Source organism: Enterobacter sp. RIT637, assembly GCF_019718755.1.
GTDB lineage: Bacteria > Pseudomonadota > Gammaproteobacteria > Enterobacterales > Enterobacteriaceae > Enterobacter.
The window spans coordinates 720,561-767,221 of sequence record NZ_JAIHAZ010000001.1; the positions used below are offsets into that span (position 1 = coordinate 720,561).

Below are 46,661 nucleotides of genomic sequence, written 5' to 3' on the forward strand. Positions count from 1 at the left end.
ACACCGCGCTGCCGACCGTCACCATCAATACCGTGGCGGGCGATAACGTCATCAACGCGGCGGAAGTGGCCGCAGGCCAGACCATCAGCGGCAAAGTGGCGAACGCGGAAGCGGGCAATACCGTCACCGTCACCCTTGGCGGCAACAGCTACACCGCAACGGTGCAGAGCGATCTGACCTGGTCCGTGAACGTGCCGGGATCCGTCCTGACCGCGCTGGGCAACGGCGATTTGACCGTATCGGCGACCGTCACCAACGGTCACGGCAACACCGGCGCGGGCGAGCGCGAAATCGCTATCGACGCTAACCTGCCGGGTCTGCGCATTGATACCGTGGCGGGCGACGATGTGATTAACAGCATCGAGCATGGACAGAACCTGATTGTCACCGGATCCAGCGACGGGCTGGCGGCAGGCACCACGCTCACCGTGACCGTTAATGGCAAAACCTATGCGGCCTCCGTGCTGGCAGACGGCACCTGGAGCGCGGCGATCCCGGCGGCAGACGTCGGGGCCCTGGCTGCGGGTACGGTCACCGTGACCGTTGCAGGCCAGAGCGCGGCGGGCAACCCGGTGACCATCAGCCACGATGTCACCGTCGATCTGTCTGCCGTTGCCGTCAGCATCGATGCGATTGCCACCGACGACGTGATTAACGCGGCGGAGAAAGGGGCGGATCTGGTGCTGTCCGGCAGCACCTCGAACGTGGAGGAAGACCAGACCGTTACCATCACCTTCGGCGGCAAGACGTACACCGCGACGGTGGACGCTGACGGTAACTGGACGGCCACCGTGCCTTCCGCCGATCTCGCGGGCCTGAAGGACGGCGATGCCAGCGTGCAGGTGAGCGTCACCAACGCGCACGGTAACAGCGCCTCTGCGGGCCGTGAGTACAGCGTGGATGCGACCGCGCCAACCGTGAGCATTGATACCGTCGCTGGCGATAACGTGATTAACGGCAGCGAAGCGGCTGCGGGCGTGGCCATTTCCGGCACCACCACGGCGGAAGTCGGGCAGACGGTCACCGTGACGCTGGGCGGTAAGAGCTATACCGCGCAGGTGCAGCAGGGCGGCATCTGGAGCGTGAACGTGCCGGGCGCCGACCTGTCTGCGCTGGCGGATAACGGCTACACCGTGCAGGTGAGCGTGAGCGACGCCGCGGGTAACCCGGGCAGCGCGGGCAAAGCGATTACGCTTGATACCACGCCGCCGACCGTCAGCTTTAACGCCGTCGCGGGCGATAACATCATTAATAGCGTGGAGCACGGGCAGGCGCAGATTGTCAGCGGTACGGCAACCGGTGCGAGCGTCGGCGATAAGCTGGTCATCACCATCGGTTCGAACCAGTACACCACCACCGTTGACGCCAGCGGTAACTGGAGCGTAGGCGTTCCGGCCAGCGTGATTTCCGCGCTGAACGACGGCACCGTGACCCTCAGCGCGACGATTACCGACAGCGCGGGCAACAGCAGCACCCAGACCCACGATGTGGTGGTGAACACCGCCTCCGTGGCCCTGACGGTGAACACCGTTAGCGGTGACGACGTCATCAACGCGGCGGAAGCCGGTTCGTCCCTGGTGATTAACGGCTCCAGCGCCCAGTTCGCCAGCGGGACTCAGGTCACCGTGACGCTGAACGGCAAAACCTATACGGCCACCATCCAGAGCGACGGCAGCTGGACGACCACCGTTCCGGCCGCAGACGTGGGCGCCCTGGCCGATGGCGCGAGCTATCAGGTGTCCGTGTCGGCGCAGGACAGCGCGGGCAACAGCGCGTCGGCGACGCACGGCATCAGCGTGGATACCACCGCGCCGGTGGTGAGCATTGCAACGCTGTCGACTGACGACATGCTGAACGCGCTTGAAGCGCAGCAGCCGCTGACCGTGCACGGCTCTTCCAGCGCGGAGGCGGGTCAGACCGTCACCGTGACGCTGGGCGGCAAAACCTACACCGCCACCGTGGCAAACGACGGTACCTGGACGCTGGACGTTCCGGCTGCCGATCTGGCCGCGCTGAGCCAGGGCGCGCTGACGGTCACTGCCTCGGTCAACGACAAAGCGGGTAATAACGGCCAGACCACGCACACCTTAACGGTCGATACCGTCGCGCCAACCGTAACCATCAGCACCGTGGCCGATGACGATATCGTCAACAACGCGGAGCAGCTGGCGGGGCAGACCATCAGCGGCACCACTACGGCGGAACAGGGCCAGACGGTGACCGTCTCCTTCAACGGGCACAGCTATCAGGCGACCGTCGGGGCGGACGGATCCTGGTCGGTCTTCGTGCCGGGCCGTGATTTCCTCGGCCTGAGCGACGGGGATTACACCATCACCGCGTCGGTAAGCGACAGGGCGGGCAACCCGGGCAGCGCAACGCACGACGTGACGCTGAACGGCGATGTCCCAACCATCACCATCAACACCTTTGCGCAGGACGATATCGTCAACGCCGCCGAGCACGGCACGCCGCTGGTCGTCAGCGGCACCACCGACGCCCCGGCGGGCCAGACGGTGACCATTACGCTGAACGGTAAAACTTATACGGCGACCGTGCAGAATGACGGCACCTGGAGCTATACGGTCGGCAGCGCAGACGTGACCGCGCTGGCAGACGGCGGTTCGTACGTGATTAACGCGCAGGTCAGCAACACCATCGGCAACAGCGCCAGCGATAACCACAGCGTCACCGTGGATCTCACCGCGCCGTCGATGGGGATTAGCATTGATTCGCTGCAAAACGACACCGGCCTGAGCGCGACGGATTTCATCACCAACGACGCTCAGGTCGTGGTCAACGGCTCCCTGACCGCGCAGCTCGGCAATAACGAGAAGGCGCAGATCAGCCTCGACGGCGGCACCACCTGGAGTGACCTGACCGTGACCGGCACCATCTGGCGCTACACCGATGGCCGCACTCTGACGGACGGTTCGTATCAGTACCAGGTGCGCGTGATCGATAACGCGGGCAACGTGGGGGCCACGGACAGCCAGGACGTGGTGATTGATCTGACGAAGCCTGCGGCTACGACAATTACGGTCGATTCCATCACCCAGGATACCGGCCTGTCCGGCAGCGACTTTATCACCAGCGACAACCAGATCAGCCTGAAAGGGACGCTCGGCGCCGCGCTGGGCAGCGGCGACCACGCGCAGATCAGCCTCGACGGCGGCGTTACCTGGATCGACGTTAGCGTCAGCGGCCTGAGCTGGACGTACGTCGATGGCCGCACGCTGGCCGACGCGGATTACAACTACCAGCTGCGCGTGATTGACGACGCGGGCAATATCAGCGCCACCGCCAGCCAGGTGGTGACCATTGATACGGTTGCGCCGGACGCGAGCAAAACCATCGCCATTGACAGCATCAGCGACGATACCGGCCTGAGCAGCAGCGACTTTATCACCAACGATACGTCCCTGACGCTGCATGGCTCGCTCGGCGCGACGCTGGCCGACGGCGAGTATGCCCAGATCAGCATCGACGGCGGCGTCACCTGGCAGAACGTCATCGTCACCGGCAACAGCTGGTACTACGTCGATAGCCGCACGCTGGGTAACCAGACCTATGACTACTACGTTCGCGTGGTGGACGCGGCGGGCAACGTGGGGGCGAGCGCCCATCAGCAGGTGACCGTCGATACGGTCGCCCCGGATGCGGCGATTACGGTGACCGTGGATAACATCACCGTGGATACCGGCTTCGACAATAACGACTTCCTGACCAGTTCGACCTCGTACACGCTGCACGGAACGCTCGGCGCAGAACTCGGCGCGGGTGAATTCGTGCAGGTGAGCATGGACGGCGGCAGCACCTGGGTGTACGCCATCGTCAGCGGTACGCAGTGGAGCTACAGCGACACGCGTACCCTGACCGACGGCAGCCATAACTACCAGGTGCGGGTCGTTGACCAGGCGGGGAACGTTGGGGCAACAACCGCTCAGGCGGTGACGGTGGATACGCAGGCGCCGCAGTACGGCGTCACCATCGACAGCATCAGTGACGATACCGGCCAGTCCGGCAGTGATTTCATCACCATGGACACCACGTTGACGATCAACGGCTCGCTGGGCAGCGCGCTGGCAAGCGACGAGCGCGTACAGATAAGCCTGGACGGCGGAAATACCTGGCTCGATACCACGGTCACCAACCAGCGCTGGAGCTACACCGATACCCGCGATCTGCCTGACGGTGACTACACCTACCAGGTGCGGATTATCGACCAGGCGGGCAACGTCGGCTCCACCGCCTCTCAGGTGGTGACGGTGGACACCACGCCGCCAACCACGGTAGGCACGGTAGTGAGCTATACCGACGGCGAAGGCGAGCGTCAGGGCACCTTTGGCAGTGCGGTGGCAACGGACGATAACTCGCCACTGATCAACGGTACGCTTAACCGCGCCCCGGACGACGGTGAAATTGTGCAGCTCTATCGTGACGGGGTCCTGCTCGGCCAGGTGACCATGAACGGCAGCGCAAGCTGGTCCTTCCAGGACAACGGCCTGAGCGACGGCAACCACACCTACATTGTGCGCGTCACCGATAAGGCCGGTAACTACACGGAATCGGACGGCTTTGTGCTGAACGTGGATACCAGCATCCCGACCACCACGGCGGCGATTACCGCGCAGACCACGTCGGACACCACGCCGATCGTCAGCGGTACCGTCTCCGCTGACCTGGTGAACGGTGAATACCTGGTGGTAACGGTGAACGGAAAAACCTACACCTCCCAGACCGGCGGCGCGGTGGTGGTCGACCCGGATCACAACACCTGGTATCTGCAGATCCCGGACGGCGATGCGCTGAGCGTGTCGAGCTACAGCGTGACGGCGCAGGTGAAGAGCAGCGCGGGTAACGGTAATACCACCGGTACGGCGACCGGCAGCCTGGTGATTGATACCACCTCGGTGAATACCGACTGGGCAACCACGGCGGGGAACAGCAACAACTCAACCATGACCCTCGGCATGAACAGCAGCGGTCTGTGGAACATCATTGCTAACGGCCAGTCCTACTCCAGCAGCGATAGCTCGACCTATGCCGGAAATACGCTGACCAACACCCGCAGCTACTACATGGTGAGCCAGACCGCTGCCGACTTTGACCGTAACGGCACGCAGGATATCTTCGCGACGGAGACCACCTACTCGGGCTCTACGCAGGTGATGTGGACCTATGATGGCAGCACCTATAACGCCAGCCAGCTGGCGATGGGGACCACCATCTGGTACGGCGGCGTGATTGCGTACGATAAAACCGGCGATGGCTATCTGGATCTGGCGTACGGCGATGCTGGCATGGACTCACTGACCTACCTGGTGAACAACAACGGCGTTCTGTCGCCGGACGGCACCGGTGGCGAAGGCGGTTTCTACGGTCAGTTCGATTCCGGGCGCGAAATCTCCGGCGTTGACCTGAACAACGACGGTACGGTGGATATCGTTCAGCACACCAACCGCAGCGGCGCGTACTCGTTAACCGTGATCAACAACAACGGTAACGGCACGCTCTCTATCGGCCAAAACCTGACTAACGTGTTTGTGGCCAACGCCTCGAATACCACCACGGCGGCGTCCATGACGTGGGCAGACTTCAACGGTGATGGCTACATGGATCTGTACCTGGGCAGCAGCTACAACAACAACGGCGGGGTGATCTACTACAACGACGGTACCGGGACGCTTTCTGCCACCAAAAGCGCGGTGGAAGCCTCTAACGCCACGGCGGGCTATCTGTCAGTGGCGGTGGACTGGAACGGCGACGGGCAGATGGACATCATCAAGCTCAGCACCTACGGCGGCTCGCAAACGGCGACCCTGTTCACCAACAACGGTTACGGCTCTACCTGGACCTCAAGCCAGCTTGCGTCCGGTATTGCCTACGCGACCGGCGTGGCGGCGGTGGACTACAACTGGGACGGCGCGCAGGATCTGCTGGTGTCGCAGCAGAACGGCAAGGTGGTGCTGGTGCAGAACAGCAAAACCATTGCTGACGGCACCGCGATGCACCTGCACATTGTCGACAGCGAAGGCATCAACGCCTACTACGGCAACACGGTCAATCTGTACAACGCCGCGGGTGTACTGGTGGCGTCGCAGATCATCAACGCTCAGTCCGGTATCGGGTCGAACGATACCTCTGCGCTGGTGAGCTTCTACGGGCTGGATCCGAATGAAACCTATTCGGCCGAGATCCTGAAGATCACCAACGGCGTGTCGGATAACGTCACCTGGAGCGGTCTGGAGGCGGGCAACGGCAAAGAGGGGTACGTTCTGACGGCCGAAGCGGCCACCGGCGGCCACAGCGGGACCCTCACCGGGACCGGGTATAACGACACCTTTATCGCCGAGGATGGCACCTATACCTACAACGGCTCCGGCGGCTGGAATACCCATTCCGACTACGACACCTGGAGCAACACCGGCGGGATGGACGTGGTGGATTACCGCAATGCGACCTCCGGCGTAACCGTTGATTTGCGCCTCTCTACCGCGCAGGACACCGGGTTCGGTACGTCACGACTGCTCAACATTGAGGGGATCAACGGCTCGGACTTCGACGACGTCATTACCGGCAACAGCGGTGATAACCAGTTCGAAGGCCGCGGCGGGAACGACACCTTCAACATCGGCAGCGGCGGTCACGATACGTTGCTCTACAAGCTGATCAACGCCTCGGATGCAACGGGCGGTAACGGTCACGACGTGGTGAACGGCTTTACGGTCGGCACCTGGGAAGGGACCGCGGATACGGATCGTATTGACCTGCGCGATCTGCTCTCCGACAGCGGCTATACCGGCACCGGCTCGGCGAGCTACGTGAACGGCGTGGCTACGCTGGACAGCAGCGCGGGAAATATCAGCGATTACATCCGCGTGGTGCAGAACGGCAGCAATACCGAGATCCAGGTTGACCTGGACGGTACAGGCGGTCAGTTCTCGCCGACCACTCTGGTGACCCTGAACGGCGTGCAGACGGATCTGGCGACGCTGCTGGCGAACCATCAGCTGTTAATTGCGTAAACCAACGCCGCGGGGAGCGATCCCCGCGGCCTTTGGCGCTTCTTTTACACGAATTGCGTTAACCCGGAGATTATGAAGACACATCCACAGTACGAACCCTGGCTGCAGGGCATGCTTATCATCGCGAAACACTACCGGCTGGATTTCTCAGCGGAGCACGTTCGGGTCACGATTAACCATGAAAGCCAGTCTCCGCGCCAGCTGGTGCTGGAGGAGATGGCGCGCCAGCTTGGGCTGGGGATGCGTATGGTGGCGGCTGAAGCGATATCCCTCGATCCGTGGCGCCTGCCGCTGCTGGCGGAATTCACCGGCGGACAAATCGCGGTCATTAACCGCATGGACAGCGAAGGCAACGTCAGCCTGCAGTTCAGCGGCGACGCGGGGCTGGAGACGACGCTGACGCGTGACGAACTCGGGGCGCGGTTAAAGGGGCTGATGGTGTTGCGCCCGCTCGAATCCACGCCGGATGCCCGCGTGGACGATTACATCAAACCCTATGAGAAAAACTGGTTCTGGCAGCTGGCGCTGAAGGACTGGCGACGCTACAGCGACATCATGCTGGTGGCGCTGGTGGCCAACATGCTGGCGCTTTCCGGCATGGTCTTCTCCATGCAGGTCTACGACAGGGTGGTGCCGTCGCAGTCGGAAGCCACGCTGTGGGTGCTGTTTGCCGGCGTGATGATTGCCATTCTGTTCGAGTTCATCATGCGCATGCTGCGCGTGCATATTTCTGACGTGGTGGGGAAACGCGCCGACCTGCGTATCTCTGAACGCGTGTTTGCCCACGCGCTGCGGATTAAAAACGGCGCACGCTCCAAATCAACCGGATCCTTTATCGCGCAGATCCGCGAGCTGGAGTCGGTGCGCGAGCTCATCACCTCGACCACCATTGCGGCGATTTCCGATCTGCCGTTCTTCCTGCTGTTCGTCTTCATTCTGTGGATGATTGGCGGGCCGCTGGTGCTGGTGGTCCTGCTCGCCGTGCCGCTGCTGCTCATTCCCGGCCTGCTGGTGCAGCGCCCGCTGGGGAAACTCTCCAGCGAAGGGATGCGTGAATCCGCCATTCGTAACGCCACGCTGGTGGAAGCGGTGCAGGGCCTTGAAGACATCAAGCTGATGCGCGCCGAGCAGCGTTTCCAGAACCAGTGGAATAACACCAACGACGTCGCCGCCAGCGTCGGCATGAAGCAGCGCTGGCTGACGGGCCTGCTGCTCACCTGGACGCAGGAGGTGCAGTCCATCGTCTACGCGGTGGTGCTGTTGGTGGGCTGTTATCTGGTCATCAGCGGCGACATGACCACCGGTGCGCTGGTAGGTACCTCGATTCTGGCATCGCGCACTATCGCGCCGCTGTCGCAGATCTCAGGCGTGCTGTCGCGCTGGCAGTCGGCAAAAGTGGCCCGCAAGGGGCTGGACGACCTGATGCAGCGCCCGATTGACGATCCGCAGCACGGCAAAAAGGTGCACAAAGCCCACCTGCGCGGCGACTATGCGCTTGAGGACGTCGGGTTTTATTACGACGAGGAAGAGAAACTCACCGTGCTCAACATCAGCAAGCTGCAGATCCGCGCCGGAGAGCGCGTGGCGGTGCTTGGGCGCAATGGCTCCGGTAAAAGCACGCTGTTACAGCTTCTGGCGGGCATGCAGGAGCCGCAGCAGGGCAGCATCCTGCTCGACGATATTGCCCTCAATCATCTGGACCCGGCCGACGTGCGTCGCGACATGCAACTGCTTAGCCAGCAGGCCAGGCTGTTCTTTGGCTCCGTGCGGGACAACATCCTGATGGGGAACCCGTTAGCCACCGACGATGAGATCCATCAGGCGCTGGTTAACAGCGGCGCGCTGGAGTTTGTGCGTAAGCAGAAAATGGGGCTGAACACCATCATCAACGAGGGCGGAACGGGCCTGTCGGGCGGGCAGCGTCAGGCGCTATTGCTGGCGCGCGCGCTGATCGTCTCACCAAATATCCTGCTGCTGGACGAACCGACCGCCTGGCTGGACGAAATGAGCGAAAAGCAGTTTATACAGCATCTCCATAAATGGCTGGGTAAACGCCGGACGCTGGTGGTAGCGACGCATCGCCTGCCGATTCTGGATTTGGTTGACCGCATCATCGTGCTGGAAAACGGCAAGGTGGTGATGGACGGCCCGCGCGATGCGATCCTGCATCAGCACGGAATGGCGCCGCAGAAAGCCGTGCAGCGTACCGTCACCATGAAAACGGAGGGCGTAGCATGAATGATTTCTCTCGCTTTAACAGCCGTCTGAAAGAGCCGCGCCTGCCGCGCTCGTCACTGGTAGCATGGTCGCTGTTCGCCCTGCTGGCGGTTTTTATCACCTGGGCGAGCCTGTTCAAGCTGGATGAGGTGACGACCGGCAGCGGTAAGGTGATCCCGTCCTCCCACGAGCAGGTGATCCAGTCCCTGGAAGGGGGGATTATCCACAGCCTGATGGTGCGCGAGGGCGATATTGTTGAACGCGGTCAGCAGCTCGCGCAGCTTGACCGGACAAAAACCGAGTCCAGCGTGCTGGAGAGCGAGTCTCGCCTGAATGCGGCGCTGGCAACGGCGGCACGCCTGAAGGCCGAGGTGAACGATACGGAACTTGCGTTCCCGGAAGAGCTTGATGACGACGTTGAGCTGGTTAAACAGGAAACGGCGCTCTACCAGTCCCGTCGTGAGAGCCTCGAAAAAGGGCTGGCCGGTTTACGTCAGGGCGCAGAGCTTGTGCAGCGCGAACTGTCGTTGACCCGTCCGCTGGTGACCCAGGGGGCGGCCAGCAAGGTTGAGGTATTACGTCTTGAGCGTCAAAAAAATGAGCTTGAGAATAAAATCACCGAGATGAAAAACCAGTATTACGTTCGCGCCCGTGAAGAGCTGGCGAAAGCCAATGCGGAGATTGAAGCCCAGCGTTCGGTGATGAAAGGGCGTGAGGACTCCCTGACCCGGCTGACCTTCAATGCGCCGGTTCGCGGGATCGTGAAGGATATTGACGTGACAACTGTGGGAGGCGTTATCCCGCCGAACGGCAAGCTGATGAGCCTGGTCCCGCTGGACGATCAGATGGTGGTTGAGGCGAAAATCTCGCCGCGAGATGTGGCGTTTATCCACCCCGGCCAGAAAGCGCTGGTGAAAATTACGGCCTATGACTACTCCATTTATGGCGGACTGGAAGGGGAAGTGACCATGATTTCCCCGGACACCCTGCAGGATGAGGTGAAAAGGGATGTTTACTACTATCGCGTCTATATTCGTACCGACAGCAACCATCTGACCAATAAGCAAGGTCAGGAATTTCCGGTCTTTCCGGGCATGATTGCCACCGTTGATATTAAAACCGGCAGCAAAACCATTCTGGATTATCTGTTGAAGCCGCTGAACAAGGCGAAAGAGGCGCTGCGCGAAAGATAAAATAGTGGCGTTCGGGATCCCGAACGCCATGTGAATTATAACGTTGACGTCACGTTGTTGAGGAGGCGTCGTTCTTTCGGAACCACGTTGATGTAATGCGTGACATACGCAAAATACAAACCGGCATAATTTTCAACCAGTTCGATAAAGGCCGGGTAAATCGACATCCTTCCATCACCCCGATCTTTAAGGTAGCCCACCTCTTGCGCCGTTTTGATAATTCGGTTGACGTGAATGCGTGAAACAAAAAATTCCTTAGCGAGCGAACTGGCAGAGTAATCAATAATTGCGCCATGTGCTGATTTGTTTTTAACCGCCTGCAGATAAAGATATAGCATGATCATCCGGCCTCCGTCTTTATCGATAAATAAACCCACTTCCGGTAAAACCTTCCTGAACGTTAATCCCCGAAAAAGATATTCCGCCGCGCGGCGGAAAAAGTTATTTCTTAAAATATCATTGTCCAGCAAATTGACGTCAATATTAGACGCAGGATACAGAATGCTGACGGGTATAAATGCGCCGGACATATAGCGTTTAAGTTCATTCAATCCTTTTTCGGTTGGGGCGATTCTTGTTTTTCGCCTGTCTTCCGTACAGCGCCAGGTCCTGATGCGCCCGGTGGTTCGAAGTATCGTAATGATCGCAATGACGCTGTTGGGGCTGGCTATTTTATAGCGTGAACATAACTCTTTAATCTCTGAAACGGACTCGGCCTGATTTCCAAAAATAAAACAACACATGGAGAGAATGATGTTAAACCGTGATTCCTGCAGCATTGTCTTATAGAAAAGAGGTTGTTTTTTGTAGATGGTGTCATTAATTGTGTAGTGCTCTAATATTGCCTCACCGAATCGCGGGTTGTTCTTTATAACATCCCTTCGATGTAGCAAGGCCCTGGATGAGATGTGATTATCCATAGCGTTTTTCTCGTGTTTAATGAACCGATAGATGAAGTGTTAAGCCTTCTTTTTCGGAATATTCATTATACCTGAGAAAATGTTATTTGCGGTCGTTATTTGAAAAGAAAGATATATTTACAGTCATGATGATAGGCGGGTGATTAACGCAAAGATGTTCCGGTTAATGGCGTCGGTAACGATATCTTAACCTCTCGACGTGCTGTAAAATCATTATTCAAGCCAGGTGTATTCAGCTTTTTGCATTTATAAAAAATGAGATTGGCGCTTTCGTGCCCAGGAGCAGGTTATGACTCAAAAAACGTCTCTCAGAAATGCTGCTTGCGATGAGCAAACATTTGTCATCTCAACCTGTTGTTTCACATTTCAGGGATATTGTCTGCTGCTCAAACAGTATGGGATAAACGCCTCACTTATACACTTTGAGGAAGATGAGGTGCACCAACGAGAACTTGAGGATGTCGTTAAAAATCAGCACGCTAGAGTTTCTGTATTTCTTGGGAAGGGCGTTGTGGAACTTCTTGCCAGCCTGAAGCGGCTGGCATCAGTGCTGAACGCGCTGCCCGTTATTCGACGCGTAACCCTGTATGGTGACATCCCCGATGGTTGGCTCTATTGTACGCTGAGAAGTCTTTTAAATAATAGCCAGCAGTTGTCATTGATTCGTATATCCAGCGTTGCTGATTTGGCATCCAGCCTCAATATTCGCGGCGAAAAACTTAAGGATCGTTCACGATTATTACGCAGCCAATATATGGCATCCGCCAACCAGGTGAAAATAAAAGGTTTAACAAAAAGAGAGATTGATGTTTTATTACGTTTCTACCGAGGGATGTCCGTAAAAGAGCAGTGTGAAAGGGCAGGGTTGTCTAATAAAACTATTTATACTCACCGTAAGGAAGGGATGAATAAATTACAAGTGATTGGACAATGGCTAAACGATTCGCACAAATTAAGAGCGGAAGGTCGTGACGTCCTACCCAATAAAAATGAAGGATTCACCGATAAAGAAGTCGAAATTTATAACGCACTGTTTAAAGGGGAAATATTTCCAGCGTATCAGATCATTACCGATCGTGATAAAAAAGGGGTAGGCTTTGAGATACTCATACGCTGGAATAAAAACGGTAAAATTGTTGAGCCCGCCAGCTTCCTTAATGATATCTCACATCATGAAATATGGTTAAAGATTACGGCGCTGGTCATCCATGCCGCCGTTTGCGGAATTAATAAATATAATGGGAAGTTTTATTTTTCCGTGAATATTCCACCTCGTCTGGCCTCCGGAAATGCCTTGCCGGATATGGCCAGGAAGGCCACCGGCATGCTGCTCAAACCGCATTGGGCGAAAAAGCTGGTGTTTGAGTTCGCGGAAAGCATTGATGTGATGAAGGACAGCAGGATCCCGGAAACCATGCGTCTCCTGCGGAATACGGGGTGTAGATTATTTTTGGACGACTGCTTCTCCAACCATCACACCCTGTTCCCCGTCAGGCAGGTGCATTTTGACGGGCTGAAGCTAGACCGGGATATCGTTGAACATTTTGTGGCAAATGATAATGACTATCATCTCATTAAAGCGATACAAATTTATAGCGACATGACCGGAACGGATTGCATCGCAGAGGGTGTTGACAGTGAAGAGAAGTTTGAAAAATTAGTTGAATTGGGGGTGAAAAGTTTCCAGGGTTATTATCTGTCACGGGCTGTGAAAGAGGAAGAATTAGACAGAATGGTAAGACTTTTTAGCTAAAAAAAATAAAGCCCCGGAGGGCCTTTATTATTTTCGTCCCAGCAGAAGGCCGAGAACGATACCCACTGCACCGGCGGCAATGAGACCGGTCAGAGGATTATTCTTAACCGCCTCCGTTACGTCAGAAACGGCATCGCTGGCCTGCGCGGCATATTTTCTTGCCGCACCTTTGACCTGATGCTTTGGTGAATCTACGAATTCACCAAACTGCTGCTGCGCTGAACCTGCCAGTTCATCAAGCTTATTTTGGGCTTTGTCTTCAGCGAACTGGGTGTTTTTATCGGCATTGATATCAGACATGTTCACCTCCTTTAGTGAGTAATTAAAGGATAGCCGCTCTTTGCCGATGTGAGAGACGAAAGGTTTATTTCGGCCCCTGGCAGGGCTGTTTTCAGATATATCTCTGTGCGAGAGACTCGCACAGAGAGACGCTGTTATTCGGCAAAACTCAGCAGCGCTTCGCCATCAAGACGATAGCGAACCCATTCAGACTGCGGCAGCGCGCCTATGCTCAGGTAAAAATCAATGGCGGGCTGGTTCCAGTCAAGCACGCTCCATTCAAGGCGGCCGCACTGCCGTTTTACCGCGAGCTGCGCGATATGTTTCAGCAGCGCTCTTCCCGCGCCTTTTCCACGATAATCCGGGGAAATGTACAGGTCTTCCATGTAAATACCGTTGCGTCCTAGCCAGGTAGAATAGCTGGTGAAGAACACGGCATAGCCAGCGATCTTTCCTTCATATTCCGCGATCAACGCTTCGGTTTTACCGCCGGTGCCAAAGAGCGTTTCCCGGATCTCCTCTGGCGTGGTCACGACTTCTTCCGGCGCTTTTTCATACACCGCGAGCTCGTAGATCATGGCGTAAATTGCCGCCGCATCTTCGGGACGGGCCTGACGAATGGTTATGCTCATTGTTTTTCCTGTTTTTTTAGCCTGTATTTCGATTGATGGCGTTAAGCATACGGAGTATTGTCCGAAGAATTAAGTGCAATGAAATCAACGAATGATGAATATTATGCATCCGGCACTGAGACGCCTTGATTTAAACCTGCTGCCCGTTTTCGACGCGATTTACCGCCACCGTTCCGTTCGGCTGGCCGCTGATGAGCTGGCGATGAGCACATCGGCACTGAGCCATGCGCTGTCGCGTTTGCGCATCACCCTTAATGACCCGCTTTTTTTTCGCGAAGGGCATCGCATGTCCCCTAGCGTGTATGCCACTCAGCTTGCGCCTTCCATTGCTTCCGCATTGTCGTTCCTGAATCATGAGCTGACCCCACAGCCGGAGTTTGACCCGGCCAGCACTACCGAAAGCCTGCAAATTGGGATTACGGACTTTACCGCGCTGTGCATTTTCCCGGCGCTGATGCACAAACTGCAGCTTTCTGCCCCGGGTTTGCGCTTCGAATTGCGCTATCTGCCGCACAGCCCGGCACTGACGGAACTACTGGCGGGCGAAGTGGATCTCGCGCTGGGATTCAGCACTCAGGATGATATCCGGCACCCTGAACTGGAAGAGATAGACTGGTTTGAAGATGAGTATGTGGTCATCAGCAACGCCCGGCGGACGCGTCTGACGCTGGAGGATTATCTCGCAGCCCGTCACCTGGTAGTGACGCCATGGAATGAGAAGCAGGGCGTTCTGGACGTGCGGCTCGAACAGCTGGGCTATACCCGACAAATCGCGATCAAAACGCCGTCGATGCTCAGCGCACCGTTTATCGTTGCGGAAAGCGACCTGCTGATGGCGATCCCCCGTTTTGCCGCTGAGAAGCTGACGGCGGCAGCGGACCTGAGGATTTTTCCCTTACCGTTTTCGATACGCACGTTTGAAGTGAAAATTTATTCGCATAAACGCAGCGGCCAGCGAGGCGCGACCCGATGGCTAAAGGAAGAGTTGCAAATGCTGGCGCAGGCTGGCCGCTAAACGCCAGAATCCTGACCGAACTTGTAATTATTTGCTTGGTTTATGAGATGCAGTTGATGCGCTGCTGTTGTTGCAACATCAAATGGGAGGTTTACATCTTCAGACAACTAAAATACCATACCCCCCTATAGTATATTAACGGAGGGCGTATGCCGCATTCACCCGAAGATAAAAAACGCATTCTCACGCGCGTCCGTCGCATTCGGGGCCAGGTTGATGCCCTTGAACGTGCGCTGGAATCGGGCGATCCCTGCCTTGCCATATTGCAGCAAATCGCCGCCGTGCGCGGCGCTGCCAATGGTCTGATGGGCGAAATGGTCGAAATTCACCTCAAAGATGAGCTGGTGACGGGGGAGACAACCCCGGATCAGCGGGCAGTTCGGATGGCGGAAGTCGGCCATTTGCTGCGCTCTTATCTAAAATAAACCCACACACCTGACAAGAAGGGAAGACATGATGAAATCACGCGCAGCCGTCGCATTTGGTCCTGGCCAGCCGTTAAAAATCGTTGAAATCGACGTTGCACCGCCAAAGAAAGGCGAAGTGCTGATCAAAATCACCCATACCGGCGTGTGCCATACCGATGCGTTTACCCTGTCCGGTGACGATCCTGAAGGCGTTTTCCCGGCGGTACTCGGCCACGAAGGCGGTGGTATCGTGTTTGAAGTGGGCGAGGGCGTGACCAGCCTGAAGCCGGGCGATCACGTTATTCCTCTCTACACCGCAGAATGCGGCGAGTGTAAGTTCTGTAAATCCGGCAAAACCAACCTCTGCCAGGCCGTTCGCGCCACCCAGGGCAAAGGCCTGATGCCGGACGGTACGACCCGTTTCTCCTACAACGGCGAGCCGATTTATCACTACATGGGCACCAGCACGTTTAGCGAGTACACCGTCTGTGCTGAAATTTCGCTGGCGAAGGTCAACCCGCAGGCGCCGCTGGATAAAGTCTGCCTGCTGGGCTGCGGCGTAACCACCGGTATCGGTGCGGTACACAACACGGCGAAAGTGAAAGAAGGCGATACCGTTGCGGTGTTCGGTCTCGGTGGGATTGGTCTGGCGGTGATCCAGGGCGCGGTACAGGCGAAAGCGGGCCGTATCATTGCGGTGGACACCAACCCGGAGAAATTCAAGCTGGCGGGTGAAATGGGCGCGACCGATTTCGTGAACCCGAAAGATTACGAAAAGCCGGTGCAGGACGTTATTGTTGAGCTTACCGACGGCGGCGTTGATTTTAGCTTTGAGTGTATCGGCAACGTGAACGTCATGCGTTCCGCGCTGGAGTGCTGCCACAAAGGCTGGGGCGAGAGCATCATCATCGGCGTGGCGGGTGCGGGCCAGGAGATCAAAACGCGTCCATTCCAGCTGGTGACCGGTCGCGTGTGGCGCGGTTCGGCGTTTGGCGGCGTGAAAGGGCGTACCCAGCTGCCGGGAATGGTTGAAGATGCGATGGTCGGCAAAATTCAGCTGGATCCGTTCATTACGCACCGTTTGCCGCTGGAGCAGATCAACGAAGCCTTCGATCTGATGCACGAAGGAAAATCCATTCGTACCGTCATTCATTTCGGCGACAAGTAACTCTTCTGCCAGCGGTTTTTCGCCGCTGGCGTTTCTTTAATAATCTTCTCTAAAGTGTGACCAGTGCGGCGTTTTTAGCCGTAATCTAAATCCCTGCCGTGCCGATGACTATCTAACAGGCGTGTTTTTACGCATCTACCTATAAGAGAGTCGACGGTCATGGACAACACAACTTCGATGCAGGCGCAGCGCAAGCTGGGCTTCTTGCATCACATCAGGCTGGTTCCGCTGTTTTCCTCCATTCTCGGTGGCATTATTCTTCTGTTTGCCTTGAGCGCAGGTCTGGCGGGGTATTTCCTGTTGCAGGCTGATACCGATCAGCAGGATGTCACATCAGAAATTCAGGTGCGTATGGGGCTTTCGAACAGCTCCAACCATTTACGTACCGCGCGAATTAATATGATCCATGCCGGTGCGGCGAGCCGTATCGCGGAAATGGATGCGATGAAGCAAAACATCAGCGAGGCGGAAACACGCATCAAGCAGTCGCAGTCAAGCTTTACCGCCTACATGAATCGTTCCGTGCGTACCTCAGCGGACGAAGCGCTGGACGCTGAGCTGAAAGCACGCTACGACGCCTACATTGCGGGGCTGCAGCCGATGGTCAAATTTGCCAAAAACGGCATGTTTGAGGCGATCATCAATCATGAAAACGAAACCGCGCGCCCGCTGGATGACGCCTACAACGCCGTCCTGCTGAAGGCCATTAAAATTCGTACCGATCGTGCCAGCGCGCTGACCGCTCAGGCCCACACCCGGACACAGCTTGGGCTGATGTTTATGGTCGGTGCGTTTGCGCTGGCGCTGGTATTAACGGCCATGACCTTTGTGGTGCTGCGCCGGACGGTGATTAATCCGCTTCAGCGTGCTGCCACCCGCATTGAGAATATCGCGAAAGGTGATCTAACCATGCCGGACGATCCGACGAGCCGGAGCGAAATCGGTCGCCTGACGCGGGATCTGCAAACCATGCAGCATTCGCTGGTGACCACCGTAGGCACCGTGCGCCAGGGGGCAGAAGAGATTTACCGCGGCACCAGCGAGATCTCTGCGGGGAATACTGACCTCTCTTCTCGTACCGAACAGCAGGCAGCCGCGATTGAGCAGACCGCCGCCAGTATGGAGCAGTTGACCGCAACGGTGAAACAGAACGCCGATAACGCGCATCATGCCAGCAAACTGGCGGAAGATGCCTCCGGCAAAGCCAGCCGCGGCGGCCAGATGGTGTCCGGCGTGGTGAAAACCATGGGCAATATCTCGACCAGTTCGAAGAAAATTTCAGAAATCACCGCCGTGATTAACAGCATTGCCTTCCAGACCAACATTCTGGCGCTGAACGCGGCCGTCGAAGCGGCGCGCGCAGGCGAGCAGGGTCGAGGCTTTGCGGTAGTGGCGAGTGAAGTGCGCACGCTGGCAAGCCGCAGCGCCAACGCCGCGAAAGAGATTGAAAGCCTGATCAACGAGTCGGTGACGCTGATTGACCAGGGGTCAGGTGAAGTGGTCGCGGCGGGTAACACCATGAATGAAATCGTCGAGGCGGTGAAGCGCGTCACCGATATCATGCTGGAAATTGCTGCCGCGTCCGACGAGCAGAGCCGTGGCATTGTGCAGGTGAGCCAGGCCATTTCTGAGATGGATAAAGTCACCCAGCAAAACGCCTCGCTGGTGGAAGAGGCCTCCGCGGCGGCGGCATCGCTGGAAGAACAGGGCGCGCGACTGACCGAGGCGGTCGGGGCGTTTCGACTGAACGGTGCAACGGCGGGGCGTGCGGTAGCGTCTGCGCCAGTGGCGAAGGGCGTACCATTGCGCCCGGCGGCTACGGTTTCCGGAGATAACTGGGAGACGTTCTGAGTGGCGTATTTTGTCGGGTGGCGGCTTCGCCTTACCCGACCTACAAAACCCGACCTCCAAAAAAGGGACCTTTCGGTCCCTTTTTCACATCTTACTTTTTATCGGGTAACGCATACGCGATCACGTAATCACCGCGATCCGGCGACTGACGCGCACCGCCAGCGTTAATGATGATGTACTGTTTCCCGGTTTTCGGTGAAACGTAGGTCATCGGTCCGGACTGGCTGCCTACCGGCAGACGGTCTTTCCAGATCTCTTTCCCTGTGGCGGTATCAAACGCGCGTAGGTAGAAATCCTGAGTACCGGCAAAGAATAGCAGGCCAGACTGCGTGGAGAGCGACGCGCCAAGGGTTGGCATGCCGATTGGGATTGGCATATGCATACGAATGCCCAGCGGTCCCGTATCTTCCACGGTGCCGACGGGAACCTGCCACACCAGCTTGCCGGATTTCAGATCGACCGCTGACATGGTGCCAAACGGCGGCTTCTGGCACGGAATGCCCAGCGGTGACAGGAAGCGTTCGCGCATCGCGCCGAACGGCGTGCCGTCCATAGGCACAATGCCCATCTCAATGCCGCTTGCGTTTTTGGCAACATTTGCGCGAGGAACCATGTAGTTCGCCAGACCCAGACGCATATCGTTGACGAACATCAGGCCGTTGTTCGGGTCAACCGACACGCTGCCCCAGTTCATCCCGCCGAGAGAGCCAGGGAACTGCAGGGAGCGGTCCAGACCCGGCGGGGTGAAGACGCCCTGATGACGCATCTCTTTAAACTGAATACGGCACAGCAGCAGGTCAACAGGCGTCGCCCCCCACATGTCGGATTCGGTCAGCGTCTGGTTGCCAATCATCGGCATACCCACGGAATACGGCTGGGTTGGGGAGTAGCGTTCACCCTCAACGTTACCAGCCGGAACGGGACGCTCTTCCACCTTCGCCACCGGCTTACCGGTTTCGCGGTTAAGCATGAAGATCATACCCTGCTTGCTGGTCTGCACCAGCACCGGCGTGGTGCCGCCTTTACCGTCAGGGAGATCGTACAGCAGCGGCTGGGAAGGGAGGTCAAAATCCCACAGATCGTGGTGGGTGGTCTGGAAATGCCAGCGTACCTGGCCGGTTGTAGCATCGACGGCCACGATCGAGGAACTGTATTTATCGTCCAGCGCGGTACGTTCACCCGCCCAGAAGTCCGGGGTGGCGTTACCGGTTGGCAGATAAATCAGATTGAGCTTTGCATCGTAAGACATGGCTGACCAGACATTCGGCGTGCCGCGCGTGTAGGTCTGGCCTTCCGGCGGCAGGCCGGTCAGGTTCGGATTACCCGGATCCCACGCCCACGCCAGCTTGCCGGTGTGAACGTCGTATGCGCGCACCACGCCCGGTGGTTCACCGGTGGAGTAGTTATCCGCGACGCGACCGCCGACGACAACGACATTCCCGGCCACCAGCGGCGTCGAGGTCTGCTGATAATAGCCAGGCTTGATCTCGCCCATGCCCACGCTCAGATCCACGGTGCCGTGGTCGCCGAAGTCGTCGCAGACTTTGCCGTTATCCGCGTTGATGGCAATCAGGCGGGCATCGGTAGTCGGCAGGAACAGACGGCGAGGGCATGCCGCAGGCTGTGTCTCCGCCTGTGACGTTGTCACGCTGGTGCGATCTTCAAAATAGCCCAGACCGCGGCAGCGCTGCCAGTTAGGAGCCGTGGCTTTTGAATCGTAACGCCATTTTTCTTTACCGGAATCTACGTCCAGCGCCAGCACTTTGCTGTACGGCGTACAGACATACAGCGTGTCGCCAATCTGTAGCGGGGTATTCTGATCTTCCGCGCCCGAGCCGTTGCTCTGCGGAATGTCCCCGGTGTGCGCAACCCAGGCGACTTTCAGATCGCTGACGTTTTGCTTGTTAATCTGGTCCAGCGCGGCAAAGCGATCGCCGTGGGTCGTGTTCCCCCAGTGCGCCCAGTTTTTCTGCTGCTCGCCTTCGGCGACCGGTTTTACCGGCACCGCTTCATTCGCGGCAACCAGCGTCTGAGGCTTAAACATCCAGCCCAGGCTGACCAGCATAATCACGGCCAGCGCGGCGGCGATGCCAAAAGCGGGCGCTTTGTTAACCGGCGCAGGGGTATTCGCGGCGCGCAGGAAGGGCCACACGATGGCGCACAGGAACGCCAGCACGGCGAAGGTGAAGAGGCGGGAAAAGAGCGGCCAAAAATCCCAGCCAGCATCGCTTACGGCCCAGCAGATCGAGGCGATAAACGCGATACCATACAGCACCATGCCGCTGGTGCGGTTGGTGAAGATCAGGATGGCAGCAAACACCATCACCGCGCCCATGATCAGGAAGTACAGGCTTCCGCCCACTGTTGCGAGCTTAAAGCCCAGCCCGCCGACTGCCAGACCGATGAGCATCATCAGTCCGACAAGGAGCCACTGCAGGATACGAGGTAACCCGCGTGGCGCGCTGCCAAATGCCATGTCTATCTCCTTAAATACGCCCGTCCCCCTGGTGTGCTGTGCGCATCTGTACCAATTGGGTCATTCAGGACGGGCGTTATGCTGTTTTTACCGTTTGAATAGCGTGAAATTCACTCGTAAAAATTCGTGTGCGAACCATTTGGTGAATTCGCGGCTATGATAAAACTGTTAAATTGTTTTACGCAATTGTTAATGAATGATTTCGCATTATTTGCCCAGGAGAGAGTAAACCCGCCATCACGGCGGGTCAGGGCACGGACATCAGGCAGGCATGGACTTGCGGATTGCGCTTAGCAAAGCTTGAGCACCTGAGGAGAGCGGGGCATCAACCCGGGTCAGGATCCCAATAGGTTCTCCGGCCCCGGGTGACGTAACCGGGAGTGCGGTAAGGGTGCCACGGCGTAAATCGTCTTTGACAGCGCCTGAAGGGACGAACCAGACGTAGTCATAGTCCACGGTAAGCTGGCGCGAAAGGGAGGCTGACAGGGTTTCAATGCAGCCCGACGGCAGCGTGCACCCCTGCATTTCGAGTAGCGTTTCGGCACTCTGACGCGGGACCGTACCTTTTGGTGACACGACAACCGGCCACTCCATGACGCGGCTCAGGGTCACGGTGTCCTGCAGGAGCGGGTGATCGGGACGGACCACCAGCTTGAGTGATTCCAGGAAAAGGAGTTCGTAGTTGAGGCCGCTCATCAGTTCTGGATCGGACATTCTGCCAATTCCCAGATCCAGTTCGCCCGCTTTCAGCCCGGCAAGCAGCATCGTGTTATTCATGGTGGCGACCTGAATCGTGGCGTGCTTTTGCAGCTTGTGGAACTGCCCAATCACCGCAGGCAAAATGCCCAGCGCCGCGGTAGGAAGCGCGCCGACGCGAACGATATCGCTGGCAGGTTCCTCCTTCCGGTTTAACGCCTGGCCTGCCGTGTTGAGGGCATCCAGCACTTTTACCGCGTGCGTCAGAAATTGCTCGCCCACAAGCGTGAGCTGTGCGCCCAGACGACCGCGATCGAAGAGCCGCGTTCCGGTAAGCTGTTCCAGCTCGTTCAGGGTTTTTGAAAGTGCAGGTTGACTCAGGTTAAGGGTTTCAGCCGCTCGCCCCAGCGTTCCCTGTTGAGCGACGGCCACAAATGTATGCAAATGGCGCAAGCGTATGCGCTGACTGAAGAGACCATTTTTTTCCATAGGCGATGTTAAAAACAGAGCGACGCGGGTGACAAGTTAAGTTATTTAATTTTGATAACTTGATAGCAAAATATTTTTAACATTTGATCTGTTTGAGTTACAACCTGTTTTTGGAAATGGACAGGCTTTGACCACTCGTCTGCCTGGATCACAATTCGTAAATTCTTCCCGCCGGAAGGAACGGGCTTCTCTACACTCCAGGTAATATTCACTGGAGGCATGACATCATGGCGAACACCATCACGGCTGATGATATTCGGGAACACTTTTCGCAGGCTATGTCGGCGATGTACCAGCAGGAAGTTCCGCAGTACGGCACCTTGCTGGAACTGGTGGCGGACGTTAACCTGGCGGTTCTTGAAAATAATCCACTCTTACATGAACAGCTGGCGAATGCGGATGAACTCGCGCGCCTGAATGTCGAACGTCACGGCGCAATCCGCGTCGGCACCGCGCGGGAACTGTCAACCCTGCGCCGCATGTTCGCCATCATGGGAATGTATCCTGTCAGCTATTACGATCTCTCACAGGCGGCGGTGCCTGTCCATTCCACGGCGTTCCGCCCGATGGACGATGCGGCGCTGTGTCGTAATCCGTTTCGTATTTTTACCTCGCTGCTGCGCCTGGAGCTGATTGAAAATGTCGAGCTGCGCGAGCATGCCGCCGGGATCCTCGCCGGGCGGAACATTTTCACGCCGCGTTGCCTTGAGCTGATCGACCTGCATGAGTCAGAAGGCGCATTCACTGAAACGCAGGCGCGCGAGTTTGTTCAGGAAGCGCTGGAAACATTTCGCTGGCATAGCCACGCAACGGTCGACCAGGAAACCTATCTGGCGCTGAGCAAAGAACACAAGCTGATTGCCGACGTGGTGTGCTTCCCCGGTTGCCACATCAACCATCTGACCCCGCGCACGCTGGATATCGACCGGGTGCAGGAGCTGATGCCGAAGTACGGCATTGAGCCAAAAATCCTGATTGAAGGGCCGCCGCGCCGCGAGGTGCCGATCCTGTTGCGACAGACCAGCTTTAAGGCGCTGGAAGAGCCGGTTCTGTTCGCCGGGGAGCATAAGGGAACGCATACCGCCCGCTTCGGTGAAATTGAACAGCGTGGCGTTGCGCTGACGCCGAAAGGCCGGGAGCTGTACGACAGCCTGTTAAGCCAGGCTGGTACCGGTAAAGATAACCTCACGCACCAGTTGCATCTGCGCGAGGTGTTCAGCGCATTTCCGGACAGTGAAATGTTCCTGCGCCGTCAGGAGCTGGCCTATTTCCGCTATCGCCTGACGCCAGCGGGTGAAGCTCATCGCCACGCGTTTCGTCCGGGAGACGATCCGCAGCCGCTGATCGAACGCGGCTGGGTGGTTGCTCAACCTATTACCTATGAAGATTTTCTGCCGGTCAGCGCGGCGGGTATTTTCCAGTCCAACCTCGGAAATGAAACGCAGGCGCGCAGTCAGGGAAATGCCAGCCGCGAGGCCTTTGAAGCGGCGCTGGGCTGTTCGGTGTATGACGAATTCACGCTCTATCAGGAGGCGGAAGCGCGCAGCAAACAGCGTTGCGGTTTGCTCTGAAATCGTTACTCTGCAGGGGTGTGATGGAAAAAGAAGGTGGTTATGCAAAATCCCTCCGCCCCTGTGGTTGAAACGCGCCAGGGCGCACTGACTGGTTTCACGGATAACAATATTCATGCGTGGTGTGGGATCCCCTACGCCGCACCGCCCGTGGGCGACTGGCGCTGGCGCTCCCCGCGTCCGCCGGAAAGCTGGGAGGGCGTACGGCAGGCAACGACGTTTTCACCCTCAAGCTGGCAAAGCATCGAGTACTGCAAGGAGCTGGGCGGGGGCGATCCCGGCCAGTTCTCGGAAGATTGTCTCTATCTTAACGTCTGGTCTCCCGTCGATCGCGCCGGGCCGCTTCCGGTCATGGTCTGGCTGCACGGCGGCGGGTTCACGATTGGCGCGGGTAGCTTGCCGCCTTACGACGGTAAAGCGCTGGCATCGCGCGGCGTGGTGGTTGTGACGATCAACTACCGTCTGGGTCATCTCGGCTTTTTCGCGCATCCCGCGCTGGAAGGTGAAGAAAGCCGCGTGGTGCATAACTTTGCGCTGCTTGATCAGATCGCCGCGCTGGAGTGGGTGCGGGATAATATTGCCGCCTTTGGCGGGGATCCGAACTGCGTCACGCTGTTTGGTGAATCTGCGGGCGCGCGCAGCGTGTTGTCGCTGATGGCATCGCCGCTGGCGGAAGGGTTGTTCCATAAAGCGATCGTGCAAAGCGGGTACACCTTACCAGATACGCCCCGCGAGAAAGCCCTGCAAAAAGGGGAAGCGATAGCCGCCCATTTTGGGCTGGAGAACGCCACCTCCGGGCAGCTGCGCGCGCTGCCGCCGGAGGCATTCTGGCCGCTCGCGTCGCCGCTGAACGTTGCGCCTGCGCCCGTCGTCGGGGATTGCGTCTTGCCGGAAGCGATGCTGGATGTGTTCTTTGCCGCGCGTCAGCATCCCGTTCCGCTAATGATCGGGTCGAACAGCGATGAAGCCAGCGTGATGGCGGTGTTTGGCGTGGATCTGGCCGGGCAAATTCAGAAGCTTCGCCGGGAACGACGCTTTGGGCTGGGGCTGATTAAGCTGCTCTATCCGGGCGTGAAGGGGGATGAAGAGCTGGGGAGACAGGTGTGCCGTGATATGGCCTTTACCACCATGGGCTATGTGGCGATGCAGGCTCAGCAGCGTGTCGGCGGACTGTGCTGGCGCTACTGGTTTGATTATGTCGCGGAAGCGGAGCATGCCACCTATATCAACGGCGCCTGGCACGGCAATGAAGTGCCTTACGTATTCGATACCCTGGGCCAGGTGGAACCTTCACGTCAGTACGTGAACGAACGCGATCTGCAGTTTGCTGCCCAGGTCGCGGATTACTGGGTGAGCTTCGCGCGTGAGGCCGGGAAGCAGGACAGCTTATCCGGCCCGGTGCACTGGCCCGCGTGTCGCAAAGGGCGCGACGTATTGCTGCGAATTGGAGTGAATAAACATGCAGGTTTCAGGCTTGAAAACCGCTTTATGCGCGCCCGCATGAGTCTCTTCAAACGGGTGATGAAGCACCACGTCAGCCTCGATTAAGCAAACAGGCGCGAAACGCCGCCAGACCATTTTCCTCGCCTGGCGTTTCGCGCAGCACCAGCCGGTAGCTTGCGCCGGTTTTTATGCTTGCCTCATAAGGCCGCATCAGCCTTCCTGCGCGAACATCTTCCGCCACCAGCGTTTCGTCGGCAATGGCGACGCCCAGCCCCTGAATGGCGGCGGTAATGGCGAGATCCATGGTGTCGAAGTGTTGATTTTTGTGCATAACAAACGCCGCGCTTTCCTGTTTCGCCAGCCACAGTGACCAGTCGGTTTTATCTCTTGTCGGATGAAGAAAGGTCAAAGCGCCCAGCGCTGCGCCTGCCCGGAGCGGGCTAAGCACCGGCGTCAGCGCCTCTTCAAACAGCAAATCGCCCGCGCTCATGTGGGTGCCGAAAACAATGGCGGCATCGTAAGATTCGGTTTTGAAATTGACGTTGTGATCGGTGGTGGTGGTCAGCGCAATTTGCAGATCCGGCTGCTCGCGCTCCACCTCCAGCAGCCGGGGGATCAGCCAGCGCATGGCGCAGGTCGGTGCCTTCAGGCGAATGACGGTCTGGTGCGCCCGCGCCCGATCCGCGACGTTCAGTAACTGCGTAAAGGCGGATTGCATTTCTGGAAGCAGGGCGCTGCCCTGGGGAGAGAGCCGAAGTCCGCGCGCGTGGCGTTCGAACAGGGGAAAGCCAAACCAGGCTTCGAGTGAGGCAATTTTGCGGCTCACGGCCCCCTGCGTCAGGCAAAGCTCCTGCGCCGCATGGGTAAGGTTCAGATGACGCGCGGTGATTAAAAAGGCGTCGATGGCATTAAGCGGGAATGAACGGCGCGACATACTACACCTCAGCTATGCATTTTTCTCATGGCTATTATGACAACAATTCGATTGTCCCGACAGCACAGATGTTGTTTGAATAGTTATGCAATGTCCATGAGAAGGGAAAGAGGATGACTTTACGAACGCCTGTGCAAACGCGCTCCAAACTGCCAGATGTGGGAACCACCATTTTTACCGTTATCGGCCAGCTCTCGGCGCAGCATAACGCGATTAACCTTTCTCAGGGCGCACCAAATTTTTCCTGCGACCCGAAGCTGATTGCGGGCGTCACCCGCGCCATGGAGGCGGGGCACAACCAGTATGCGTCAATGACCGGCCTGCAGCCGCTCAAGGAACGTATTGCCGATAAAATTGCCACGCTCTACGGTACGCAGTATGACCCTGCCAGCGAGGTGCTGGTGACTGCCAGCGCCAGCGAAGGTCTCTATTCGGCAATAAGCGGGCTGGTGCATCCGGGCGATGAGGTGATCTACTTCGAACCGTCATTTGACAGCTACGCGCCAATTGTCCGTCTGCAGGGGGCAACCCCGATTGCCATCAAGCTCACCGTGCCGGATTTTGCCGTCAACTGGGATGAGGTTCGCGCTGCGATAACCCCGCGCACGCGCATGATCATCATCAATACGCCGCACAACCCGAGCGGCCAGGTCTTCTCCGCCAATGACCTGCAGCAGTTGGCGGCGCTGACGCGCAATACCGACATCATTATTTTGTCTGATGAAGTGTACGAACACGTCGTTTTTGACGGCGAGCCGCACCACGGCATGGCGACGCACCCGCAGCTGGCGGAGCGTAGCGTGATTATTTCCTCTTTCGGAAAAACCTATCACGTCACCGGTTGGCGCGTGGGTTACTGTGTTGCTCCGGCGGTACTGATGGACGAGATTTGTAAAGTCCATCAATTTTTAATGTTTTCTGCCGATACGCCAATGCAGCACGCGTTTGCTGAACATATGGTCGACCCGCAAACCTGGCTGTCGCTCTCTGCATTCTATCAACGCAAGCGCGATCTGCTGCACAGCCTGCTGGCCGATTCGCCGTTTACGCTGCTGCCGAGCGCCGGATCGTTCTTCATGCTGGCGGACTACAGCCAGTTCAGCGACGAGCGCGACAGCGAACTGGTGAAACGGCTGATCGTTGAGTACGGCGTAGCGACCATTCCGCTTTCGGCGTTTTATGCGGACGGTACGGATAATAAATTGATTCGTCTCTCTTTTGCGAAAGATGAGGCGACGTTACGGGCAGGTGCCCAAGCCCTGTGTCGGGTTAAACCACGCTGAGATAGGCTCTGAGGAGTTGTAGATGAAATTACGCGCGTTAGTTGTCGGCATGGGATTGCTGTGTACTTTTTCTTCCTTCGCGGCCACCGAGCTGCGTTACGGTCTGGAAGCAGAATATCCGCCGTTTGAGAGCCGCAATGCGGCGGGCGAACTGGAAGGGTTCGACGTTGAACTGGGCAACGCTATCTGCAAAGCGGCAGCGCTGAAGTGCAGCTGGGTTGAAACCTCCTTTGATGCGCTGATCCCGGGTCTGGTGGCGAAGAAATTTGACGCCATCAACTCGGCGATGAACATCACCGAGCAGCGCCGCAAGAGCATTGATTTTACCCAGCCGATTTACCGCATTCCGTCGCAGCTGGTGGGCAAGGCCGGTACGGCGGTAGACACGACGGCTGAAGGGCTGAAAGGTAAAACCATCGGCGTGCTGCAGGGATCCATTCAGGAAACCTATGCCAAAGAGCACTGGGAAAAACACGGTGTCACCGTGGTGTCTTATAAAGATCAGAATATGGCGTGGGGCGATCTGCTGAATGGCCGTATCGACGCCTCGCTGGTTATGTCCGCGGCCGGGCAGGCAGGTTTCCTCAGCAAGCCGCAGGGGAAAGGGTTTGGCTTTATCGGCAAACCGGTGTCTGACGACACTATCCTCGGTAGTGGGATCGGTTTTGGGTTGCGCAAAGGTGACGAGGCCACCAAAAAGCAGCTTGATGCCGCGATTGATAAAGTACGTGCCGACGGCACGATCGCTAAACTCGCTGATAAGTACTTTCCGGGTATCGATGTCAGCGTAAAATAACCGCCTCATTAGCCCCGGCGAACGATGTCGCGCCGGGGCATTTTTCTACACATTTTCCAGGCTTTCTTTACACCACTTTCGGGCCGTTCTGGTCGACAGAAAATATTTCTCACTTTGTTCATATAATCACCGGCCAACAATTGGATTCTTAACCATTTTTGTTTAGGCTGTGCGTTCTTTCTTGCCGTCATTTCGCCGCGCGCGAAACACATTCACACGACCATAAGGACGTTTTTTCAGGCATGAATCGCAGACGTTTTCTAAAAGGCTCGCTTGCAATGGCTGCCCTGAGCGGCACATCTGGCCTTGCTTCCCTGTTTTCCAAAGCGGCCTACGCGGCTGACTCTGACATTGCAGACGGCCAGAGCCGTCGTTTTGACTTCTTCGTACTGCAATCCATGGCGCATGACCTGGCCAAAACCCCGTGGGGTGGCGCGCCGCGTCCGCTGCCGGAGACGCTGGCAACCATGACGCCGCAGGCGTATAACGCCATCCGCTACGACGAGAAACAGTCTCTGTGGAATAACATCGAAGGCCGTCAGCTGGACGTCCAGTTCTTCCATATGGGGATGGGTTTCCGCCGCCGCGTGCGGATGTTCTCGCTGGATCAGTCCACCTCTCAGGCGCGTGAGATCCACTTCCGCCCTGAACTGTTCAGCTACGGCGACACGGGTGTTGATACGAAACAGCTTGAAGGCCAGAGCGATCTCGGTTTTGCAGGCTTCCGCGCCTTTAAAGCCCCCGAGCTGGCGCGTCGCGATATCGTCTCGTTCCTCGGTGCGAGCTACTTCCGCGCGGTGGATGACACCTATCAGTACGGCCTTTCCGCACGCGGTCTGGCGGTGGATACCTTCACCGACACGCCGGAAGAGTTCCCGGATTTCACCTCCTTCTGGTTTGAAACCGTTAAGCCTGGCGATACCACCTTTACCGTCTACACGCTGCTGGACAGCCCAAGCATCACCGGTGCGTATAAGTTCGTGATCCACTGCGAGAAGAGCCAGGTGATTATGGAGGTGGAAAACCATCTCTATGCGCGTAAAGACATCAAGCAGTTGGGCATCGCGCCGATGACCAGCATGTTCAGCTGCGGCAATAACGAGCGCCGCATGTGCGACACCATTCACCCGCAAATCCACGACTCTGACCGCCTGGCGATGTGGCGCGGCAACGGGGAGTGGATCTGTCGTCCGCTGAATAACCCGCAGAAGCTGCAGTTCAATGCCTACATGGATAAGAACCCGAAGGGCTTTGGCCTGCTACAGCTTGACCGCGATTTCTCTCACTATCAGGATGTGATGGGCTGGTATAACAAACGTCCAAGCCTCTGGGTGGAGCCGCGAAACGACTGGGGGAAAGGCGCGGTAGGGCTGATGGAGATCCCAACGACGGGCGAAACGCTGGATAACGTAGTCTGCTTCTGGCAGCCGGAGAAACCGGTGGAAGCGGGGGACGAACTGGACTTCAAATACCGCCTGTACTGGAGCGCGCAGCCGCCGGTGCGTTCCCCGCTGGCGAACGTCTTCGCGACCCGTACCGGCATGGGCGGGTTCCCGGAAGGCTGGGCCCCGGGTGAAAACTATCCGAAAGTGTGGGCGCGCCGCTTTGCCATTGATTTCGTCGGTGGCGATCTGAAGGCCGCTGCGCCAAAAGGCATCGAGCCGGTGATTACGCTTTCTAACGGTGAAGCCAAGCAGGTTGAGATCCTCTACGTCGAGCCGTTTGACGGGTATCGTATCCTGTTTGACTGGTATCCAACCTCGGATTCAACCGAGCCGGTAGACATGCGCCTGTTCCTGCGCTGTCAGGGCGATGCGATCAGCGAAACCTGGCTGTATCAGTATTTCCCGCCGGCACCGGATAAACGTAACTATGTTGACGACCGGGTGATGCGTTAACCCGTGTGGGGTTGTGCCGGGTGGCGCTCACGCTTACCCGGCCTACAAATGCGTCCAGAGTAGGCCGGGTAAGGCGAAGCCGCCACCCGGCAATTGAGAGGCACCATGTCTTCAGAAATCATCCCCGTTTCACAGCAAATCGAACTGCGATCCGTCGAAGAGCGCTACACCGCCGACCTGCATAATCTTGTCGTCAAAAACAAAACCTTTCTGCAAACCGCCTTTGACTGGGCACAGCACGTGGGGAGCGAGGACGATACCCGCCGCAACGTGCAGAGTAACCAGATGCTCCACCAGCGCGGCTACGCCAAAATATTTTTTATTTTTCATGACGATGCGCTGGCAGGGGTGCTGTCGTTCAACGCCATTGAACCCGCGAACAAAACGGGCTATATCGGCTACTGGCTGGATGAAGCGCATCAGGGAAAGGGCATTCTCTCCCGGTCGCTGCAGGCGTTTATGCGCCATTACGCTGAACTCGGGACCGTTCGCCGCTTTGTGATCAAGTGCCGGGTGGATAACCACAGCAGCAACGCCGTTGCGCTGCGCAACGGTTTTATCCTCGAAGGGTGCCTGCGGGAGGCCGAGTACCTGAACGGCCGTTATGATGATGTGAATACCTACGCGAGACTGTTCCCGCTATAGCGCGCCCAGCAACGGCGTGCGGGTAATGCGCGTATCGCCGTTGATCACCTTTTCCCCTCGCAGGTGAATGTTCTCGCCCATAAAGGCTTCAATCACCGCATCGTCGGTAATCTCCACCCGATGTTCGATAAACACGTCGCCACTGATGCGCGCGCGTCCCTGAATAACGACTTTATCGTCAATCAGAATCGGTCCGCCTCGCAGCCACGCCTCTCCACCGATCAGCACGTGATGCTTGATGACGCAGTTTCCTTCCACCACCGCATTCTCCGCCACCTGCGAGCTGTAGCGCACGGTAGGGATGGCGTCGTCGTCAAAGCCCGCAATAAGGCGCGCGTTGCCGTACACTTTGGCGCAGTCACAGACCCAGACGTTGTTGAGATCGTTACCCTCCAGGATGGCTCTGTCGAAGACTTCGGCGCGATGCTCGATAAAGGCATAGCTGACCAGCGCGTCACCGTAGATTTGCGCCTGATGCACAATGCGCGACTCGCTCACCGTGGCGCGGTCATAAATTTTGAGGATCTGTTCGCGGTCCGGCGTTAAGCCTTTCGCGGCAATTACCATGCTGTTGTGGATCACGCGGGCATCACCGTAAATATGGCATTCGCCGCGCACGGTAGATTGCTGAACGGTGACGTTGTCACTTATTTTTGCGTAATGGCTCACCTGCGCATTGTCCAGCCAGCTGTTACCGCCGACACAGGCATGGTGGCTCACGACGCAGGGCTGGGTAAGGCGGGCGTTATCCGCTATCGTCGCGCCCGCAAAGACCACGCTGTTCTCGTCGTAGATCCAGCAGTCACCGTCCTGCGCCAGGGCACTCTCATCATCAATCCAGCCGCCTTTCGTACCGGCCGTCACGTCGTTAAAATCCGCCGTGGCGATAATCTGCCGCAGCGTGGCAGAGTAAGCTGTCTCGCCGTTTTTCCACTGCCAGAGGCGGGTCTCGTCGCTAAGGCGATATTTGTTCATCATGTTATCCCTGGTGAGCGTCTCCACTAAACGTAGCAAACTTTCGGCTTTCCGTTGTGCTGGCATCCGTCGCGGAAACCCCTTAAAATGGCATTTAAAATACATTTTAAAAATTCAAATTAATGAATAACTTTAACAAATCCCAACAGGTGCTTAACCTTCCCGCAGGGTATTTTGGCATGGTGCTTGGCATCATCGGCATGGGTTTCGCCTGGCGATACGCCAGCACCCTGTGGCCGGTGACGCGCTGGCCGGGTGAGATTCTGGTCGCTCTCGCGGTTACATGCTGGTTTTTACTGACGGCGGCGTTTATAACCCGTGCCATCCGTTTCCCGCACAGCGTGCTGGCAGAGATGCGCCACCCGGTGATGGGCAGCTTCGTCAGCCTTTTTCCTGCCACCACCATGCTGGTTGCCATTGGCTTTGTACCCTGGTTCCGCCCGGTATCGCTGGTGCTATTCGGTGTGGGCGTGGTGGTGCAGCTTGCCTATGCTGCCTGGCAAAGCGCCGGGCTATGGCGGGGGACGCACCCGCAGGAGGCCACCACGCCGGGATTATATCTGCCAACGGTGGCGAATAATTTTATCAGCGCAATGGCGTGCGGAGCTCTGGGATTCAACGACGCAGGGCTCGTCTTCCTCGGTGCAGGCGTCTTTTCCTGGCTCAGCCTGGAGCCGGTGATCCTCCAGCGTCTTCGCAGCGCCGGCGAGCTTCCCCCCGCGCAGCGTACCTCTTTAGGCATTCAGCTGGCGCCCGCGTTGGTGGCGTGTAGCGCCTGGTTTAGCGTCAACGGTGGGGAAGCCGACACCTTCGCCAAAATGCTGTTCGGCTACGGCCTGTTGCAGCTGCTGTTTATGCTGCGCCTGCTGCCGTGGTATTTGTCCCAGCCGTTTAACGCCTCCTTCTGGAGTTTTTCGTTCGGCGTGTCGGCTCTGGCTACCACGGGGCTGCATCTGGGGCACGGCAGTTCGTCTGGATTCTTACACGCCATTGCCGTGCCGCTGTTTATCTTTACCAATCTCATCATTGGGATGCTGCTGGTTCGTACATTTATCCTGCTGATACAGGGCAAACTTCTGGTGCGCACTGATAAAGCGCAGCTTATGCAATCTGAGGAAAAATAATGGTTGTCGACGAAAATTACTTCACAGAGAAATATGGTTTAACCCGTACGCACTCAGAGGTGCTGTACAGCGCGGGGATCGTTAAACCTGGTAAAACGCTGGATCTAGGCTGCGGCAATGGCCGTAACAGCCTTTACCTAGCGGCCAATGGTTTTGAGGTCACCGCCTGGGATAAAAACCCGATGAGCATTGATAACATCGAGCGCATCAAAGCGGCAGAAGGGATTACGACGCTGCAGACCGCGATCAAAGATCTTAACCACCTGAGCTTTGACGGCGAGTACGATTTTATCCTCTCCACCGTAGTGCTGATGTTCCTGGACGCGAAAACCATCCCTGGTCTTATCGCCAATATGCAGCGCTGCACGACGCCGGGCGGCTACAACCTGATCGTTGCCGCCATGGATACGGCGGACTACCCGTGCACCGTTGGCTTCCCGTTTGCGTTTAAAGCCGGTGAGTTGAGCAACTACTATGAAGGCTGGGAGTTGCTCAAATACAACGAAGAGGTGGGCGAACTGCACCGCACCGACGAAAACGGCAACCGCATTAAGCTGCGCTTTGCCACTATGCTGGCACGCAAGCCCGCTTAACGGGCGGCCAGCAGGCAGATCTGCAGGGCAGTTTTATACGACGCCTCGAACGACGACAGCGGCAGGAATTCAAACTTCGAATGGAAGTTATGCGCGCCGGTGAAGAAGTTCGGGGTGAGCAGCCCTTTAGCGGAGAGCGCCGCGCCGTCGGTACCGCCGCGCATCGGCGTGGGTTTCGGCGTGATGCCCAGTGATTCCATCGCCTCAAACATCAGATCGATGGCGCGCCTGTCTTCGCCAATCGCATTGCTGATATTGCTGTAGGTGTCTTCAATGTGGACGTCCACTTTCGCGGTGGGATGCTGCGCTGCGATCAGCGCCGCAACGTCGGCAATCTGCTGCTTGCGGGCGGCAAAGCTGTCCTTATCAAAGTCCCGGATATTGGCTTTAAGAACGGCCTCGTTCTGCCCGGACTGAATGCCGTTAAACCAGATATAGCCTTCACGCCCCTCGGTGCACTCCGGCGTTTGCTGGCGGTCAAAATGACTGATGTAGTCAGCCGCCATTAGCAGGGGATTCACCAGCACGCCTTTGGCGGACATCGGGTGCGCCGTCACGCCGGTAAAGCGGATTTCAGCGGCTGCCGCGTTAAAGTTCTCGTAGACAATTTCACCCAGCTCGCAGCAGTCGATGGTCCAGGCAAAGTCGACATCGAAGCGCTTAAGATCCAGCGCCTTGGCACCGTTCAGGCCGATCTCTTCGTCAGGCACAAATGCCACGACGATATCCCCATGCTGATGTTCCGCCGTCAGGTTTTCCAGCACCGTCATCACCACCGTCACCGCCGATTTATTATCTGCGCCTAATACGCTGGTTCCGTCGCTGAAAATAATCTCTTCACCAGGATAAGCCAGAATTTCAGGGTGCTCTTTCACCCGCAGCCAGACGTCTTTCTCTTTATTCAGACAGAGATCTTCACCGGTAAAGGTTAATATTTGTGGATGAATATCCGGTGACAATCCTACGTCCACGGTATCAATATGGGTAATAAAGCCGATGCGCGGCGCACCGGGCACGTTGCCTTTTTTTACCGCCGTTACCGTGGCAAATTCATCAATCACGATGTCGTCTAAACCCAGCTGCGCCAGCTCCTGCGCCAGCTCTCGCGCCATATCATGCTGCCCTGGCGTGGAGGGCAGGGTTTTGACTTTGGGGTCGCTCTGGCTGGTGATGGCGAGATAGCGGAAAAAACGGTGCGTTAATTGTCTGGAAAGCGGCGAGCCCATAGTGATTTGTTCCTTATTTATTTTTCAGGTGTTTGCCACATCACTTTAATGTTATTTATGAAATGGCAAAAGAATTAATTAGCCGTCGAATTAAAAAGACAGGAATAAATGATGAAAAGCAAACTCACAACTTTAGCGCTGGCACTTGCTGCACTGACGGTCAGTTCCACCGTTGCCGCGAAAACGCTGGTGTATTGTTCCGAAGGATCGCCGGAAAACTTTAATCCTCAATTATACACCTCGGGAACCAGCGTGGATGCCAGCGCCGTGCCGGTCTATAACCGGCTGGTCGATTTCAAACCCGGCACAACGGAGCTGGTGCCGAGCCTGGCGGAGCGCTGGGAGGTCAGCGACGACGGCAAGGTCTACACCTTCCATCTGCGAAAAGGGGTGAAATTCCAGAGCAACAAAGCATTCAAGCCGACGCGGGATTTTAACGCCGACGACGTCATTTTCTCGTTTATGCGCCAGAAGGATGTCAATCACCCGTACCATAACGTCTCCAACGGCAGCTATTCCAACTTCGAAAGTCTGGAGTTCGGCAGCCTGATTACCGCCATAGATAAGGTAGATGACCATACCGTGCGCTTTACGCTGGCTCACCCGGAAGCCCCGTTCGTGGCCGATCTGGCATGGTATTTTGCCTCGATTCTTTCGGCGGAATATGCCGACGCGATGCTAAAGGCGGGCACGCCGGAGAAGGTCGACATGGATCCTATCGGGACCGGGCCGTTCAGGCTCGCGCAGTATCAGAAAGATTCCCGCATTTTATTCACGGCGTTCCCGGAATACTGGCAGGGTAAATCGAAGCTGGACCGCCTGGTCTTCACCATCACGCCGGATGCGTCCGTGCGTTTTGCCAAAATTGAGAAGAACGAGTGTCAGGTGATGCCGTTCCCGAACCCGGCCGATCTGCCGCGCATGAAGGCGAACAAAGATATCAACCTGATGAGCAAAGCCGGGCTGAATACCGGTTTTCTGGCTTTCAATACCCAAAAGCCGCCACTGGATAACGTAAAAGTCCGTCAGGCGCTGGCGATGGCCATTAATAAACCGGCCATCATTGAGGCGGTGTTCCACGGCACCGGCACTGCGGCGAAAAACCTGCTGCCGCCGGGCGTCTGGAGCGCAGACAGCGAGCTTAAGGATTACGATTACGATCCCGAAAAGGCGAAAGCGCTGCTGAAAGAGGCCGGTTTTGCCAACGGCGTCAGCATCGACTTGTGGGCGATGCCGGTGCAGCGTCCCTATAATCCGAATGCGAAGCGCATGGCGGAGATGATTCAGGCCGACTGGGCGAAGGTTGGCGTGCAGGCCAAAATCGTCACCTATGAGTGGGGGGAATACCTCAAACGTGTGAAAGGGGGCGAGCATCAGGCTGCGCTGATGGGCTGGACAACAGCCACGGGCGACCCGGATAACTTCTTTGGCCCGCTTTTTACCTGTACGTCCGCCAACGGGGGTTCGAATTCGGCCAAATGGTGCTACAAACCCTTTGATAAAATTATTGCCGAAGCAAAATCGATAACCGATCAGAATAAACGCATTGCCTTGTACAAAGAGGCGCAGCAGATGATGCATGACCAGATGCCAGCCGTCATGATTGCGCACTCCACAATATTTGAACCGGTGCGTAAGGAAGTGACTGGCTACGAAATAGACCCGTTTGGTAAGCATCTGTTCTGGCAGGTGGATATTAAGCCGTAATTTTGTCCTGCCCGGACCGCGTTCGGGCAGTCTTTTCGCAATTTGTGCTACCTGCATCATTTTTTGCCACAACAAATCCCTCCATCTTTTGCTATAACTTCAAGTGCATACTTGCAGATAACATGGAATACCATCATGCGTACTCACACTTTTTTTAAAGTTGCAGTGCTTTCTGGTCTGTTGGCGTTGGCTGGCTGTGCATCGAAAGTTGCCGCTCCCGAACAATATTCAGGCTTTTTAAAAGATTATTCAGGCTTACAGCAAACCACGTCCGCGACGGGGAAACCAACGCTGCGTTGGGTAGACCCTTCGTATAACGAAGCGAATTACGACAGTATTCTCTGGACGCCGATAACCTATTATCCAGCGCCAAAACCGACGACTCAGATTGGTCAAAAAACGCTTGATGAGCTTCTGGCCTATACCAACACCAAAATGAAAACGGCGATTGGTCAGCGTAAACCCGTTGTGTCGAAGCCAGGCAAACACAGCCTGATCTTCCGCGGGGCCATCACCGGCGTGAGTTCGCAGAAAGAAGGACTGCAGTTCTATGAAGTGGTGCCCGTCGCGCTGATTGTTGCGGGTACACAAATGGCAACCGGTCACCGTACCATGGACACGCACCTGTACTTCGAAGGTGAACTGATTGATTCGGCAACGAACAAAACCGTGATGAAAGTGGTGCGTAAAGGCGAAGGGAAAGAACTGGCTAACGAAAATACGCAGATGGGCTTTGCGACGCTGAAGCAGGTTGTGGATGACATGGCGACAGATGCCACCATGTTTGATGTGCATAAAACAGCGAAATAATGAAACAGGGCCTGCAGAGATGCAGGCCTTTTTTTATGCCGTTCTCAGTCGTCTGAACCAGGTTTCTGGCTTAGTAAACATCACCATATTCCCGCCCAAAATCAGCAATAGCCCGACAACCCCATTCGCGTGCCACACGTATCCTTCGTAAATCGTCGAAATAGAGAGCGCAACCAGCGGGAACAGCAGGGTACTGTAGGCGGCTTTACCCGGACCGATGCGTCCGACCAGCGTAAAGTAGGCACCAAAGGCAATCACCGAACCAAAAAGGGCCAGATAGAGCAGCGCGCCGATATAGCTTACCGTCCACTCCGGCATAAAGTTATCCCCTCTGACGAGCGCAATACCGCCCATCACCAGCGTACCGTAGAGCATTGCCCAGGCGTTGGTGGTCATGGTCTCCAGGCCGTTACGCTGGTGGCGCATGCTGATCATATTACCCAGTGAGAATCCGTAGGTGCCCAGCGCCGACAGGCCAATCCCCGTCAGTAACGAGGCGCTCCAGCCGCTTGCGAGCAGGTCGTCCCAGAAGAGGGTGATGATCCCGACCAGGCCCAGCGCGGCGGCCGTCCAGAAGCGAGCGGGCGGGCGCTGGCCGAAGAAAATAAAGCTGTTAATGGCGTTATACAGCACCGCCATGGAGAAAATCACCGACTCCAGCCCGGTATTAATGTGCGAGGCGGCGGCATAAAAGCACCAGAAGTTAAAGCAGAAAACGCAGCATCCCTGCATCACGCAAAAAAGGTGATCCCGCAGGGCCATCCTGCGCAAACGGCGAAGGGCAAGCAGGACGATCATTATCGTGGCGGTTGCCACGGCAAAGCGCCAGAAAATCGACACCGGGGCCGCGACTGGTCCCTGCTGCAGGAAAATTGCAATCCAGGTCGTTCCCCATATGACGACCACCAGTCCATAGAGTAATGCGTTCATTGTTTCTCTCTTCTCATACCGCGAAAAGCACAGTCTGTCCCGTCTGGCGCTGGGCTGCTTTCATCCGCTTGCTCAGGACTTGCAAATTCTTGCGCTTTTTTGTTGCGCGAAGGCTGGCATCGCGCGTCAACACTTCTTAGACTGAGGGTCTGATCAACCATCCGTTTACGGCTATGTCTCACGCTTACGATACCTTTGAAACGCTACGCCAACAGAATGCGGTGCTCCGGGAAACGGTCGCGCTCAATTCCGGTATTCAACTGGCGGCGTGGTACAACAAGCACGATACGATCACCGTAAAAAGCAATCACCACACCCTCAGCCTGTACGTGGCGGATGGCTACGAGAGTTACCAAAAAACGCCGGGCGGCTGGAAGAATGGCGGCGGTCCTGACCGTTTCTGCCTGATGCCGAAAGAGAGCGAATCGACGTGGGATATCCGCGATGACTTGTCGTTTGTTCATCTGTACTGCACCGATGAACATCTGCGCGACGTTGGCGAAAAAATCTGGGATAAACGCCCGCTGTCGCTGACGCTGGATGAAAAAATCTTCGGCAGCGATCCGAAAATCACCGCGCTTTATCGCCAGTTTTTGCTTGGCTGCGACTGGCAGCAAAAGGCGAATCAGCTCACCCTCAGTACCGCATCCACGCTTTTGCTGACGCATCTGCTCCAGAATTACGCCAGCGTGCAGTGGAAGCTGCCGGTCGTCACCGGCGGGCTATCGCCGTTTGTGCTGCGAAACGTCCTGGCATTTATCGAAGAGAATCTTTCCCAGCCGCTGACGCTGGCAGACCTCGCCGATCAGGCTGCGCTGAGCGAGTATCACTTTGCCAGAATGTTTCGTCAGTCGATGGGGCTGGCGCCGCATCAGTACGTTATGCAGCGTCGCATGGAGAGAGCCAAAGTGCTGGTGCAACACACCAACACGCCGCTTACGGATATTGCTCTCGCTTGCGGATTTAACTCCGCCAGCCACTTCAGCAACCGCTTTCGCAGCATCATGGGGATGACGCCGTCACAGCTACGCGCGGCGACGGCGTGAAAACACGGCGTAACAGATGCCACCCAGCACCAGCCCCCAGAAAGCAGAGCCAATCCCCAGGATTGTTGCCCCGCTGGCCGTCATCAGAAAGGTGACGATCGCCGCGTCGCGTTCCGCTTCGTGATTCAACGCCTGATACAAACTCCCGCTGATGGTGCCGAGCAGCGCCAGACCAGCAAGCGTCTGGATCCAGCTGAGCGGTAAGGCGGCCATTAGTCCCGTGATAGATCCGCCAAAAACGCCTGCCAGGAGATAAAACGCGCCCGCAGCCACCGCGGCAAGCCAGCGTTTACCCGCATCCGGATGGGCATCAGGGCTCTGGCAAATGGCTGCGGTAATGGCGGCGATGCAGATCGAGAACACGCCGAAGGGAGAGAACAGCAGCGCCAGCCCGCCAGTCACGACGATCAGCGGTGAGACCGCCAGCGGATAGCCCGACGCTTTAATCGTGGCGAACCCCGGCGCGTTTTGCGAGGCCATGGTGACCAGGAAGAAGGGCACGCCGATGCTCAGCAGGCTGGTAAACGTAAACGCCGGTGCGACAAATTGCGGCATGATGACAGAAAGGGTAATACCGTCCGTGACAACGTCACCTCCCGCCCATGCAGCTGCGCCGCCCACCAGCAGCGTGGCGACAATGGCGTACCGGGGCGCAAGGGCTTTGGCCACCAGCCAGGCCGCCAGCATGCTCCCGCACAGCAGAAAATGCCCGTCGAGATTGCTGAACGCCTGCAGGCCAAACCTCAGTAGCACGCCTGCCAGCATGGCGGCGGCGAGGGAGTGCGGGATGAGCTTCATCAGGCGGGCAAACAGCCCGGTCACGCCGCACAGTAAAATGAGCGCGTTGGCAAAGATAAAAATGCCGATGGTCTCGGCAAGGGTCACGCCGTTGAGGCTGGTGGCTAACAGCGCCGCGCCGGGCGTGGACCAGGCGGTGAGAACGGGCGCTTTGTACCACCACGACAGTGCGAGCGTGCTGACACCCATCCCAATGCCCAGCGCGGTCATCCAGCCCGCAATCTGGTGCGCATTTGCACCCGCCGCCGCCGCGGCCTGCCAGATGATGGCCGCTGAGCTGGCATAACCCACCAGAACGGCAACAAAACCGGCAAGGACGGCAGGAAAGAGATGAGTTGAAGGGCGCATAGAAACTCCGTTGTGCGTTATAACGTCCGGCATAAGGTAACACTGTGCGTTATAGCGTACAAGTGGTATGCTGTGTCGGTATCTGGAGGGACAATGGAAATTACTCAACATCTTGCTCATACCCTGAAGACCGAGCGCCAGGCGCGCGGCTGGAGCCTGTCGAAACTGGCGGAAGAGACGGGCGTTTCAAAGGCCATGCTGGGCCAAATTGAGCGCAATGAATCCAGCCCGACGGTGTCGACGCTATGGAAAATCGCCACCGGGCTGAACGTACCCTTTTCAGCCTTCATCGCGCCAGAGGCGGACGGGCAAGCCGTATTCGACCCACAGCAGCAGGCGATGGTAGTGAAACCGTTATTCCCGTGGGATGAGACGCTGAGGTTTGACCATTTTTCGATTACCCTCGCGCCCGGCGCACTGAGCGAATCCACGCCGCACGAAGCGGGCGTCATTGAACATGTGGTGGTGATCAGCGGCGAACTGGAGATGAACATCGACGGCGAGTGGCGCACGATCCAGGCTAACGCCGGGGTGCGTTTTGCCGGGGACAAACCGCACGCCTACCGCAACAGCAGCGCACGGACGGTGCATTTTCACTCCCTCATCCATTATCCCCGCTGAGGCTACGCAAAACTGTTTCGCTGACGCATACTTCTGACTACAATAGCCGCCATTTTGACCATAACGGATAACGACGAAGTATGCGCCTGCAATCCCATCATCTTGAACTTTTAAGCCCGGCCCGCGACGCCGCCATTGCCCGTGAAGCGATCCTTCACGGTGCTGATGCCGTCTACATTGGTGGCCCTGGCTTCGGTGCCCGCCATAACGCCAGCAACAGCCTGAGCGACATTGCCGAGCTGGTGCCGTTCGCCCACCGTTTCGGGGCGAAAGTGTTCGTGACCCTGAACACCATTCTTCATGATGATGAACTGGAGCTTGCGCAGCGTCTGATTACCGATCTCTACCAGACCGGCGTGGATGCCCTGATTGTTCAGGACATGGGCGTGCTTGAGCTGGATATTCCGCCGATTGAGCTGCATGCCAGTACCCAGTGCGACATCCGCACGGTTGAAAAAGCCAAATTCCTCTCTGACGTCGGTTTCTCCCAGATCGTGCTGGCGCGCGAGCTGAACCTGAATCAAATCCGCGATATTCACCAGGCGACAGACGCGACGATTGAATTCTTTATCCACGGCGCGCTGTGCGTGGCCTATTCCGGCCAGTGCAATATTTCTCACGCGCAGACCGGCCGCAGCGCCAACCGCGGTGATTGCTCGCAGGCCTGCCGTTTGCCGTACACCCTGAAAGACGATCAGGGCCGTGTGGTGGCCTTCGAAAAACACCTGCTGTCCATGAAGGATAACGACCAGACCGCCAACCTGGGCGCGCTGATCGACGCGGGCGTGCGTTCCTTCAAGATTGAAGGGCGCTACAAAGACATGAGCTACGTGAAGAACATCACTGCGCACTATCGCCAGATGCTGGACGCTATCATCGAGGATCGCGGCGACCTGGCGCGGGCTTCCGCAGGGCGTACAGAGCATTTCTTTATTCCGTCGACGGATAAAACCTTCCATCGCGGCAGCACCGACTACTTTGTGAATGCCCGTAAAGGAGATATCGGCGCGTTCGACTCACCGAAGTTTATCGGTTTACCGGTTGGCGAAGTGCTGAAAGTGGCGAAAGATCATCTGGACGTGGAAGTGACGGAGCCGCTGGCGAACGGAGACGGCCTGAACGTGATGATCAAGCGTGAAGTCGTGGGCTTCCGCGCAAACACCGTGGAAAAAACCGGCGAAAATCGCTATCGCGTCTGGCCAAACGAGATGCCAGCGGATCTCTACAAAGCACGCCCGAACGCGGCGCTGAACCGTAACCTTGACCATAACTGGCAGCAGGCGCTGCTGAAAACCTCCAGCGAGCGCCGCATTGCGGTAGATATTGAGCTTGGCGGCTGGGAAGAACAGCTGATCCTGACCATGACCTGCGAAGACGGTATCAGCGTGACGCATACGCTCGATGGCCTGTTCGAGGTGGCAAACAACGCGGAAAAAGCGCTGAACAGCCTCAAGGACGGCGTGGCGAAGCTGGGCCAGACGATTTATTACGCCCGTAACATCGACGTGAATCTCCCGGATGCGCTGTTTGTCCCCAACAGCCTGCTCAATCAGTTCCGCCGTGAAACGGCCGACATGCTGGATGAAGCGCGCCTGGCACAGTACCCGCGCGGTAGCCGTAAAGGGGAAGCCGTCCCTGCGCCAGTATACCCGGACACCCATTTATCCTTCCTGGCGAACGTCTACAACCACAAGGCGCGTGAATTCTATCACCGCCACGGCGTGCAGCTGATCGATGCGGCCTATGAAGCGCATGAAGAGAAGGGCGACGTGCCGGTGATGATCACCAAACATTGCCTGCGCTTTGCGTTTAACCTGTGTCCGAAACAGGCGAAGGGGAATATCAAGAGCTGGAAAGCAACGCCAATGCAGCTGGTAAACGGCGACGAGGTATTGACGCTTAAGTTCGACTGCCGCCCGTGTGAAATGCACGTCATCGGTAAAATGAAAAATCATATCTTTAAGATGCCGCAGCCCGGCAGCGTCGTGGCGTCAGTCAGCCCCGATGAGCTGATGAAAACCTTGCCTAAGCGTAAAGGCAGCTAACTAGCGAAAATGGGTGTCTGGTTTGCGCGATTTCTGCCACTGGTGGTGCTCGCGCAAGCCTTCCGCTGATTCCTCCGCTGCGGTACGCAGCTCATCGCTGTCGACTTCATGCCGTAGCTGATGCTCAACGCTCTTCACATACAGAAATTCATGTCCTTCATGCCCGGCCATCAGCTGCCCGGAAAACAGTGCGCAGACCAGCATAATGAGTGATAAGCCTTTTCTTAACATTTTTTCACCGCAGGATGACAATTCACGGCTATGATGCAGATAATTTCTTTGAGTTATTATACGGAAGTTCAAATTAGCGAAAAGGGATTGTCAGTAACCCTGTTTAAATAGCGAAGCGGTAACATTCTGAAAAAAGAAAGGGCAGTTATGTCTTAATTTTTAGGATTAAACTGAATTACATTAATACTGCCAAATTTGGTATGTAATAAACACATCAAAAAGTAGATTAATCCTATATAATGGACTTCTTCTGGCTAAGGAATGAGTCTGATTCAATGAAAAAAATAATACCCATAATTCTCGCGGTGGTATCTGTTGGCGCGGTCGCAGGGATGGATTATGCCTGGAACGACGCGCCAGAATATATTCAGTCGGCGGAATCCCGTGTAGGTTCCTATTTAACCAGCGACTACGGCAGAGTGGCGTGTATTAGCCGCCAGAAAAGCGAACAGCGCTGGGAATTAAATTGTACTAATCAGGCGAAGGGAAAGTCATTCCAGTTTGCCGTTTATCCTTCCGACCAGGCGCCATATGGCGTATCGCGCTCGTTCTATCTTGAAGCGATTAATGATGATGCTAAACAGAGTGCGGAACAGGGACTGATGCGTTACCTGCAAATAAATACTCAGGCAGGTTAAGCGGTCTGTTTACCTTTCGTTGAGTCTGATGGTGATAGGTTGTACGGGATCCGCAGCCCGGCATGGAATGTCGGGAACGTAGATACCAAAATACAAATCTATCCATGCAAGCATTTACCGCCAGTTAATGGCGGTTTTTTTTTGCCCCTGTTCAGCCCGCGCGGGCGAACTGCTTGCGATACCGCGCAGGGGAAAGGGCGTAATGCTGCCGGAAATGGTGCCTCAGGGTCGCGGCCTGACCAAACCCCGTCTGTTCAGCGATGCTGTCGATGCTTAATTTACTGTTTTCAAGATAGTCTTTGGCGCGCAGCAGACGTTCATTTAACAACCAGCGAGTGGGCGTGGTCCCGGTGGCGTCCTGAAAGCGCCGCAGAAAGGTGCGCTGACTCATGCCAACCCGACGCGCCAGGGACTCAACGGTGTGCGCCAGAGCCAGATGCTGGTGCAGGAAATCAAACAGCTGGCCCAGACGCTGACTTTCCCGCAGCTGTGCGACCGGACGGCTAAGCTGTTGGGTCTGGGAACCGTCCCGATGAGGCGGAATGACCAGACGCCGCGCCACGCGGTTTGCCGCTTCCGTGCCGTAATCCCGACGCACCACGTGCAGACACAAATCGATTCCCGCAGCGCTGCCTGCGGAGGTCAGAATATCGCCTTCGTCCTGATACAGGACGTCTTCAACCACGTCGATGGCCGGGTAGCGCGTTTTAAGCGCCTCAATGTAGCGCCAGTGGGTAGTGGCTTTTCGCCCATCAAGCAGCCCGGTAGCGGCAAGCACAAAGACCCCTGAACAGATGGACAACAGCTGGCACCCGCGCGCGCTGGCCCGGCGTAAGGCTTCACAAAGCGCGTCCGGTACGGCGGCGTCAATACCGCGCCAGCCGGGTACGAGGATTAAATCCGCACCTTCAAGCAGGCCCAGATCGCCATCGGCCAGAATGCGGATGCCCCCCGTTGCCCGTAACTCGCCCTCGTCCACGCCCGCAACCGCAAACCGATACCAGCTCTCGCCCATTTCCGGGCGCGGCAGACCGAAGATTTCCACGGCCACACCAAACTCAAAGGTACACAAACCGTCATAGGCCAGTACGACCACACTGGGGGGAGAAACCTGTCTTAAGTTTGTCATCTTTTTGCTGTTTTCTGGCATACGCGGACGCATTCACTGGCTGAATTTCTGGATAGAGTAGTGTTAACACAAACACCCAAGATGAGGAAGGATCATGAGCTATGTTACTGAAATCCCGGCGGCAGAACCGCAGGAAGCCGTTGCCCATTTTCTGCGTCGCCTGAGCGTCGAGACCGATTGTGCTGACGTGCATCATGCCATTGCTAGCAATGAACAGGACTTTGTTTTGCTGCACGTGGTGGGGAAAGCAGAGCAGTTTGCCCGTCGCCACGTCCCCGGCGCGCTGCATTTGCCCTGGAGTCAGATCACCGCAGAGCGCATGGCGCAATGGCCGTCGGGCACGCTGTTCGTTGTGTACTGCGCCGGACCTCACTGCAACGGCGCTGACAGGGCTGCGCTTAAGCTCGCCCGCCTTGGGCTGCCGGTAAAAATCATGCTCGGGGGAATTACCGGGTGGGAAGACGAAGGGTTCACGTTTGCTCATGAGGGATCGCCCGTTTCGCTGTGAAGATGAATTTTTTTCAACACAGGTGAAATTTTCTCGTTTGCCGGAATGCGACAGATATGACATCTTTTTTGGACATTTAGACATCCAGAAGTCTAAAAATTCAAATGATGAATTATCACTGTTGGCAACCATCGCCGGCAGACAGAGGAGAGTTCCATGCAGCGACAACACGCCCCGTACCGCGCCGATGTAGTTGGCAGTTTTTTACGCCCGGATGCCATCAAGCAGGCTCGCCTGAAATTTGCCAGCGGCGAGATTGATGCCGGGCAGCTTCGTGCGGTAGAAGATGAGGCCATCCGCCACGTTGTCGAGCAACAGTGCGCCTGTGGGCTACACGTCGTCACTGACGGCGAGTTTCGCCGCGCCTGGTGGCATTTTGATTTCTTCGACGGCCTGCAGGGCGTAGAGCGTTACGATTCACAGCAGGGGATTCAGTTTAACGGCGTGCAGACGAAAGCCCACGGCGTTCGCGTGACGGGCAAGCTGGGCTTTGGCGAGCACCCGATGCTGGACGATTTCCGCTACCTGAAAAGCATCAGCGGTAACGCGCAGCCGAAGATGACCATTCCAAGCCCGAGCGTGCTGCATTTCCGCGGGGGACGTAAAGATATCGACGCCACGGTTTACCCCGATCTGGCTGATTATTTTGACGATCTGGCGACCACCTGGCGCGATGCCATCCGCGCGTTTTACGAGGCGGGCTGCCGCTATCTGCAGCTGGACGACACCGTCTGGGCCTATCTCTGCTCGGACGACCAGCGCCGCCAGATCCGCGAGCGCGGGGATGATGCGGATGAACTGGCGCGGATCTATGCCCGCGTGCTGAACAAAGCGCTTGAAGGCAAGCCTGACGATTTGACCATCGGGCTGCACGTCTGTCGCGGTAACTTCCGTTCGACCTGGATTTCCGAAGGCGGCTATGAGCCAGTGGCCGAGGTGCTGTTCGGGACGGTCAACGTTGACGCGTTCTTCCTCGAATACGATAACGACCGTAGCGGTGATTTTGCGCCATTGCGTTTCGTGCGCCCAGGCAAGCAGCAGGTGGTGCTGGGACTTATCACCACCAAGAACGGCGAGCTGGAAAACCCGGAAGGGGTGAAGGCGCGTCTGGAAGAAGCGGCGAAATACGTGGCGAAGGAGCAAATCTGCCTGAGCCCGCAGTGCGGCTTTGCCTCCACCGAAGAGGGCAACAGCCTGAGCGAATCCCAGCAGTGGGACAAAGTGCGTCTGGTGACGCAGAT

General features: G+C 56.9%; 35 protein-coding genes and 2 pseudogenes (1 of these 37 only partly in view). 25 read left to right on the plus strand and 12 right to left on the minus strand.

Annotation, left to right across the window (positions count from 1 at the left end):
* The 4 genes and pseudogenes from K5E19_RS03450 to K5E19_RS03460 all read left to right on the plus strand — a co-directional run.
* A pseudogene (locus tag K5E19_RS03450) lies at positions 1–5,882 on the plus strand (Ig-like domain-containing protein); its annotated part reaches 10,981 nt to the left of the window's first position; the annotation flags it as partial.
* An 834-nt stretch (positions 5,883–6,716) separates the two neighbouring features.
* Positions 6,717–7,025: pseudogene (locus tag K5E19_RS24350) on the plus strand (type I secretion C-terminal target domain-containing protein); the annotation flags it as partial.
* Between the two features lie 72 nt (positions 7,026–7,097).
* Entirely contained in the window at positions 7,098–9,263 is a 2,166-nt protein-coding gene (locus K5E19_RS03455; protein ID WP_221549983.1) for a type I secretion system permease/ATPase, read from the plus strand.
* On the plus strand, positions 9,260–10,435 hold the full coding sequence (locus K5E19_RS03460; RefSeq protein WP_221549984.1) for an HlyD family type I secretion periplasmic adaptor subunit: 1,176 nt from the start codon (positions 9,260–9,262) through the stop codon (positions 10,433–10,435). Before K5E19_RS03455 ends, K5E19_RS03460 begins: the two co-directional genes overlap by 4 nt.
* A gap of 35 nt (positions 10,436–10,470) precedes the next feature.
* Here the strand turns inward: K5E19_RS03460 and K5E19_RS03465 are convergent, their stop codons facing one another.
* A complete protein-coding gene (locus K5E19_RS03465; protein ID WP_221549985.1) occupies positions 10,471–11,355 on the minus strand; it encodes a MarR family transcriptional regulator in 885 nt (294 codons plus the stop codon).
* Between the two features lie 289 nt (positions 11,356–11,644).
* On the opposite strand from K5E19_RS03465, the gene K5E19_RS03470 reads away from it, so the two are divergent.
* On the plus strand, positions 11,645–13,108 hold the full coding sequence (locus K5E19_RS03470; RefSeq protein ID WP_221549986.1) for an EAL domain-containing protein: 1,464 nt from the start codon (positions 11,645–11,647) through the stop codon (positions 13,106–13,108).
* A 27-nt stretch (positions 13,109–13,135) separates the two neighbouring features.
* Here K5E19_RS03470 and K5E19_RS03475 read toward each other — a convergent pair whose 3' ends face one another.
* Positions 13,136–13,408 (minus strand): YqjD family protein, encoded by a 273-nt coding sequence (locus K5E19_RS03475; RefSeq protein ID WP_221549987.1) that lies wholly within the window; start codon positions 13,406–13,408, stop codon positions 13,136–13,138.
* Positions 13,409–13,542: 134 nt separating this feature from the next.
* Positions 13,543–14,019 carry a GNAT family N-acetyltransferase gene (locus K5E19_RS03480; protein ID WP_221549988.1) on the minus strand — a complete coding sequence of 159 codons (477 nt, stop codon included), beginning with the start codon at positions 14,017–14,019 and terminating at the stop codon, positions 13,543–13,545.
* Positions 14,020–14,110: 91 nt separating this feature from the next.
* On the opposite strand from K5E19_RS03480, the gene K5E19_RS03485 reads away from it, so the two are divergent.
* From K5E19_RS03485 to K5E19_RS03500, 4 genes are all read left to right on the plus strand, one after another.
* A complete protein-coding gene (locus K5E19_RS03485; protein ID WP_221549989.1) occupies positions 14,111–15,034 on the plus strand; it encodes a LysR family transcriptional regulator in 924 nt (307 codons plus the stop codon).
* Between the two features lie 149 nt (positions 15,035–15,183).
* Positions 15,184–15,459: a metal/formaldehyde-sensitive transcriptional repressor gene (locus K5E19_RS03490; RefSeq protein ID WP_003857256.1), complete on the plus strand. Its 276-nt coding sequence runs from the start codon at positions 15,184–15,186 to the stop codon at positions 15,457–15,459.
* Between the two features lie 31 nt (positions 15,460–15,490).
* Positions 15,491–16,609, plus strand: coding sequence for an S-(hydroxymethyl)glutathione dehydrogenase/class III alcohol dehydrogenase (locus K5E19_RS03495; RefSeq protein WP_221550029.1), 1,119 nt, complete (start codon positions 15,491–15,493; stop codon positions 16,607–16,609).
* Between the two features lie 159 nt (positions 16,610–16,768).
* The gene (locus tag K5E19_RS03500) at positions 16,769–18,460 is read left to right on the plus strand and encodes a methyl-accepting chemotaxis protein (RefSeq protein ID WP_221549990.1); all 1,692 of its coding nucleotides are present in this window, start codon (positions 16,769–16,771) and stop codon (positions 18,458–18,460) included.
* A 91-nt stretch (positions 18,461–18,551) separates the two neighbouring features.
* On the opposite strand, the gene K5E19_RS03505 is transcribed toward K5E19_RS03500, so the two are convergent.
* A complete protein-coding gene (locus K5E19_RS03505) occupies positions 18,552–20,936 on the minus strand; it encodes a glucose/quinate/shikimate family membrane-bound PQQ-dependent dehydrogenase (RefSeq protein WP_221549991.1) in 2,385 nt (794 codons plus the stop codon).
* A 261-nt stretch (positions 20,937–21,197) separates the two neighbouring features.
* The gene (locus tag K5E19_RS03510; protein WP_100166697.1) at positions 21,198–22,121 is read right to left on the minus strand and encodes a LysR substrate-binding domain-containing protein; all 924 of its coding nucleotides are present in this window, start codon (positions 22,119–22,121) and stop codon (positions 21,198–21,200) included.
* 227 nt (positions 22,122–22,348) lie between these two features.
* Here K5E19_RS03510 and K5E19_RS03515 point away from each other — a divergent pair, with 227 nt between their 5' ends.
* Both K5E19_RS03515 and K5E19_RS03520 read left to right on the plus strand, forming a co-directional pair.
* Positions 22,349–23,692: a VOC family protein gene (locus tag K5E19_RS03515; RefSeq protein WP_221549992.1), complete on the plus strand. Its 1,344-nt coding sequence runs from the start codon at positions 22,349–22,351 to the stop codon at positions 23,690–23,692.
* A 42-nt stretch (positions 23,693–23,734) separates the two neighbouring features.
* Complete coding sequence (locus K5E19_RS03520; protein ID WP_221549993.1) at positions 23,735–25,240, plus strand: carboxylesterase/lipase family protein; 1,506 nt, start codon at positions 23,735–23,737, stop codon at positions 25,238–25,240.
* Here the strand turns inward: K5E19_RS03520 and K5E19_RS03525 are convergent.
* On the minus strand, positions 25,227–26,069 hold the full coding sequence (locus tag K5E19_RS03525; RefSeq protein WP_221549994.1) for a LysR family transcriptional regulator: 843 nt from the start codon (positions 26,067–26,069) through the stop codon (positions 25,227–25,229). The two genes, K5E19_RS03520 and K5E19_RS03525, sit on opposite strands and share 14 nt — an antisense overlap.
* Positions 26,070–26,182: 113 nt before the next feature.
* Between K5E19_RS03525 and K5E19_RS03530 the strand changes: the two genes are divergently transcribed.
* The 4 genes from K5E19_RS03530 (at position 26,183) to rimL (ending at position 30,691) form a co-directional block, all read left to right on the plus strand.
* Positions 26,183–27,352: a pyridoxal phosphate-dependent aminotransferase gene (locus tag K5E19_RS03530; RefSeq protein ID WP_221549995.1), complete on the plus strand. Its 1,170-nt coding sequence runs from the start codon at positions 26,183–26,185 to the stop codon at positions 27,350–27,352.
* A gap of 22 nt (positions 27,353–27,374) precedes the next feature.
* Positions 27,375–28,148 carry a transporter substrate-binding domain-containing protein gene (locus K5E19_RS03535; protein WP_221549996.1) on the plus strand — a complete coding sequence of 258 codons (774 nt, stop codon included), beginning with the start codon at positions 27,375–27,377 and terminating at the stop codon, positions 28,146–28,148.
* Between the two features lie 242 nt (positions 28,149–28,390).
* Positions 28,391–30,046 (plus strand): glucan biosynthesis protein D, encoded by a 1,656-nt coding sequence (locus K5E19_RS03540; RefSeq protein WP_221549997.1) that lies wholly within the window; start codon positions 28,391–28,393, stop codon positions 30,044–30,046.
* A gap of 105 nt (positions 30,047–30,151) precedes the next feature.
* A complete protein-coding gene (gene rimL / locus K5E19_RS03545; RefSeq protein ID WP_221549998.1) occupies positions 30,152–30,691 on the plus strand; it encodes a 50S ribosomal protein L7/L12-serine acetyltransferase in 540 nt (179 codons plus the stop codon).
* Here the strand turns inward: rimL and ydcK are convergent.
* Positions 30,686–31,666 (minus strand): YdcK family protein, encoded by a 981-nt coding sequence (ydcK, locus tag K5E19_RS03550; protein WP_221550030.1) that lies wholly within the window; start codon positions 31,664–31,666, stop codon positions 30,686–30,688. The genes rimL and ydcK overlap by 6 nt on opposite strands.
* Positions 31,667–31,788: 122 nt before the next feature.
* Between ydcK and tehA the strand changes: the two genes are divergently transcribed.
* Positions 31,789–32,790 (plus strand): dicarboxylate transporter/tellurite-resistance protein TehA, encoded by a 1,002-nt coding sequence (gene tehA, locus K5E19_RS03555; protein WP_221549999.1) that lies wholly within the window; start codon positions 31,789–31,791, stop codon positions 32,788–32,790.
* On the plus strand, positions 32,790–33,383 hold the full coding sequence (gene tehB / locus K5E19_RS03560) for a tellurite resistance methyltransferase TehB (protein ID WP_221550000.1): 594 nt from the start codon (positions 32,790–32,792) through the stop codon (positions 33,381–33,383). The genes tehA and tehB overlap by 1 nt, the downstream gene beginning before the upstream one ends.
* On the opposite strand, the gene pepT is transcribed toward tehB, so the two are convergent.
* A complete protein-coding gene (gene pepT, locus K5E19_RS03565) occupies positions 33,380–34,609 on the minus strand; it encodes a peptidase T (protein WP_221550001.1) in 1,230 nt (409 codons plus the stop codon). The genes tehB and pepT overlap by 4 nt on opposite strands.
* Positions 34,610–34,720: 111 nt before the next feature.
* Between pepT and K5E19_RS03570 the strand changes: the two genes are divergently transcribed.
* Together K5E19_RS03570 and K5E19_RS03575 are read left to right on the plus strand one after the other, a co-directional pair.
* Positions 34,721–36,316, plus strand: a complete 1,596-nt coding sequence (locus K5E19_RS03570; RefSeq protein WP_221550031.1) for an ABC transporter substrate-binding protein — start codon at positions 34,721–34,723, stop codon at positions 36,314–36,316.
* Between the two features lie 135 nt (positions 36,317–36,451).
* On the plus strand, positions 36,452–37,126 hold the full coding sequence (locus K5E19_RS03575) for a DUF3313 domain-containing protein (RefSeq protein ID WP_221550002.1): 675 nt from the start codon (positions 36,452–36,454) through the stop codon (positions 37,124–37,126).
* Positions 37,127–37,159: 33 nt separating this feature from the next.
* Here the strand turns inward: K5E19_RS03575 and K5E19_RS03580 are convergent, their stop codons facing one another.
* Positions 37,160–38,056 (minus strand): DMT family transporter, encoded by an 897-nt coding sequence (locus K5E19_RS03580; protein ID WP_221550003.1) that lies wholly within the window; start codon positions 38,054–38,056, stop codon positions 37,160–37,162.
* Positions 38,057–38,229: 173 nt separating this feature from the next.
* On the opposite strand from K5E19_RS03580, the gene K5E19_RS03585 reads away from it, so the two are divergent.
* Positions 38,230–39,102: an AraC family transcriptional regulator gene (locus K5E19_RS03585; protein ID WP_221550004.1), complete on the plus strand. Its 873-nt coding sequence runs from the start codon at positions 38,230–38,232 to the stop codon at positions 39,100–39,102.
* Here K5E19_RS03585 and K5E19_RS03590 read toward each other — a convergent pair.
* The gene (locus tag K5E19_RS03590) at positions 39,082–40,248 is read right to left on the minus strand and encodes a benzoate/H(+) symporter BenE family transporter (protein WP_221550005.1); all 1,167 of its coding nucleotides are present in this window, start codon (positions 40,246–40,248) and stop codon (positions 39,082–39,084) included. The two genes, K5E19_RS03585 and K5E19_RS03590, sit on opposite strands and share 21 nt — an antisense overlap.
* 93 nt (positions 40,249–40,341) lie before the next feature.
* Here K5E19_RS03590 and K5E19_RS03595 point away from each other — a divergent pair, with 93 nt between their 5' ends.
* Both K5E19_RS03595 and K5E19_RS03600 read left to right on the plus strand, forming a co-directional pair.
* A complete protein-coding gene (locus K5E19_RS03595; protein ID WP_221550006.1) occupies positions 40,342–40,869 on the plus strand; it encodes a helix-turn-helix domain-containing protein in 528 nt (175 codons plus the stop codon).
* Between the two features lie 80 nt (positions 40,870–40,949).
* Positions 40,950–42,914, plus strand: coding sequence for a U32 family peptidase (locus K5E19_RS03600; protein ID WP_221550007.1), 1,965 nt, complete (start codon positions 40,950–40,952; stop codon positions 42,912–42,914).
* Here K5E19_RS03600 and K5E19_RS03605 read toward each other — a convergent pair whose 3' ends face one another.
* The gene (locus K5E19_RS03605; protein ID WP_221550008.1) at positions 42,915–43,145 is read right to left on the minus strand and encodes a DUF2554 family protein; all 231 of its coding nucleotides are present in this window, start codon (positions 43,143–43,145) and stop codon (positions 42,915–42,917) included.
* Positions 43,146–43,420: 275 nt separating this feature from the next.
* On the opposite strand from K5E19_RS03605, the gene K5E19_RS03610 reads away from it, so the two are divergent.
* Positions 43,421–43,783, plus strand: coding sequence for a hypothetical protein (locus tag K5E19_RS03610; protein WP_221550009.1), 363 nt, complete (start codon positions 43,421–43,423; stop codon positions 43,781–43,783).
* Between the two features lie 151 nt (positions 43,784–43,934).
* On the opposite strand, the gene ftrA is transcribed toward K5E19_RS03610, so the two are convergent.
* Positions 43,935–44,933: a transcriptional regulator FtrA gene (gene ftrA, locus K5E19_RS03615; protein ID WP_221550010.1), complete on the minus strand. Its 999-nt coding sequence runs from the start codon at positions 44,931–44,933 to the stop codon at positions 43,935–43,937.
* Between the two features lie 73 nt (positions 44,934–45,006).
* Here ftrA and K5E19_RS03620 point away from each other — a divergent pair, with 73 nt between their 5' ends.
* The gene (locus K5E19_RS03620; RefSeq protein ID WP_221550011.1) at positions 45,007–45,420 is read left to right on the plus strand and encodes a rhodanese-like domain-containing protein; all 414 of its coding nucleotides are present in this window, start codon (positions 45,007–45,009) and stop codon (positions 45,418–45,420) included.
* Between the two features lie 156 nt (positions 45,421–45,576).
* Positions 45,577–46,661, plus strand: a 1,085-nt coding sequence (locus K5E19_RS03625; protein WP_221550012.1) for a cobalamin-independent methionine synthase II family protein, incomplete at its 3' end; no start/stop codon positions are given.

Excerpts from the sequence above, each read along its gene's own strand:
- pepT (WP_221550001.1), bottom strand. The coding sequence starts at position 34,609 with ATGGGCTCGCCGCTTTCCAGACAATTAACGCACCGTTTTTTCCGCTAT.
- K5E19_RS03525 (WP_221549994.1), bottom strand. The coding sequence starts at position 26,069 with ATGTCGCGCCGTTCATTCCCGCTTAATGCCATCGACGCCTTTTTAATC.
- K5E19_RS03455 (WP_221549983.1), top strand. The coding sequence starts at position 7,098 with ATGAAGACACATCCACAGTACGAACCCTGGCTGCAGGGCATGCTTATC.
- K5E19_RS03580 (WP_221550003.1), bottom strand. The coding sequence starts at position 38,056 with ATGAACGCATTACTCTATGGACTGGTGGTCGTCATATGGGGAACGACC.
- K5E19_RS03605 (WP_221550008.1), bottom strand. The coding sequence starts at position 43,145 with ATGTTAAGAAAAGGCTTATCACTCATTATGCTGGTCTGCGCACTGTTT.
- K5E19_RS03590 (WP_221550005.1), bottom strand. The coding sequence starts at position 40,248 with ATGCGCCCTTCAACTCATCTCTTTCCTGCCGTCCTTGCCGGTTTTGTT.
- K5E19_RS03620 (WP_221550011.1), top strand. The coding sequence starts at position 45,007 with ATGAGCTATGTTACTGAAATCCCGGCGGCAGAACCGCAGGAAGCCGTT.
- K5E19_RS03520 (WP_221549993.1), top strand. The coding sequence starts at position 23,735 with ATGCAAAATCCCTCCGCCCCTGTGGTTGAAACGCGCCAGGGCGCACTG.
- K5E19_RS03475 (WP_221549987.1), bottom strand. The coding sequence starts at position 13,408 with ATGTCTGATATCAATGCCGATAAAAACACCCAGTTCGCTGAAGACAAA.
- K5E19_RS03570 (WP_221550031.1), top strand. The coding sequence starts at position 34,721 with ATGAAAAGCAAACTCACAACTTTAGCGCTGGCACTTGCTGCACTGACG.
- K5E19_RS03610 (WP_221550009.1), top strand. The coding sequence starts at position 43,421 with ATGAAAAAAATAATACCCATAATTCTCGCGGTGGTATCTGTTGGCGCG.
- K5E19_RS03535 (WP_221549996.1), top strand. The coding sequence starts at position 27,375 with ATGAAATTACGCGCGTTAGTTGTCGGCATGGGATTGCTGTGTACTTTT.
- ydcK (WP_221550030.1), bottom strand. The coding sequence starts at position 31,666 with ATGAACAAATATCGCCTTAGCGACGAGACCCGCCTCTGGCAGTGGAAA.
- tehA (WP_221549999.1), top strand. The coding sequence starts at position 31,789 with ATGAATAACTTTAACAAATCCCAACAGGTGCTTAACCTTCCCGCAGGG.
- K5E19_RS03530 (WP_221549995.1), top strand. The coding sequence starts at position 26,183 with ATGACTTTACGAACGCCTGTGCAAACGCGCTCCAAACTGCCAGATGTG.
- ftrA (WP_221550010.1), bottom strand. The coding sequence starts at position 44,933 with ATGCCAGAAAACAGCAAAAAGATGACAAACTTAAGACAGGTTTCTCCC.
- K5E19_RS03505 (WP_221549991.1), bottom strand. The coding sequence starts at position 20,936 with ATGGCATTTGGCAGCGCGCCACGCGGGTTACCTCGTATCCTGCAGTGG.
- K5E19_RS03480 (WP_221549988.1), bottom strand. The coding sequence starts at position 14,019 with ATGAGCATAACCATTCGTCAGGCCCGTCCCGAAGATGCGGCGGCAATT.
- K5E19_RS03500 (WP_221549990.1), top strand. The coding sequence starts at position 16,769 with ATGGACAACACAACTTCGATGCAGGCGCAGCGCAAGCTGGGCTTCTTG.
- rimL (WP_221549998.1), top strand. The coding sequence starts at position 30,152 with ATGTCTTCAGAAATCATCCCCGTTTCACAGCAAATCGAACTGCGATCC.
- K5E19_RS03460 (WP_221549984.1), top strand. The coding sequence starts at position 9,260 with ATGAATGATTTCTCTCGCTTTAACAGCCGTCTGAAAGAGCCGCGCCTG.
- K5E19_RS03495 (WP_221550029.1), top strand. The coding sequence starts at position 15,491 with ATGAAATCACGCGCAGCCGTCGCATTTGGTCCTGGCCAGCCGTTAAAA.
- K5E19_RS03540 (WP_221549997.1), top strand. The coding sequence starts at position 28,391 with ATGAATCGCAGACGTTTTCTAAAAGGCTCGCTTGCAATGGCTGCCCTG.
- K5E19_RS03490 (WP_003857256.1), top strand. The coding sequence starts at position 15,184 with ATGCCGCATTCACCCGAAGATAAAAAACGCATTCTCACGCGCGTCCGT.
- K5E19_RS03575 (WP_221550002.1), top strand. The coding sequence starts at position 36,452 with ATGCGTACTCACACTTTTTTTAAAGTTGCAGTGCTTTCTGGTCTGTTG.
- K5E19_RS03470 (WP_221549986.1), top strand. The coding sequence starts at position 11,645 with ATGACTCAAAAAACGTCTCTCAGAAATGCTGCTTGCGATGAGCAAACA.
- K5E19_RS03510 (WP_100166697.1), bottom strand. The coding sequence starts at position 22,121 with ATGGAAAAAAATGGTCTCTTCAGTCAGCGCATACGCTTGCGCCATTTG.
- K5E19_RS03595 (WP_221550006.1), top strand. The coding sequence starts at position 40,342 with ATGGAAATTACTCAACATCTTGCTCATACCCTGAAGACCGAGCGCCAG.
- K5E19_RS03465 (WP_221549985.1), bottom strand. The coding sequence starts at position 11,355 with ATGGATAATCACATCTCATCCAGGGCCTTGCTACATCGAAGGGATGTT.
- K5E19_RS03515 (WP_221549992.1), top strand. The coding sequence starts at position 22,349 with ATGGCGAACACCATCACGGCTGATGATATTCGGGAACACTTTTCGCAG.
- tehB (WP_221550000.1), top strand. The coding sequence starts at position 32,790 with ATGGTTGTCGACGAAAATTACTTCACAGAGAAATATGGTTTAACCCGT.
- K5E19_RS03485 (WP_221549989.1), top strand. The coding sequence starts at position 14,111 with ATGATGAATATTATGCATCCGGCACTGAGACGCCTTGATTTAAACCTG.
- K5E19_RS03600 (WP_221550007.1), top strand. The coding sequence starts at position 40,950 with ATGCGCCTGCAATCCCATCATCTTGAACTTTTAAGCCCGGCCCGCGAC.
- K5E19_RS03585 (WP_221550004.1), top strand. The coding sequence starts at position 38,230 with ATGTCTCACGCTTACGATACCTTTGAAACGCTACGCCAACAGAATGCG.